50 protein-coding genes and 1 pseudogene are annotated in these 54,258 nt (G+C 68.5%); 22 read left to right on the top strand and 29 right to left on the bottom strand.

Annotated elements, in window-relative coordinates; all coding sequences use genetic code 11:
• The 5 genes and pseudogenes from MLGJGCBP_RS30385 to MLGJGCBP_RS30405 all read right to left on the bottom strand — a co-directional run.
• Positions 1-166, bottom strand: a pseudogene (locus MLGJGCBP_RS30385) (4-coumarate--CoA ligase family protein); the annotation flags it as partial.
• Between the two features lie 106 nt (positions 167-272).
• Positions 273-764 carry a YbjN domain-containing protein gene (locus MLGJGCBP_RS30390; RefSeq protein ID WP_160100281.1) on the bottom strand — a complete coding sequence of 164 codons (492 nt, stop codon included), beginning with the start codon at positions 762-764 and terminating at the stop codon, positions 273-275.
• Complete coding sequence (mshA, locus tag MLGJGCBP_RS30395) at positions 761-2,119, bottom strand: D-inositol-3-phosphate glycosyltransferase (RefSeq protein WP_201453238.1); 1,359 nt, start codon at positions 2,117-2,119, stop codon at positions 761-763. The genes MLGJGCBP_RS30390 and mshA overlap by 4 nt, the downstream gene beginning before the upstream one ends.
• Positions 2,120-2,131: 12 nt before the next feature.
• Positions 2,132-2,959, bottom strand: a complete 828-nt coding sequence (locus MLGJGCBP_RS30400; protein WP_160100283.1) for an alpha/beta fold hydrolase — start codon at positions 2,957-2,959, stop codon at positions 2,132-2,134.
• On the bottom strand, positions 2,905-4,110 hold the full coding sequence (locus tag MLGJGCBP_RS30405) for an MFS transporter (RefSeq protein ID WP_160100285.1): 1,206 nt from the start codon (positions 4,108-4,110) through the stop codon (positions 2,905-2,907). The genes MLGJGCBP_RS30400 and MLGJGCBP_RS30405 overlap by 55 nt, the downstream gene beginning before the upstream one ends.
• Positions 4,111-4,166: 56 nt before the next feature.
• Here MLGJGCBP_RS30405 and MLGJGCBP_RS30410 point away from each other — a divergent pair, with 56 nt between their 5' ends.
• A complete protein-coding gene (locus MLGJGCBP_RS30410) occupies positions 4,167-4,940 on the top strand; it encodes a PIG-L family deacetylase (protein WP_160100287.1) in 774 nt (257 codons plus the stop codon).
• A 132-nt stretch (positions 4,941-5,072) separates the two neighbouring features.
• Positions 5,073-6,104, top strand: coding sequence for a tocopherol cyclase family protein (locus MLGJGCBP_RS30415; protein ID WP_160100289.1), 1,032 nt, complete (start codon positions 5,073-5,075; stop codon positions 6,102-6,104).
• Here MLGJGCBP_RS30415 and MLGJGCBP_RS30420 read toward each other — a convergent pair.
• Positions 6,097-6,762, bottom strand: a complete 666-nt coding sequence (locus MLGJGCBP_RS30420) for a cysteine hydrolase family protein (protein ID WP_087559220.1) — start codon at positions 6,760-6,762, stop codon at positions 6,097-6,099. The two genes, MLGJGCBP_RS30415 and MLGJGCBP_RS30420, sit on opposite strands and share 8 nt — an antisense overlap.
• A 120-nt stretch (positions 6,763-6,882) precedes the next feature.
• On the opposite strand from MLGJGCBP_RS30420, the gene MLGJGCBP_RS30425 reads away from it, so the two are divergent.
• Positions 6,883-7,467, top strand: a complete 585-nt coding sequence (locus MLGJGCBP_RS30425; RefSeq protein WP_087559221.1) for a DUF742 domain-containing protein — start codon at positions 6,883-6,885, stop codon at positions 7,465-7,467.
• Positions 7,468-7,550: 83 nt separating this feature from the next.
• Here MLGJGCBP_RS30425 and MLGJGCBP_RS30430 read toward each other — a convergent pair whose 3' ends face one another.
• Complete coding sequence (locus tag MLGJGCBP_RS30430; protein WP_160100291.1) at positions 7,551-8,825, bottom strand: ROK family transcriptional regulator; 1,275 nt, start codon at positions 8,823-8,825, stop codon at positions 7,551-7,553.
• Between the two features lie 481 nt (positions 8,826-9,306).
• On the opposite strand from MLGJGCBP_RS30430, the gene MLGJGCBP_RS30435 reads away from it, so the two are divergent.
• The 4 genes from MLGJGCBP_RS30435 to MLGJGCBP_RS30450 all read left to right on the top strand — a co-directional run bounded on the left by MLGJGCBP_RS30435 (position 9,307) and on the right by MLGJGCBP_RS30450 (position 15,001).
• Positions 9,307-11,742 carry a penicillin acylase family protein gene (locus MLGJGCBP_RS30435; RefSeq protein ID WP_160100293.1) on the top strand — a complete coding sequence of 812 codons (2,436 nt, stop codon included), beginning with the start codon at positions 9,307-9,309 and terminating at the stop codon, positions 11,740-11,742.
• 85 nt (positions 11,743-11,827) lie between these two features.
• Positions 11,828-13,126 carry an MFS transporter gene (locus tag MLGJGCBP_RS30440; RefSeq protein ID WP_160100295.1) on the top strand — a complete coding sequence of 433 codons (1,299 nt, stop codon included), beginning with the start codon at positions 11,828-11,830 and terminating at the stop codon, positions 13,124-13,126.
• A gap of 171 nt (positions 13,127-13,297) precedes the next feature.
• Entirely contained in the window at positions 13,298-14,245 is a 948-nt protein-coding gene (locus MLGJGCBP_RS30445; protein ID WP_160100297.1) for a TauD/TfdA dioxygenase family protein, read from the top strand.
• 9 nt (positions 14,246-14,254) lie between these two features.
• Positions 14,255-15,001 (top strand): SDR family NAD(P)-dependent oxidoreductase, encoded by a 747-nt coding sequence (locus tag MLGJGCBP_RS30450; protein ID WP_160100299.1) that lies wholly within the window; start codon positions 14,255-14,257, stop codon positions 14,999-15,001.
• A 336-nt stretch (positions 15,002-15,337) separates the two neighbouring features.
• Here MLGJGCBP_RS30450 and MLGJGCBP_RS30455 read toward each other — a convergent pair whose 3' ends face one another.
• Together MLGJGCBP_RS30455 and MLGJGCBP_RS30460 are read right to left on the bottom strand one after the other, a co-directional pair.
• Positions 15,338-16,519 carry a L,D-transpeptidase gene (locus MLGJGCBP_RS30455; protein WP_160100301.1) on the bottom strand — a complete coding sequence of 394 codons (1,182 nt, stop codon included), beginning with the start codon at positions 16,517-16,519 and terminating at the stop codon, positions 15,338-15,340.
• Positions 16,520-16,551: 32 nt separating this feature from the next.
• A complete protein-coding gene (locus tag MLGJGCBP_RS30460; RefSeq protein ID WP_160100303.1) occupies positions 16,552-17,643 on the bottom strand; it encodes a UDP-N-acetylmuramate dehydrogenase in 1,092 nt (363 codons plus the stop codon).
• A 26-nt stretch (positions 17,644-17,669) separates the two neighbouring features.
• Here MLGJGCBP_RS30460 and MLGJGCBP_RS30465 point away from each other — a divergent pair, with 26 nt between their 5' ends.
• The 4 genes from MLGJGCBP_RS30465 (at position 17,670) to MLGJGCBP_RS30480 (ending at position 21,424) form a co-directional block, all read left to right on the top strand.
• Positions 17,670-18,167, top strand: coding sequence for a DUF2505 domain-containing protein (locus tag MLGJGCBP_RS30465; RefSeq protein ID WP_160100305.1), 498 nt, complete (start codon positions 17,670-17,672; stop codon positions 18,165-18,167).
• A gap of 51 nt (positions 18,168-18,218) precedes the next feature.
• Positions 18,219-18,719: a DUF2505 domain-containing protein gene (locus MLGJGCBP_RS30470; RefSeq protein WP_160100307.1), complete on the top strand. Its 501-nt coding sequence runs from the start codon at positions 18,219-18,221 to the stop codon at positions 18,717-18,719.
• A 21-nt stretch (positions 18,720-18,740) separates the two neighbouring features.
• Positions 18,741-19,538 (top strand): SAM-dependent methyltransferase, encoded by a 798-nt coding sequence (locus tag MLGJGCBP_RS30475; RefSeq protein WP_087559230.1) that lies wholly within the window; start codon positions 18,741-18,743, stop codon positions 19,536-19,538.
• Between the two features lie 338 nt (positions 19,539-19,876).
• On the top strand, positions 19,877-21,424 hold the full coding sequence (locus tag MLGJGCBP_RS30480) for a TROVE domain-containing protein (protein ID WP_160100309.1): 1,548 nt from the start codon (positions 19,877-19,879) through the stop codon (positions 21,422-21,424).
• A 16-nt stretch (positions 21,425-21,440) separates the two neighbouring features.
• On the opposite strand, the gene MLGJGCBP_RS30485 is transcribed toward MLGJGCBP_RS30480, so the two are convergent.
• Positions 21,441-22,058 carry a type IV toxin-antitoxin system AbiEi family antitoxin domain-containing protein gene (locus MLGJGCBP_RS30485; protein WP_160100311.1) on the bottom strand — a complete coding sequence of 206 codons (618 nt, stop codon included), beginning with the start codon at positions 22,056-22,058 and terminating at the stop codon, positions 21,441-21,443.
• Between the two features lie 114 nt (positions 22,059-22,172).
• Here MLGJGCBP_RS30485 and MLGJGCBP_RS30490 point away from each other — a divergent pair, with 114 nt between their 5' ends.
• A complete protein-coding gene (locus tag MLGJGCBP_RS30490; RefSeq protein WP_087559232.1) occupies positions 22,173-22,940 on the top strand; it encodes an LmeA family phospholipid-binding protein in 768 nt (255 codons plus the stop codon).
• A 9-nt stretch (positions 22,941-22,949) separates the two neighbouring features.
• On the opposite strand, the gene deoC is transcribed toward MLGJGCBP_RS30490, so the two are convergent.
• Positions 22,950-23,615, bottom strand: coding sequence for a deoxyribose-phosphate aldolase (gene deoC / locus MLGJGCBP_RS30495; RefSeq protein ID WP_160100313.1), 666 nt, complete (start codon positions 23,613-23,615; stop codon positions 22,950-22,952).
• Positions 23,616-23,672: 57 nt separating this feature from the next.
• Here deoC and MLGJGCBP_RS30500 point away from each other — a divergent pair, with 57 nt between their 5' ends.
• The 3 genes from MLGJGCBP_RS30500 to MLGJGCBP_RS30510 are packed head-to-tail and all read left to right on the top strand — an operon-like array spanning position 23,673 to position 26,261.
• Positions 23,673-24,506 carry a class I SAM-dependent methyltransferase gene (locus MLGJGCBP_RS30500; protein WP_160100315.1) on the top strand — a complete coding sequence of 278 codons (834 nt, stop codon included), beginning with the start codon at positions 23,673-23,675 and terminating at the stop codon, positions 24,504-24,506.
• Positions 24,507-24,519: 13 nt separating this feature from the next.
• Positions 24,520-25,404 carry a formyltetrahydrofolate deformylase gene (gene purU / locus MLGJGCBP_RS30505; protein ID WP_160100317.1) on the top strand — a complete coding sequence of 295 codons (885 nt, stop codon included), beginning with the start codon at positions 24,520-24,522 and terminating at the stop codon, positions 25,402-25,404.
• 56 nt (positions 25,405-25,460) lie between these two features.
• A complete protein-coding gene (locus MLGJGCBP_RS30510) occupies positions 25,461-26,261 on the top strand; it encodes a carbon-nitrogen hydrolase family protein (RefSeq protein WP_160100319.1) in 801 nt (266 codons plus the stop codon).
• Between the two features lie 68 nt (positions 26,262-26,329).
• Here MLGJGCBP_RS30510 and MLGJGCBP_RS30515 read toward each other — a convergent pair whose 3' ends face one another.
• From MLGJGCBP_RS30515 to MLGJGCBP_RS30530, 4 genes are all read right to left on the bottom strand, one after another.
• Positions 26,330-27,172 (bottom strand): enoyl-CoA hydratase-related protein, encoded by an 843-nt coding sequence (locus tag MLGJGCBP_RS30515; protein WP_160100321.1) that lies wholly within the window; start codon positions 27,170-27,172, stop codon positions 26,330-26,332.
• Between the two features lie 43 nt (positions 27,173-27,215).
• The gene (locus MLGJGCBP_RS30520; protein ID WP_160100323.1) at positions 27,216-28,733 is read right to left on the bottom strand and encodes a class I adenylate-forming enzyme family protein; all 1,518 of its coding nucleotides are present in this window, start codon (positions 28,731-28,733) and stop codon (positions 27,216-27,218) included.
• Positions 28,734-28,815: 82 nt separating this feature from the next.
• Positions 28,816-29,067: a hypothetical protein gene (locus MLGJGCBP_RS50715; RefSeq protein ID WP_201453239.1), complete on the bottom strand. Its 252-nt coding sequence runs from the start codon at positions 29,065-29,067 to the stop codon at positions 28,816-28,818.
• A gap of 30 nt (positions 29,068-29,097) precedes the next feature.
• Positions 29,098-30,057: a PDR/VanB family oxidoreductase gene (locus MLGJGCBP_RS30530; protein WP_160100325.1), complete on the bottom strand. Its 960-nt coding sequence runs from the start codon at positions 30,055-30,057 to the stop codon at positions 29,098-29,100.
• A 150-nt stretch (positions 30,058-30,207) separates the two neighbouring features.
• On the opposite strand from MLGJGCBP_RS30530, the gene MLGJGCBP_RS30535 reads away from it, so the two are divergent.
• Genes MLGJGCBP_RS30535 through MLGJGCBP_RS30545 form a run of 3 tightly spaced genes read left to right on the top strand, consistent with a single transcriptional unit; the run spans position 30,208 to position 32,607 of the window.
• Positions 30,208-30,987: an SDR family NAD(P)-dependent oxidoreductase gene (locus MLGJGCBP_RS30535; protein ID WP_087559240.1), complete on the top strand. Its 780-nt coding sequence runs from the start codon at positions 30,208-30,210 to the stop codon at positions 30,985-30,987.
• A gap of 22 nt (positions 30,988-31,009) precedes the next feature.
• Positions 31,010-31,912, top strand: a complete 903-nt coding sequence (locus MLGJGCBP_RS30540) for an alpha/beta fold hydrolase (protein ID WP_160100327.1) — start codon at positions 31,010-31,012, stop codon at positions 31,910-31,912.
• Between the two features lie 38 nt (positions 31,913-31,950).
• A complete protein-coding gene (locus tag MLGJGCBP_RS30545) occupies positions 31,951-32,607 on the top strand; it encodes a TetR family transcriptional regulator (protein WP_160100329.1) in 657 nt (218 codons plus the stop codon).
• Between the two features lie 81 nt (positions 32,608-32,688).
• Here the strand turns inward: MLGJGCBP_RS30545 and MLGJGCBP_RS30550 are convergent, their stop codons facing one another.
• The 3 genes from MLGJGCBP_RS30550 to MLGJGCBP_RS30560 all read right to left on the bottom strand — a co-directional run bounded on the left by MLGJGCBP_RS30550 (position 32,689) and on the right by MLGJGCBP_RS30560 (position 36,237).
• Positions 32,689-34,182, bottom strand: coding sequence for an aldehyde dehydrogenase (locus MLGJGCBP_RS30550; RefSeq protein ID WP_160100331.1), 1,494 nt, complete (start codon positions 34,180-34,182; stop codon positions 32,689-32,691).
• A 19-nt stretch (positions 34,183-34,201) separates the two neighbouring features.
• Entirely contained in the window at positions 34,202-35,026 is an 825-nt protein-coding gene (locus MLGJGCBP_RS30555) for a mycofactocin-coupled SDR family oxidoreductase (protein ID WP_160100333.1), read from the bottom strand.
• A gap of 221 nt (positions 35,027-35,247) precedes the next feature.
• Complete coding sequence (locus MLGJGCBP_RS30560) at positions 35,248-36,237, bottom strand: GNAT family N-acetyltransferase (protein WP_160100335.1); 990 nt, start codon at positions 36,235-36,237, stop codon at positions 35,248-35,250.
• 200 nt (positions 36,238-36,437) lie between these two features.
• Here MLGJGCBP_RS30560 and MLGJGCBP_RS30565 point away from each other — a divergent pair, with 200 nt between their 5' ends.
• The 3 genes from MLGJGCBP_RS30565 (at position 36,438) to MLGJGCBP_RS30575 (ending at position 39,865) form a co-directional block, all read left to right on the top strand.
• Positions 36,438-37,607: an aromatic ring-hydroxylating oxygenase subunit alpha gene (locus tag MLGJGCBP_RS30565; protein ID WP_160100337.1), complete on the top strand. Its 1,170-nt coding sequence runs from the start codon at positions 36,438-36,440 to the stop codon at positions 37,605-37,607.
• A 49-nt stretch (positions 37,608-37,656) separates the two neighbouring features.
• A complete protein-coding gene (locus MLGJGCBP_RS30570) occupies positions 37,657-38,808 on the top strand; it encodes an acyl-CoA dehydrogenase family protein (protein ID WP_160100339.1) in 1,152 nt (383 codons plus the stop codon).
• Between the two features lie 139 nt (positions 38,809-38,947).
• Positions 38,948-39,865 carry an esterase/lipase family protein gene (locus MLGJGCBP_RS30575; protein WP_160100341.1) on the top strand — a complete coding sequence of 306 codons (918 nt, stop codon included), beginning with the start codon at positions 38,948-38,950 and terminating at the stop codon, positions 39,863-39,865.
• Positions 39,866-39,878: 13 nt separating this feature from the next.
• Here MLGJGCBP_RS30575 and MLGJGCBP_RS30580 read toward each other — a convergent pair whose 3' ends face one another.
• From MLGJGCBP_RS30580 to MLGJGCBP_RS30620, 9 genes are all read right to left on the bottom strand, one after another.
• Complete coding sequence (locus MLGJGCBP_RS30580) at positions 39,879-41,252, bottom strand: MFS transporter (RefSeq protein WP_160100343.1); 1,374 nt, start codon at positions 41,250-41,252, stop codon at positions 39,879-39,881.
• A gap of 191 nt (positions 41,253-41,443) precedes the next feature.
• A complete protein-coding gene (locus tag MLGJGCBP_RS30585) occupies positions 41,444-43,870 on the bottom strand; it encodes a CaiB/BaiF CoA transferase family protein (protein WP_160100345.1) in 2,427 nt (808 codons plus the stop codon).
• 49 nt (positions 43,871-43,919) lie between these two features.
• Positions 43,920-45,371, bottom strand: a complete 1,452-nt coding sequence (locus MLGJGCBP_RS30590) for an aldehyde dehydrogenase (RefSeq protein WP_160100347.1) — start codon at positions 45,369-45,371, stop codon at positions 43,920-43,922.
• Positions 45,372-45,398: 27 nt separating this feature from the next.
• Positions 45,399-46,583 (bottom strand): thiolase C-terminal domain-containing protein, encoded by a 1,185-nt coding sequence (locus MLGJGCBP_RS30595; protein ID WP_160100349.1) that lies wholly within the window; start codon positions 46,581-46,583, stop codon positions 45,399-45,401.
• Positions 46,580-47,011: a Zn-ribbon domain-containing OB-fold protein gene (locus MLGJGCBP_RS30600; RefSeq protein WP_160100351.1), complete on the bottom strand. Its 432-nt coding sequence runs from the start codon at positions 47,009-47,011 to the stop codon at positions 46,580-46,582. The genes MLGJGCBP_RS30595 and MLGJGCBP_RS30600 overlap by 4 nt, the downstream gene beginning before the upstream one ends.
• Positions 47,008-47,325, bottom strand: a complete 318-nt coding sequence (locus MLGJGCBP_RS30605) for a hypothetical protein (RefSeq protein WP_087559252.1) — start codon at positions 47,323-47,325, stop codon at positions 47,008-47,010. Before MLGJGCBP_RS30605 ends, MLGJGCBP_RS30600 begins: the two co-directional genes overlap by 4 nt.
• 86 nt (positions 47,326-47,411) lie before the next feature.
• Entirely contained in the window at positions 47,412-48,899 is a 1,488-nt protein-coding gene (locus tag MLGJGCBP_RS30610) for an acetyl-CoA acetyltransferase (protein WP_160100353.1), read from the bottom strand.
• Positions 48,896-49,933, bottom strand: coding sequence for an LLM class F420-dependent oxidoreductase (locus MLGJGCBP_RS30615; RefSeq protein WP_160100355.1), 1,038 nt, complete (start codon positions 49,931-49,933; stop codon positions 48,896-48,898). Before MLGJGCBP_RS30615 ends, MLGJGCBP_RS30610 begins: the two co-directional genes overlap by 4 nt.
• Before the next feature lie 89 nt (positions 49,934-50,022).
• The gene (locus MLGJGCBP_RS30620; RefSeq protein WP_160100357.1) at positions 50,023-50,832 is read right to left on the bottom strand and encodes an enoyl-CoA hydratase/isomerase family protein; all 810 of its coding nucleotides are present in this window, start codon (positions 50,830-50,832) and stop codon (positions 50,023-50,025) included.
• 133 nt (positions 50,833-50,965) lie between these two features.
• Here MLGJGCBP_RS30620 and MLGJGCBP_RS30625 point away from each other — a divergent pair, with 133 nt between their 5' ends.
• Positions 50,966-51,766 carry a glucose 1-dehydrogenase gene (locus tag MLGJGCBP_RS30625; protein ID WP_160100359.1) on the top strand — a complete coding sequence of 267 codons (801 nt, stop codon included), beginning with the start codon at positions 50,966-50,968 and terminating at the stop codon, positions 51,764-51,766.
• 64 nt (positions 51,767-51,830) lie between these two features.
• Here MLGJGCBP_RS30625 and MLGJGCBP_RS30630 read toward each other — a convergent pair whose 3' ends face one another.
• Both MLGJGCBP_RS30630 and MLGJGCBP_RS30635 read right to left on the bottom strand, forming a co-directional pair.
• On the bottom strand, positions 51,831-52,580 hold the full coding sequence (locus tag MLGJGCBP_RS30630; protein WP_160100361.1) for an SDR family oxidoreductase: 750 nt from the start codon (positions 52,578-52,580) through the stop codon (positions 51,831-51,833).
• The gene (locus tag MLGJGCBP_RS30635; protein ID WP_160100363.1) at positions 52,581-54,104 is read right to left on the bottom strand and encodes a class I adenylate-forming enzyme family protein; all 1,524 of its coding nucleotides are present in this window, start codon (positions 54,102-54,104) and stop codon (positions 52,581-52,583) included. It lies immediately after the preceding gene.
• Positions 54,105-54,258: the final 154 nt, after the last annotated feature.

Below are 54,258 nucleotides of genomic sequence, written 5' to 3' on the forward strand. Positions count from 1 at the left end.
CCCCGCCGATCTGCGCCACCAGGGCCTGGTAGGTGGTGACCGCACCCGAGGCGCCGTCGATCAAGGCGGGCCGCTCCGCATCAGCCGGGTCGAGCTGACCGAACAGGAACTCGTAGACACTGAGGTTCGGGATCTCGACGTCCGGAAACGGGCTCTTGAAGCTCACGTGGGTCACTCCCTCGAAGTGTTGCAGCAGCAGTTGTGACACCAGTCACAGGTTCGCCGCAACTCTACCCGCGCGCAATTCCCGTCCGCGGGAGGTCAACCCACACTCAGGGCTGCGAGTCCTCGATGAGATGTTCGAACGGTTTCAGGTTCGCCAGCGACTCGCCGCGCGAGACACGCCATTCCCACTCCCGCTTGATGGAACCGGCGAATCCGAGTTCGAGAAGGGTGTTGAAGTCGCCGTCGGCCGCCTCGAGCACCTGCCCGAGAATGCGGTCAAGTTCGTCCGCAGTCACCGCGTGCTCGGCGATCTGACCGACCAGGTAGATGTCGCCGATCTTGTCGATGGTGTACGCCACCGAATACAGCCGGCGGTTGCGCCGCAGCAGGTACTTGTAGACGCCTTCGAAGTTCTCGTCGGGCTTGCGGCAGACGAATGCCTCGACGCGCAGGCCGTGCTTGCCGACGGTCAGGAGTGTGGTGGTCTTGAGCTTGCGTTCGCCGGGCAACTCGACGACGAAGTGCGTCGAGTCCTTCTTCGTGAAGTCCAATTCCCGTTCGGTCAGGGCTGACTCGATCACGTCGGTCAGATCGCTCATGCGCGCACTCCCCCGGCCCGGCGCAACTTCCACAGTCCGCGTCCGCGACGCGGGGAGAAGTCGCTCGGGCCGTGTCCGTAGTTGTAGTTGACGGTCGCCATCCGATAACTCTCGAGGAGTCCGTCGGCGGTGTGTTCCCAGGAGAAATTCTCGGCGTGCCGCGGAGCCTCGGCGGCCAGCGCGGCGAGGCGGGCAGGCTCGGAGACCAGCGATTGCAACGCCGTCGCCCAGTCCTCGGTGCGGTGCCCGTCCACGAGGAGTCCGGTCTCGCCGTTGCGGACCGCGACGCCGAGTCCGCCCACGTTCGCGGCGATCACCGGTGTTCCGCAGGCCTGCGCCTCGATGGCGACCAGACCGAACGATTCCGAATAGCTCGGCACCGCAACGAGATCCGAGGCCCGATACACGTCGGCGAGTCGATCGGGTGCCTGCGGCGGGAGGAACGTGACCCGCGCGGCGATGCCGAGCGAGGACGCGAGTTCGATCAGCGCGTCCGGCCGGGCCAGTCCGGATCCGGACGGACCCCCGACCACGAGCACCCGCAGCGTCGACTCGGGATCCCGGGCGATCAGTTCGGCGGCGGCCCGGAGCAGGACGTCGGGAGCCTTGAGCGGCTGGATGCGCCCGACGAACGTCACGACGGTCTCGCGGGGGTCGAGCCCCAGCTTCGCCCGGGCGGCGTCCCGGTCGCCCGGGCGGTACCGCGTCAGGTCGGCGCCCGGCGCCACCACGTCGATCCGGTTCGGGTCGGCGCCATAGTGGCGGACCAGCTGATCGGATTCGTCGGTGGTGTTGGCCACGAGCCGGTCGGATTCAGCGACCACCTGCTGTTCGCCGATCTGACGGGCGGCCGGTTCGGGGGTGTCCCCCTCGGCCAGCGACAGATTCTTGACCGCGGCGAGCGTGTGCGCGGTGTGCACGAGCGGCACACCCCACCGGTCGCGGGCGAGCCAGCCGACCTGCCCCGACAGCCAGTAGTGCGAGTGCACCAGGTTGTAGTAACCCGGTTCGTGCCGGGCCTCCTCGCGGAGCACCCCGGCCACGAACGCGCAGAGCTGCGTGGGCAGATCCTGCTTGTCGAGCCCCTCGAACGGGCCGGCCACGACGTTGCGGACGAGGACGCCCGGCGCCGCTTCCTGGACCGGGGCGTCGGCGGACGACGTGGCCCGGGTGAAGATCTCCACCTCCACGCCGCGGCGGGCCATCTGGATGGCGGACTGCAGCACGTAGACGTTCATGCCGCCCGCGTCTCCGGTACCGGGCTGCGCCAGGGGTGAGGTGTGGACCGAGAGGACGGCCACCCTGCGGGGGCGCGAGTTGTGCAAGGGCGTCACCACTCCATAGTGCTCCCCCACCGATCGGCTCCTTTAACCGAGGTTGTCGACGAACGCGCCGACCTCTTTCACGAACCGGTCGGGATCCTCGACGAACGGTCCGTGGTCGCAGCCTTCCCAGAACGATGCCCGCGCCTGCGGGATCAGGTCTGCGGCGTGCCTACCAGCCGAGACGTCGACGACGGAGTCCTCGGTGCCGTGCAGGACGAGCGCCGGGACGTCGAGCGACCGGAGCAGGTCGTCGTGGCTCGCGGAGCGGTTGAACAGGGCGGCCCGCACGTGCGGCGGGGTCGCGAGGCTGGCGCCGAACAGCGCCTGCGACTGCGCGCCCTTGCCTTCCGGCGGTCCGGTGAGCGCGTTGCCGAACGCGCCCAGCGCGCGGATCGCCTCGCGCGGCTCCTCGGACATCGCGCCGGGGATCGCGGCGCGCATCGCCGCACCGACCTTGCCGCCGGCCTCCCCACGACCGATGCTGGTGATGGCACCGACGAGGACCACGCCGTCGACGGCGGACGTGCCGTGGGACGCCAGGTAGTCGCAGATCACGAGGCCGCCGTAGGACCAGCCGAGGAGCACTGCACCGGAGGTGACGCCTTCGGCCGTGAGCACCGCGTCGACGTCGCCGGCCCAGATCGCGGAGTCGTCGTAGCCGGCGGCGGGGGCTCCCGAGTAGCCGTGTCCGCGCAGGTCGACGGCGATGACGCTGTAGCGGGCGGCGAGTTCGTCGAGCACGGTGGGGCCCCAGCATTTCGACGACTGCGCCCAACCGTGCAGGAGAACCAGGGCCCGCGCGTCGGGATCACCGGTCACCGAGTAGACGAGGGGCGTTCCGTCGACGCCGACTGCTTCACGAATAGCCATGGGGTCACCATAGAGGCCAGCAGCGCGGCGACCGCCGCCACCGCGTACCCGGCGGTGGTGCCGAATTCGTCGATCATCCGGCCCGCGAGTGCCGATCCCACGGCGACGCCGACGCCGAGTCCGGTGACGATCCAGGTGATGCCCTCGGTGAGCGCGGCCGCGGGCACGATCTGCTCGACCAGACCGGTGGTGACGATCATGATCGGCGCCACCGTCATCCCCGCCACCGTGTAGGCGACGGCGAGCGCGGGGATACTGCCTGCCAGCAGCAGCAGCGGCACCATCAGCACCACCACCGCGAGGACCGCGACCATCAGTTGTTTCCGAAGCGACGCCGACACCCGGACCGCGCCGAACACGAGGCCCGCCGCAGCAGATCCGGCCGCGAACAGGGCCAGCACCACGGTGGCGGAGGCGGGTGCGTCGTGGCTCCGGGTGAAGGCGATGGCACCGACGTCGATGACGCCGAAGATCGTGCCCATCGACACCATCACCGCCACCAGGATCCACAGCGCGGGCGTCCGGACGACAGACGGGCGGCCGTCGTCCGACGACGAGTACACGGGCGGCTCGGTGCCACGCTGCGCGACGAGCGCGAGGGTGCCGACCACCAGCAGCACGAGTCCCGCGAGCGGCCCCGCCTCGGGGAACACCGCGACGGAGAGCCCGACGGAGACCACCGGTCCGGCGATGAAGCACAGTTCGTCCACCACCGCCTCGAACGCGAACGCCGTCCGCAGCAGCGGCGTCCCGCGGTACAACTCGGTCCAGCGGGCGCGCACCATCGCGCCGATCGTGGGCATGCAGCCGGCCGGGACCGCCCACACGAACAGCACCCAGTCGGGGGTCCCGAACCGGACGCACAGCAGCATCGCGGCGAGGGACGTCGCGCTGATCCCCGACGCGACGGGCAGGACGCGGGACTGCCCGTAGCGGTCGACCGCCCGGGACACGACCGGCGTGATGAACGCGTAGGTCAACGCGAACACCGCGGCCGGGGCGCCGGCGAGCGCGTAGTCGCCGCGCAGTTCGGACAGCATGGTGACGATGCCGATGCCGACCATGGCGATCGGTACGCGCGCGACGAATCCTGCTGCCGAGAACGCTGCGGAGCCGGGGGCGGCGAAGATCTGACGATAGGTACCGAGCACGCGTCGAGCCTCACAGATCGTGGCCGCGACTTCCAGCACGTGCAAGTATTGCGCTCATGAGTGTCCTGGTGTGTTTCCACGCCCATCCCGACGACGAAGTGTTCACCACCGGCGGCGTGATGCGTCAGGCCGCCGACGCCGGTCACCGCGTCGTCGTGGTCACCGCGACGGACGGGGCGCTGGGCGAGGCGCCCGAGGGGCTCCTGATCGACGGCGAGTCGCTCGCCGAGCGTCGTCGCCGCGAACTCGAGGAGTCGACGTCGCTGCTCGGCGCCCAGCGTGTGGTGTTGCTGCACTACGCGGATTCCGGGATGGCGGGTACGCCGGAGAACGAGAACCCGGCGGCGTTCTGCAACGTCGACGTCGAGGAGGCCGCTGCCCGGCTGGCCGCGATCCTCGTCGAGGAATCCGCCGACGTGGTCACCATCTACGACCCCAACGGGGGTTACGGGCACCCCGACCACGTCCAGGTGCATCACGTGGGCCTCCGGGCCGCCGAACTGGCCGGGGTGCCGCACGTCTACGAGGCCGCCGTCAGCCGCGACCACATCCGGCGACTGATGGCCGCGAATCCGGAGTGGTCCGAGAACGCCCAGCCGCCGGACCTCGACACGTTCGGGCTTCCGGACTCCGAGATCACCACGGTCGTGGACGTCACCTCGGCGATGGGCGCCAAACGCGCCGCGATGCACGCGCACGCCACCCAGATCGGGGACTTCGGCCCGTTCCTGCAGATGCCCGAGGAGCAGTTGCAGGCGGCGTTCGGTCAGGAATGGTTCCGGCGTCGCGGGGCGCCCGAGGGGCTCGCGGAGTCGTCGCTACCGCTCTGACCGGAACTGCCTCCGTGGGCTCGGGTCCGCGCCTAGCATCCACGGGTATGGATCCCGCTGATCTCGCTGCGACCATGTCGTTCGCCCCTACCGCGACGGCACGTCTGCACCCCCAGCCGGGGAGCTGACCCCGTGTCTAGACTGCTGCGCGCGTACCGCTCCACGGGCGCGGATCTGCCGTTCGGCAACGTCCTCGCCGCGCACGACGTCGCGATGGAAGGCTATTTCTGGCGGTTCACCCAGCCTGCGACGGGACACGTCGTCATCGCGCTCGCCGGAATCAACCGGGCCGCGGACGGCCACTGGGCGACGCTCGGTCTGGCCGGTCACCCCACCCGGTTCCTGCGGACCACCGCGCATCCGGAGGGTTACGCCAACCCGGCCGGACTCGGCGCGTTCGCCGGCGACGCGTTCCGCGGGTCCGTCGACCGCGTCCGGGTGGATCTCGGACCGGACGCCCGGCTCGACGTCCGGATCGGCGCCCAGGTCCCGTGGCCGCGGCGCAGGCTCGGCGGGTCGAGCGTGTTCCAGACCGTGCCCGCGCTGAACCAATACTGGCATCCGTGGTTGCTCGGCGGACGGGCCGAGGGAACCGCGGTGCTCGGCGACACCGAGATCGACCTCGACGGCGCCCAGGTCTACGCCGAGAAGAACTGGGGCAAGGGCGGATTCCCCGACTCCTGGTGGTGGGGCCAGGCCCAGGGGTTCGCCGACCGGCAGGCGTGCGTCGCGTTCGCGGGCGGCGAGGTCACCGCGGGCGGGCTGCGCACCGAGGTCACGGCCGTCGTCGTCGCGCTGCCCGACGGCACGGTGTTCCGCCTCGGCAACCCGGTCACCTCCCCCGTCCGGGCGCACGTGACGGACGAGCGGTGGTCGCTGCACGGCCGCGGCCGCACGTGGAGCGTCGAGATCGAGGGCGGCTCCCCGCTGGGCTCGGCCCACGTACTGCCGGTTCCGCTCCCCGCCGAGCGTCGCAACATTCCCGGCGCCCTCGAGCACCTGGCGGGTTCGATGAGTGTCACGGTCCGCCGCCGCGGTGAACTCGTCTGGGCGGACGAATCACCGCTCGCCGCGTTGGAGCACGGCGGGATCGAGCGGGCGCGCGCGGAACTGCGCAGACGGGGTGCGCCGCCGGACGCGACGTCGGCGCCGCCCCTCAGCTGATCACCTCGAGTTCGGGTGGCTGCAACGCCTCGACGATCTCGTCGGTCTCCGCGTGCAGAACCCCGATCCGTCCGGCCTCCTCCAGGTGACGCGCGTCGACGCCGGAGATCGCATCGGCGGCGACGAGTACCTTGTAGTCCCGTTCGCCGGCGTCGACGATCGTGGCGCGCGGACAGTTGGGGTAGTTGCAGCCCGCGATCACCACGGTATCGACCCGCCACCGGCGCAGGTGCTCGTCGAGCCCGGTGCGGTAGAACGCACTCCACCGCGGCTTGAACAGGACGTGCTCGGTGGGCGAGACGGCCTGGAGGTCACCGGCGAGGAGCGATCCGGGGTCGAGGGCCGGCACACCCAACTCGGGCGCCACCTGCGATCCGGCGGTCCCCGGCCTGGCCAGGTCGAGCCCGGCGGCGATCACGCGGCGCCGGCACAGGTCCACGTCGTCGCCCTCGTACAACCGGACGACGTGCACGATCGGGGCCGAGGACTCCCGGTAGGCGTCCACGAGACGCGCGATCGCGGGCAGCACCGCCGACGTTCCCGGGATCGGGGCCGTCCCGCCGTCCACGAAGTCCACCTGCATGTCGACGACGAGCAGCGCGGACCGGCCGAGATCGGGAGCGAGGAACGGATCCGAGTTCTGCCGCCAGTGCGTCACTCAGCAAATCTAACGCTCACGCGGACCCTGTAGCGGGAATCACAGGGACCGGACCACGGGCATGTCACGCGGGTTTGGGACCATGGAACGGGTGGGGTAGTTCGAGAAGGGTCCCGACCGATGACTGTGAGCGATGAGAACTGGCCGATGATCGGCGCGACAGGGGCGCGCTTCGGATCGGCCGGCCGGCGCCGGAGCGGCAGGAAAGACGAGTCGCCGACGGCCGAGCCGAGCCCGTCGCAGTCGGTCGAGTGGGTGGAGCCCGGGCGCGCCGAGGCCGTTCCCGAGCAGGTAGAGGCCGTGTCCGAACCCGCCGGTCGAGCGCCCGAGATTGCGGAGTCTTCCGAGTGGGCGGAATCCGAGGAGACGGTCTCCATCGTCCGGCCGTTCATTCTCACGGGCGGCCGTACCGAATCCGGGGTCGATCTGCCGTTGGAGGCGGTCATCGTCGCCCGCGCCGACGGGGACGCCGTCGTGGACGCGATGCCGGCGCCGGACGAACCGCGCCGCGTGTTCGCGCTGTGCTCCGAACCGCGGTCAGTAGCCGAGATCGCGTCGCTCGCGTCGATCCCGCTCGGGGTCGCGCGGGTGCTCGTCGGCGACCTCGCGGCGGCCGGGGCGGTCACCGTGAACGAGACGGCCGGATCCACCGGCCCCGATCGGAAGCTGATGGAACGCGTCCTCGACGGGCTGCGCAAACTCTGAAAGACCCGGCTGCCGGGACAGATGCACACGAATTCGTCAGCCGCACAGGCAATTGCCTGCGCGGCCGACGAATTGCTGTGAACCTACGACGAAGTGCGGCGCATCGCTCCGACCGGGTCGGAGTAGATAGTGCTCAGCGACACCACCGTCGACGCGTACTCCTGCACCCGGTTGCCGAATCCGGAGATGCGAATGTCCCTGCGCTCCAGCGACGATGCCTGCGCGAATGCCTCCGCGACGTGCGGGATACCGGCCGGGTACTCCGTGAACGCCTGACCGCCGAGGATCACGCGGTCCGGGTTGAACAGGTCCCGCAGCATGGCGACCGTCTTCCCGAGTACCTGGGCGCGTTCCACCAGAATCTCGTGCGCGGGAGCGGAACCCGAGGACGCCGCCTTGTAGAGTGCACTCATCGTCGGACGCTGGTTCGACTCGGGGAGGATGCCGGCGTCGAGCGCGGCGGAGATGACCGCGCGATCGCTGATCGTCGCCTCGAGGCATCCGCGTGAACCGCACGAGCACTGCGCCGACGAACCGGTGGGCAGGTGCGCAATGGAACCGGGACCGCTCGAGGGAGTGTGGACGCGGCCGTCGATGGTGATCGCGATTCCGGCCGTCTCCCGGGCGTAGAAGTACAGGCCCGTTTCGCCTTGCGCGACACCGTCTTCGCTGTCCGGGCTCAGCAGCAGCTCGGACGCGGCCATCGCCTCGACGTGCGCCGCGACGGAGACGGGCAACCCGAGCCCGGTCGCGATGATGGCGCCGACCTGAGCGGATTTCCACCCCAGCCGGGGGTGGTCGACGACGCCGGTCTGCGCATCGACGCGCCCGCCGAGCGCGACACCCGCCCACAGCGGGCGGCGCCGGTGCCAGCGGGACGCGAAAGCCCTTGCGCTGCGGGCGATGCCGGTCAGCGCGTCGGCGGAAGCACCCTGCGGGGTGGGCACCTCGACCGCGCCGAGGACCTTACCGCGGAGGTCGCTGGCGATGATACTGGTGACGACCGCACCGATGTGGATGCCCACGGTCAGGTACGGCTCGTGGTTGACCTCGAACGGAACCCGCGGGCGGCCGATCGCGCCGGACGGCGTGAGATCGCCGCGCTCACGCAGCAACCCGAGGTCGAGGAGCGCCGACACCTGACGGTTGACGGTGGCGATACTCAGTCCGGTCGCCTTCGCGGCGACGTCCCGGGACAGCGGCCCGCGCGACCGGGCCACCCGCAGAACACCGGCGGCGGGGCCGTCGCTGATCCGCAGTTCGGGGGGAACGATGTGGAGACGGGGTCGGGACACGGGCCGCTGGAATCGAGGCGCGGATCCGGTCCGGGTGGGGCTGGAAAGGGTGGGGGTAGACACGTGGCAGTCCTTGCATGCGGAGGCGGTGCGCACCTTCGCCCGAACGCTGCATCGGCCCCGGGTGGAGATGGGGGCGACCGAGGACGATCGATCAGGAGAAGATTGCGCGAATTAGCTGCAGATGCTGAGACAGCGACAACACAGTTCCCGCGCCAAGGGCAGCCGCGAACCCAGCGCGGAAGTCACGTAGGTGACCCGCGGAGCGGTCGACTGGCCTGAGGACATGTCACGAAACTAGCAGCTTCGGTCGGTTTCACCAATCCGAAGGCGCGACTGCGTGTACCGGAGCGCCACCCCGCTTCCCCGGTTCCCGCTGCTGCGGGACGGCGGGACCGGCAGCAGCGGGAGACCGACGCCACTCTTGACGGACGACAGTGTTTCACGACACAATACGCCGGGATACCAACCGAACGTACGGTTATAGGAGCGAAATGTATCGATGCGATCGTCACAGGTCGGCAGACCGGGCCCGGAGCTGTCGATGAAGACCACGAGGGCGGCACTCGCCCTCGGAGTGGGACTCACGGTGCTGCTGACGGCCTGCACCGCCGCCGGAACGCAGGACTCCACCGCAGCCGGAATCACCGTCAAGCGGGACGGCTACGGAATCCCACACGTGTACGCCGACACCACGCGCGCGCTGTACTCCGGCTACGGCTACTCCGTCGCCGAGGATCGCCTGTTCCAGATGGAGATGGCCAAGCGGTCGTCGATCGGAACGGCGGCCGAGGTGCTCGGACCCGACTACGTCGAGATCGACAGGACCGCCCGCAACAGCATCGATCCACAGTCGATCAAGGATCAACTCGCCCGACTGCCGCAGGACGAACGCGACATCTTCGACGGCTACGCCGAGGGGTTCAACAAGCGGATCGACGAGGTCGGCGCAGACCCGGAACACCTGATGCCGAAGCAGTTCCTGGACGGCGATTTCCGGCCGGAGCACTGGACCGGGTACGACGTGGCGATGGTCTGGGTGCAGACGATGGCCAACAGGTTCTCCCAGTCGAGCAGTGAACTCGCGAATCTCCAGGTCCTGAAGAGCCTGCAGGCGAAGAACGGCGACGAGAAGGGCCGGCAACTCTTCGACCAGCTGATCTGGGCCGAGGAAGACCCCGCCGCCCCGACCACGGTCCCCCGCGACCAGTCGACTTCACCCGACGACGGACCGCACGCGATGTCCCAGGAAGCCGGGCTCTCCGATGTGACGCAGGCGCTCCCCGACGCGAATCTGACCCGCATGAAAAACGCGGGCGGGGGCGAATGGCCGCACATGAAACCCGAGGCCAGCAACCTGTGGATGGTCGGCGCCGACAAGACGTCCGACGGCACATCCGTCCTCATGAACGGACCGCAATTCGGCTGGTTCAACCCGTCCTATGTGTACGGCGTGGGTTTGCACGGAGCCGGTCTCGACGTCGCGGGCAACACGCCCTATGCCGTCCCGACCGTTCTGTTCGGCACCAACAAGACGATCTCGTGGGGTGCGACCGCCGGTCCGCTCGACGTCAACGACGTCTATCAGGAAGTCCTCGACCCCTCGAACGAGCACGCCTACCGATTCGACGGCGAGTACCGCCCGATGGAGGTCCGGAACGAGACGATCAAGGTCCGGGGCGGGGCGGACGTCGCGTATCCGGTCTACTCGACGGTGCACGGCCGGGTCACCAGCTTCGACACCCCGAACGCAAGCGCGTACTCGCTGAAGGAGAGCTGGGCGGGGTACGAGATCCAGTCGCTGGTCGCCTGGATCGACATCATGAAGGCCACGACCTGGGACGAGTTTCTCGAGCAGGCGAAGAAGGTCGCCATCACCATCAACTGGTACTACGCCGACAACAAGGGAAACATCGGCTACGTCTCCCCCGGCCGACTGCCCGTCCGCCCGGCCGGCCAGGACCTTCGGCTTCCCGCGATCGGCGACGGCAGCATGGAATGGGAAGGCATCCGGCCGTTCGAGGACAACCCGCAGTCGTACAACCCCGAGCAGGGCTACCTGGCCAATTGGAACAACCAGTCCGCGGCAGGCGCGCTCGCCGACGGCTACAACTGGTCCCCCGTCGACCGCGTGCGGGCCATCACCACCCGCCTCGAGGCCAAGGACAAGCTCACGCCCGGAGAGATCTGGGACATCAACCGGCAGACGTCGTTCGCGGACCTCAATGTCGACTATCTGCTGCCGTACCTGGAGCAGGCCACCGGGCAACTGCCGGGCAGCGACCCTCTCGCCGCAGGCGTGAACCTGCTCCGCGACTGGGACGGGCAGGCCACCGACGACAACGCGGACGGCGTGTACGACGGACCGGAACCGGTGATCATGCGCACGTGGCTGCCGATCCTGTTCGATGCGGTGATCCGGGACGACCTCCCGGAAGACGTGTACGCGTCGTACGCGGCGAAGGTGTACCCCGCCGCGGGCACCGCACGTCCCGCCGAGGCGACAAAACTCGTCTACAACGCCCTGCGCGGCGACGAGGCCGGCGTTCCGCAGACCACCGACTTCTTCAACGGAGCGGACCGCATGTCCGTCCTGCGTACGACGTTCGGCCAGGCGATGGACCGGCTGCGCGCCGAGCAGGGCCCCGACCCCGCCGGCTGGAAGTTGCCGGTCGGCGCGAACCGGTTCGACTACAAGAACTACCTCGGCGTTCCCCAGGCCGGTGCCGACGAGGTGCTGTCGCTGTCGCCGTACATGAACCGCGGAACCCAGAACGACCGCATCGTGCTCGGCGACGGCATCGCCGACCTCTGCACCGTCGGGCCGCCCGGCCAGAGCGGTTTCATCGCACCGGACGGGACGCGTTCACGGCACTACAGCGACCAGATGGACATGTACCGGAACTTTCAGTGCAAGACCGACCCGCTGACCGAACAGTCGGTAGATGCGAACACGACCGGCGAGGTGACGTCGAACTAGCGGGTTCGGCAGTTCGGTAGGCATTCCTCATCCCCCCTGCCGGGGCGGCACTTCCGCTGCCCCGGCACCCTCGAAGGACATCGACATGACCTCCACGCAGATCTCCGTGACACCGCAGGCGCCCGTCCGGCCGCTGAAGGTGGCCGGCGCCAGCCTCATCGGGACCGCCATCGAGTGGTACGACTACTTCATCTACGGCATGGCCGCCGCGATCGTGTTCGGCCCGCTGTTCTTCCCGTCCTTCTCCTCGATCGCGGGCACGCTGGCCGCGTTCGCGACGTTCTCCGTCGGCTTCGTCGCGCGGCCGATCGGCGGCGTCGTGATGGGCCACTTCGGTGACCGCATCGGACGCAAGTCCATGCTCGTCCTGTCGCTGATGCTGATGGGCGGCGCGACCGTCGGCATCGGACTACTGCCCACCTACGCCACCATCGGCGTCTGGGCGCCGATCCTGCTGGTCACCCTGCGTTTCGTCCAGGGAATCGGCGTCGGCGGGGAGTGGGGCGGCGCCGTGCTGATGGCGGTGGAACACGCACCCGCCAACAGGAAGGGCTTCTACGGGAGCTTCCCGCAGATGGGTGTGCCCGGCGGTCTGATCCTGGCGAATCTCATGTTCCTCGGGGTGTCGACGAGCCTCAGCGAGGAAGCGTTCCTGGCCTGGGGCTGGCGGATCCCGTTCCTGGCCAGCGCGGTGATGGTGCTGATGGGGCTCGTCATCCGATTCACCATCACCGAGAGCCCCGACTTCGAGAAGGTCAAGGACACGCACCGCGATCAGCGACTGCCGATCGTCACCGTCCTGCGGGAGAACCTGCGCGAGGTGATGCTGTCCGCGGGCGCGTTCATCGGCATCAACACCGTCGGATACATCTTCATGGCGTACCTGCTGTCCTATTCGACGAAGGTCCTGGGCATGAGCAAGACGCTCGTACTCGTCTTCACGCTGGTCGCCTCGTTCGTGTGGCTGATCGTCATCCCCGTCGCGTCGATGCTGTCGGACCGGTACGGCAGGCGGCGACTGCTCGTCACCGGCTCGGTCGGGCTGACGGTCTGGGCGGCGGCGCTGTTCCCGCTGATCGATCTCGGGAACCCCGCGGTGATGATGACCGCCCTTCTCGGCACGGCCGTGTTCATGGGCATCGTCTACGGGCCGATCGCCGCACTGTTCACCGAATTGTTCAGCGCCGAGGTCCGGTACAGCGGTGCGTCGCTCGGCTATCAGATCGGTTCGGTTCTCGGCGGTGGTCTCGCCCCCACGGTGGCCGCGGCGCTGTACGCGAGCTGGGGTTCGTCGGCACCGATCTCCCTGTACCTCACCGCCGTCGCGCTGCTCAGCCTGCTCTGCGTCGTCGCGATCACCCGGAAGGTCCGCGCCGCCGCGTAGCGCCGGCACTACGGATCCACCCGTCTCCGCCGCACCGCCCGCCGGTGCGGCGGAGTCGTCGTCGCGCACCCACCCGTTGCGATCAGGGTGACGCAAATCCTTCCGGCGACACACGCCCCGATGGTTCGGTTACAGGACTCCACACCGTCTCCGGTATCCGAAAGGCCCACCATGTCCATCGATTTCGCACCCGAGCACGTGACCGACGCCGAGGGTTCCCCGAACGCGGCGAGCGTCGTCAAGCTCGGTGCCCACATCGGCGCCCGGATCGACGGCGTCCGGCTCGGCGGCCAGCTCGATCCCGCCACCGTGTCGCTCATCCGTCAGGCCCTGCTCGAGCACAAGGTGATCTTCTTCCGCGGCCAGGAACATCTCACCGACGACTCGCAGTACGAGTTCGCGGAGCTTCTCGGCTCCCCCACCACGGCGCACCCGACCGTCACCTCGCGCGGCACCAAGGTGCTGCCCATCGACTCCGACTACGGCAAGGCCAACAGCTGGCACACCGACGTCACGTTCGTCGACCGCATCCCGAAGGCGTCGATCCTGCGCGCCGTGGAACTTCCCACGTACGGCGGAACCACCACCTGGGCGTCGGGTGTCGCCGCCTACAACGCGCTGCCCGAGCCGCTGAAGGTCCTCGCCGACAACCTGTGGGCGACGCACACCAACGTCTACGACTACGCGGCGACCAGCGCCGAGCGCGCGCAGAACGAGAAGACTCAGGAGCATCGCGCCGAGTTCCAGTCCACCTACTTCGAGACGGAACACCCGGTGGTGCGGGTCCATCCCGAGACCGGCGAGCGCACACTGCTGCTCGGTCACTTCGTCAAGAAGCTGGTCGGCCTGAGCGGCACGCAGTCGCAGGCGCTCTTCAAGGTTCTGCAGGATCACGCCATCTCGCTCGAGTTCACCACGCGGTGGAACTGGCAGTCGGGTGATGTCGCGATCTGGGACAACCGTGCCACTCAGCATTACGCCGTCGCCGACTACGACGACCAGTACCGGCGGCTCCACCGCATCACCCTGGCCGGCGACATCCCCGTCGATGTCAGGGGCGAGCGCAGCCGCAGCGTCGCAGGCGACGCGAGTGACTACTCCGTCATCGACGAGCCCTAACATGTCGGCATGACCTTCTCACCTGACACCCGCATCGCCGTCGTCACCGGAGCCAGCTCCGGAATCGGCGAAGCCACCGCCCGCACCCTGGCCGAGCAGGGATTTCATGTGGGGATCGGGGCTCGGCGACTGGATCGTCTGGAGAAGATCGCCGAGGACATCGGCGGTACCGCGCTCGAACTCGACGTCACGGACCAGGATTCCGTGGACGCGTTCGCCGCGGTGCTGCCGAGGGTCGACGTGCTCGTGAACAACGCGGGCGGCGCCAAGGGACTGGCCACCGTCGCCGAGGCCGACCTCGACGACTGGCGCTGGATGTGGGAGACCAATGTCCTGGGCACCCTTCGGATCACCAAGGCGCTGCTGCCCAAGTTGATCGAGTCGGGCGACGGCCTCGTCGTCACCGTCACGTCCCTGGCCGCGATCGAGGCGTACGACAACGGTGCCGGGTACACGACGGCCAAGCACGCGGAGGGTGTCCTGCACCGCACGCTGCGCGGGGAACTGCTCGGCAAGCCGGTCCGTCTCACCGAGGTCGCCCCGGGCGCAGTGGAAACCGAGTTCTCGCTGGTGCGATTCGAAGGCGACCAGGACCGGGCCGACAAGGTCTACGAGGGCATCACGCCGCTGGTGGCCGCCGACGTCGCGGACGTCATCGGGTTCGTCGCCTCCCGGCCGTCCCACGTGAACATCGACCAGATCGTCGTCAAGCCACGAGATCAGGCTTCGTCCGGGCGTTTTCACCGTACGACGTAAGCGACTTCGCGGCGATTCTCCTGTCCTGGTGTTCGAGGAACAGGACCACCGCCCACAGTCCCGCGACGATCAACGCCACACCCAGCAACATCCATCCCATCCCACAGCCCCCTGCCGATCAACGACTTTCGACCGAAACGGACTGTCGGGGTCGTCCGTCGACCCCTCGACAGCGGACGACTCCCCACAGTTGTGTCACCCGAGAACGCGGCGCCGTTGACGCGTCCTCATTCAGGTAGACGCACCGGATCCGCTTTCGGTTCCACCGAAGGTGGAGAAAGTTCGCCGACCCGTAGGTGAGCGGCAAAGTGTGCCCGAGCACGCTTTGCCGCTCACCTATGCGAGGGCCGAGAGGGACTGCCAATCGGGCCAGCTGACAGCCCAGTCGTAGATGTCGCCGTCGGCGGCCGACAGGTCGATGGACGTCCCGGTCACCTCGACGGGGTCGCCGTACAGCGCGGTGCCGAAGTACTCCTGGGCGTCCCCGAGGGACAGGTTGATGCAGCCGTTGGTCACGTTCGACGAGCCCTGGACGCCGATGGTCTCCGGGTTGGCGTGGATGAACTCGCCGTTGTTGGAGATGCGGACCGCCCACCGTTCGCGGACGTTCTCGTAGAACGGCGGGTTGGACATGAGGAAGTCCTCGTGCTTCTCGGTCACCATGTGGATGCCGCTGCGGGTGACGTTGCGCGCCTCGTTGCCCTCGCCGTAGCTGACGGGTATGTCCATGATGGTTTCACCGCCGCGCACCACCTGCATGCGGTGGCTGGGGGCGTTCGCGATCACGATCTGACTGCGCCCGACGGTGAAGTTCAGCGACAGGTCCTGCTCGCCGTAGGCTCCCCCGCCGAAGTCCACGCCGTACAGCTTCGCGTCCAGGGCGACGGTGGTGCCGGGCGCCCAGTAGTTCTGGGGACGCCAGTGCGCCCGCGACCCGTTGTCGTCGGGCAGCCACGCCCAGGAGCCGGGGGTGGGCGGGTTGGTCGTGACGGTCATCGCCTTCTCGACCGCCGCCTTGTCCTCGACGGACTCGTGGAACTGCACGATGATCGGGGCGGCGATCCCGACCTCCTGGCCGTCGCCGATGTTGAGGGTGGCGCCGATCGTCTCGTCGGGTTCGAGCGTGGTGAAGCTGCCGTCGACGGTGACGGACTTGCCGTCCGTGCCGAGCGCCGTGCCCTTCCACGTGTAGGTCGCGCCGTACCCCAGCGCCTCCCCGACGGTGAACGTGGTCCGGTCGGGTGAGAGCACACCCTGCACGGCACGCCCGTCGGCGTTGACGAGGGAGATGTCGGTGAACGTGCCCTGCGATGCGGTCGCGGAGATCGGTGCCACCGGGCTGACGTCCTCGGTGCCGGACGCCGGATTCTGGGTGACCTCGACCGCCGGTTCGGGGGGCGCGGTGGCGGTTCCCGACTCGGAGACCGTGCATCCGGTCAGCAAAAGGAGAAACGCGATCAGCGCCGTCGCGATCAGCGCGACGCGCGACCGACTTGTCCGGGAACCCAGTTCATGCACAGCTAACAGGTTACCTGCGCTACGGACCTGTCTCAGATCGCGCAGCCGACCGTCACGGGTTCGGGTTCGAGCCGGACACCGAACGCCGACTGGACGCCGTCCCGCACGTCGCGGGCCAGTGCCAGCAGGTCTTCGGTCTTCGCGGCGCCGCGGTTGGTCAACGCGAGGGTGTGCTTGGTCGACAGGCGCGCGACGGCGCTCTCGCCGGGATACCCCTTCGAGAAGCCGGACCGCTCGATCAGCCAACCGGCAGACAACTTCGTTCCGCCGTCGGCCGGGTACTGCGGAACGGTAACGTCGCCGAGGCGGGTCTCGATCGCGGCGAGGACGCCCGCCAGCTCTCCGTCGGAGACGACGGGGTTGGTGAAGAACGAGCCCGCGCTCCAGGTGTCGTGGTCGTCGGGGTCCAGCACCATGCCCTTGCCCCGGCGGAGATCCAGCACGGCGCCCCGGACCTGCGCCGACGGCAACCGGTCGCCCTCGGAACCGTCGAGCGCCGAGACGAGTTCGCGGTAGCGCAGCGGCTCGGACAGTCCGTCGGGATGCACGGTCAGTTCGACGGCCAGTACGAGTGCCGCGTCGGAGTGCTTGAGGACGCTCGTGCGGTACCCGAGGCCCAGCGCGCCGGGTTCGACCCAGCGCGCCTCACCGGTGCGCCGGTCGAGAAGGTGCACCCGCCGCAGCATCGACCCGATCTCGACGCCGTACGCACCGACGTTCTGCACCGGGGTGGCCCCGGTCGACCCGGGGATTCCCGACAGGCATTCGAGCCCGCCCAGTTCGGCGGCGACGGTCTGCGCGACCACCTGATCCCACTCGGCGCCAGCCTCCGCAGTGACGAATCCCTCCTCCAGACCGACAGTGGTGTTGCACACACGCACCACCACACCGTCGAATCCGTCGTCCCCGACGACGAGATTGGAGCCGCCCGCGAGGATCAGCGTCGGGATGTGCGCGGCGTCGAGAAGACGCACCACGTCGACGAGGACCTGCGTGGTCGGGCACTCCGCCACGATCCGCGCCGGCCCGCCGACCCGCAGCGTGGTCATCCCCGACAGTTCGAGGTTTTCCGACACGAACGCGCCCGAATCGACGAGTTGACTGACAATGCTCACATCCCACACAACCGCAAACGGTAGCGTGGCCGATCGTGAGCCGCCGCATCGAGCATTCGTCGTCCTATGCGTTTCCCGTCGCCCAGGTCCATGCGGGCCTGATCACCGAGCAGTACTGGCGCGACCGTCTGGACGAGGTCGGCGGACCGGGGGCCGCCCTGGACCAGGTCACGACCGGGCCGGGCACCATCTCGGTGGCCATGTCGCAGTCGATCCCCGCCGAGCACCTGCCCAGCATCGTCTCGAAGGTCCGTCCGGGCGACCTCGTGATCAAGCGCACGGAGACGTGGGGCACGCTCGACGGCGATCACGCCGAGGGCACGTTCACGGCCGAGGTGGTGGGTGCGCCTGCGACGATCTCCGGAACTCAGACGCTGAAAGCCGACGGTTCCCGGGCGAACGTGCAGGTCGAAGGCAAGGCCGAGGTCAGGATCCCGCTGATCGGCAGCAAGATCGAGAACGCGATCGCGGACGAGGTCCTCCGCCTGATCGCGAAGGAGCAGGAGTTCACCGAGCAGTGGCTCGGGGGCTGACCTGGGGCGGGTGTCCGTTGTGTCAGGTCCCAGCCGGTAACCTAGGCGATCATGGCTCGCCGCATCGACTACTCAGCCCGTTACAAGCACACCCCCAAAGAGGTGTACAACGCGTTCACCAACCGTGACTACTGGGATGCGCGCATCGAGGAGATGCGGAAGTACTCCGAGAATCACATCGAGCACTTCGACGTGAACGACGACGGGATCGACATCGTCCTGCACCACATCCTGCCGCGGTCGGAACTCCCCGAGGTCGCGCAGACCGTGATGAAGAAGGACATGGTCATCACGCGCAAGGAGTCGTACACGCCCTTCGGTGAGCCGACCACGGGCACGTACGAGGCGTCGATCCCGGCGGGTCCCGGCAGTCTCACGGGCACCATGAAGCTGTTCGCCACCGAGACGGGGTGCACGTTCCGCACCTCGTCCGAGGCGAAGGTGTACCTGCCGTTCATCGGCGGGAAGCTCGAGCAGCTGATGCTCGTGAATCTGATCGACCTCTTCCGCGCCGAGGCCGAGATCACCGAAACGTGGTTGTCGCAGCACTAGCACCCACTGCACGGATTTCCCATGACTTCAGCGACGCTGAGGCGGCCTCACGGTGTCATCACCCGGGGTACGACAGGCATCAACCGGCTGCGCCGCAGCGACCGCTGGCTCGTCCACGACGCGCTGGTGCGCCGGACGCTGCACGCGTCCGCTGACCCGCTCGTCGTCGACCTCGGGTACGGCGCCCGGCCGCACACCACGTTCGAGCTCGCCGACCGGTTGACCGCCGTGCGCGGCGACCGCCGGGTGGTCGGGCTCGAGATCGACCCCGAGCGTGTGGTCGAGAGCAGGAACGGAGTGAGTTTCGCCCGCGGCGGGTTCGAGCTCTCCGGACTGCGTCCCGTCCTGGTCCGTGCGTTCAACGTGCTGCGGCAGTACCCCGAGGATGCGGTCGGGCCGGCGTGGGCGCGGATGCAGTCCGGGCTCGCACCGGGCGGGTTGATCCTCGACGGCACGTGTGACGAGCTGGGCCGCCGCTGCGCGTGGGTGCTGCTCGACGCCACCCGCCCGCTGTCGCTGACGCTGGCGTGGGATCCGTTCGCCGTGGAGAAGCCGTCGGACATCGCCGAACGACTGCCCAAGGCGCTGATCCATCGCAACGTCCCGGGTGAGCCGGTCCACGCTCTCCTCGCCGCGGCGGATCGCGCGTGGGCCACCGCGGCGCCCCACGGCTCGTTCGGACCGCGGGTGCGGTGGCGGGCCGCCCTCGAACTGCTGCGCGCGCAGGGACTTCCCGTGCAGCCGCAGCGCCGCCGGATCCGCGACAACATTCTCACCGTTCCGTGGAATCTGGTCGCGCCCGGTTCCGGCACGAATTAATTCACGCGACATCCCCCGAAGCGCCCCGTAGAGTCGGTTCACGAAACATGTTGTGCCGGTGCGCAGGCGAGGGCTACTTCGACTGTTAATCGCGTGGTCGCCGGTTCGAATCCGGTCAGGGACGCAGGTCCCTGTAGCTCAGTGGTAGAGCGCGTCCGTGCCTCCGCCGACTCCGAACTCGGCACGACATGTGTGCGCGCCACCCGGTGCGCAGACGACGGATACTTCTCTGGCGAAGTGCGTGGGGCACGCGGTTCGACTCCGCACCCCGTCGTCGCCTCGACCTCGGGTGGCGCGCACCCACGAGCACCGACACCTCCCCGGAAGGAGGAACAACCATGAGCAAGTTCAACCCGACGATGCTGCACCGCAACAAGGTACGGAGCCCGATCACGTCGGAGACGCAACCGTCGGGCCGCACCTTCGAGGGCGGCAGCGGCTATGCCCGCGACGCGAAGAGCGAGCTGTTCCTCCTCGCGGTCACGAGCATGGTCGGTGAGCACACCTTCTACGAGTCGGCGTCGGACCGCGACGGACGGTTCGTCGCGCTGATCCACGAGGTCACGCTGTCGGATCCGGAGTGGACCGCCCGCCTGATCGGGTGGCTGCGCCGCGATGCGCATCTGCGTTCGGCGTCGGTGGTGGCCGCAGCCGAGTTCGTCCGGGCCCGGCTGGGTGCCGGACTGCACGGCGGCAACCGTGCCGTCATCTCCTCGGCGCTGGAGCGGGCCGACGAGCCGGGCGAGATCCTCGCGTACTGGATGTCCCGGCACGGTCGTTCGGTCCCGAAGCCGGTCAAGCGCGGTGTCGCCGACGCCGCCGCCCGGCTGTATTCGGAACGCTCTCTGCTGAAGTGGGATTCCGAGGCCCGGGACATCCGCTTCGGTGACGTTCTCGAGCTCACCCACGCGTCGCCGTCGGCGGCGTGGCAGGGCGAGCTGTTCCGGCACGCGATCGACCGGCGGCAGGGACGCGGGAACGCCGTGCCTGCCGGTCTGCGCATGCTCACGGAACGGGCGGCGCTGTCGGCACTCCCACCGGAGGACCGGCGTGCCGTCCTCCGGACCCCGGAGCGGCTGTCGGCGGCCGGCATGACGTGGGAGTCGCTCGCCGGCTGGCTGCAGGGACCGATGGATGCCGCGGCCTGGCAGGCGGTGATCCCGTCCATGGGATTCATGGGGCTTCTCCGTAACCTGCGGAACTTCGACGAGGCCGGGATCCCCGACCACCTCGCGGAGCAGGTGGCGGCCCGGATCGCCGATCCGGCGGAGGTCGCGCAGTCGCGGCAGCTGCCGATGCGATTCCTGGCGGCGTACCGGAACGCGCCGAGTCTGCGGTGGGGACATGCGCTCGAGCGTGCGCTCGGGGCGTCCCTGTCCGCGGTCCCGTCGCTGCCCGGCCGCACCCTGGTTCTCGTCGACCGGTCCGGATCGATGTTCTACAGCCGCGTCTCGGCGCGGTCGGAGCTGACGAGGGCGGACGCGGCCGCCGTGTTCGGCACCGTGCTGGCGGCACGCGCCGAGCGCGCGGACCTCGTCGAGTTCGGCACGGACAGCCGGATCGTTCCGTTCGAGCATCAGGCGGTGCTGCGCGTGGTCGACAGCTTCGGCGACCTCGGCGGCACCGACACGGCGGCGGCGGTGCGGAAGCACTACCGGGGCCATGATCGCGTCGTCATCGTCACCGACGAGCAGGCCGCGTGGGGTGATCCGACCCGGCACGTCCCGGCCGACGTCCTCGTCTACACGTGGAACGTGGCGGGTTACCGGCACGGTCACGGACCGGCGGGGTCCGCGAACCGTCACACGTTCGGCGGACTGTCGGACGCGGGGTTCTCGATGATCCCGCTGCTGGAGGGCGGCCGGGACGGCGAGTGGCCGTTCTGACTGCCGGCGCGGTCCGTCAGGTGCAGGTGGCCAGTGCGTGTTCGACGCGCTGCGCCACCTGCGCCGGCAGGGATCCGCATTCGCCGTGCAGAGTGCGCGCGTTCAGTCGCCCGATCGCGACGCCGTCGGCGACCACCTCGTCCAGCAGTTCCTGCGAGATTCCGCTGGCGGCGAGGTCGAGTGCCGTGCACAGCGGCGTGGTGATCCGCAGCGGGCCGACCTGCTCGCAGTCCTCCGGGCGGAGTGACCGCCGGTGCAGCGCCAACTGCTGAGTCGGCGAGGGCGGCGACAGCACCGTCGAGAGGTGGATGAACCGCGGGTACAGGTGTCCGAGACCGTGAAGTTCGGCGGCGCTCTGGTGGGAAACCGCGGCGGCGGCACCGAACCAGGTGCACCACTTCGCGAACTCCTCGAGATCGGAATGCGGACAATCCTTCAAGCGGAACAGGTCTCGCTCTATCTTGACCCACGAGCCGTCGGCGAGACGCTCGCCGATCTCGTCGGCAGCGAAACCGAGGCGCAGCACCTGCGCAGTGGTGAAGAAACCCGCCTGAGCCGTCGCGACGCGTGTCAGCTCTTCACCGACACCTTCGCGCTCCGGGTCACCGGGACGTGGAGCCAACCATCCGGACATTCCCCTACATTACTGGGCAATTGTGGCACGTATCACAATTTCTGCGGATCTCGACGACGCGCCGGCCGACGCATTCACAGAATTTGTTCAGAGTTGTCGGGAAGAATCCGTGTAATGGCAGCCCGAACGAACTCCGCACCCCGAAGTAACCGTGTGCTCGTCATCTCTCTGGTCGTCATCGCCGCGCTCGTGGCGGTACTCGTCGGCGGCGAACTCTTCGTCCGCCACAGAGTGAAGACCTGCATGGCCGACCAGTTCGAGAGCCAACTCGGCTCACAGGTCGACGTGGGACTGAGCTGGAAGCCGGTCCTACTGCAGTCGATCGACAAGAACGTCCCCTACATCACCATCGACAGCGACGACACCAAGTTCGGCCCCGCGCAGGGAATGCAGGTGCACGCCCAGGTCAACGACATCCGGATCGAGAACACCGCCGACAGCAGCGGCACCATCGGCAGTTCCGACGCGGACGTCACCTGGTCGACCGCCGGCATCCTCGCGACGCTGCAGCAGCAGGCGTTCGGCTCGCTGATCAGCGGTGTCACCGCCGATTCGAGCGCGGGAACCCTGAGGTTCTCCGTCGGCCCGGCCGGGCTCGCGGATCTGACCGTCAAACCGGAGATCGTGAACGGGACCGTGAAAGTGAACACGGTGGGCGCCGAGATCCTCGGTTTCGGGCTCCCCACCGACCTCGTCGACGGGGTGGTCCAGATTCTGACCTCGAGCCTGCAGACCTACCCGCTGGGCATGCAGCCGACGTCGCTGAAGGTCACCGACGACGCCATCGAGATCACCCTCGAAGGCGGCGCCTACACGATGCCTGCCGCCGCCACTCAGCAACAGCAGCAGGAACAGCAGAGCAGCTGCGGCCTTCTCGTCTGATCGGCCGGGTCAGTCGGGCAGCCCGTCCAGAACGGCACGGGTGCCCGACAGGCCCAGCCGCGTCGCACCGGCCGCGATCATGTCGAGCGCGGCCGCTGCGGTGCGGATCCCGCCGCTCGCCTTGACCCCGATCCGCCCGCCGACGGTCTGCGCCATCAACCGCACCGCTTCCACCGTCGCTCCCCCGGCCGGGTGGAACCCGGTCGACGTCTTCACGAAATTCGCGCCTGCCCGCTCCGCGGCCCGGCACGCTTCCACGATCGCCTCGTCGCTCAGCGCGGCGGTCTCGAGGATCACCTTGAGGACGGTGCGGTCGCCGACGGCCTCGCGGACGGTGAGGACGTCGGCCAGCACCGCATTGAAGTCGCCGGCCACGGCGGCACCGATGTCGATCACCATGTCGATCTCCTGGGCACCCTGATCCACTGCGAGCCTGGCCTCGGCCCCCTTGACCAGTGAGTGGTGCTTTCCCGACGGGAACCCCACCACCGCGGCGGTCACCAGTCCGGGCGCCTTGACCGGCAGCATCGACGGCGACACACAGACTGCGAGCACACCGAGCGACCGCGCCTCGTCGATCAGCGCCTTCACGTCGGCGGCGGTGGCTTCGGGTTTGAGGAGCGTGTGGTCGACGAGGTCGGCCACCTGGGAGCGGGTCAGTGCAACGTCGGACATACCTGTGAGCTTCGCACAATGCCTTCCCGGGCCCGCTGCACGGCCTAGCATCGCCGTATGAGTGATCCGGGATCGGTCTTCGACGAGGCACGGCTCGAGTTCGACCGGCTGACGACGGCCGTATGGGGACCGGCCGGGCAGTCCCTCACCTTCCAGCTCGGGTTGCGTCCCGGGGACGCTGTCCTCGACGTGTGCTGCGGCGCAGGGTCTTCGGCGCTTCCCGCGGCCACCGCGGTGGGTCCGTCGGGTCTCGTCCACGGTGTCGACCTGTCCGACGAACTCCTCGAGGTGGGGCGGCTGAAGGCGTCGGACCGCGGGCTGCAGAACATCGAATTCGTCCGCGCGGACGCCACCACGTGGGAACCGCCGAGCACCGTCCCGGCGGCGGGCTACGACGCGCTCGCCTGTTCGTACGGCGTGTTCTTCCTGCCGCACATGGACGCCGCGTTCACCCGGCTCACGGGCCTCGTCCGGCCGGGCGGGAAGGTCGGGATCACGGTGTGGCGGCGGGGCGCGTTACGGGATTTCGCGGAGGCGCTCCACGACGCCGTCGCCCGGCACCGGGAACCGGAAGCGAACTCCGGCGGGTCGCCGTTCGACGCGCTCGAACACATCGACACCCCGGACGGGCTGCACCAGTGGCTGGGCGAGCTGGGCGCGCACTCGACCGAGGTCCGGGAGCTGTCCAACATCATTCCCGCGACGCCCGAGTTCGCCTGGGATCTCGTCATGGGCGGGAACCTGCGCCGCGCGCTGTCCCCGTTCGACGACCGGACGGTCGAGCAGATCCGTCTCGATTTCCTGGAGGTGCTCACCGAACGCGCGATCCACGACGTCGACGCCGGCACCCTCGTCGGCACCGCCGTGGTGAACGGCCGCAGCACGACCTGAAAGACTGTTGCCCATGAGCGCTGCTTCGACCGAGGACCACCGGTACGTTCTGTCTCTCGGCTGCCCCGACCGCACCGGCATCGTGGCCCGGATCTCGACGTTCCTCGCCGAGGTCGGCGGCTGGATCGTCGAGGCGGCGTACCACGCCGACGCCGACACCGGCTGGTTCTTCACCCGTCAGGCGGTGCGGGCGTCGTCGGTCGACATGTCGATCGGGGAACTCCGAGAGCGGTTCGCCGCCGTCGCCGCCGAACTCGGCCCCGAGACCGAGTGGACCGTGTCCGACACGGGCGAGCGCAAGCGGGTGGTGCTGCTGGTGAGCAAGGAGGCGCACTGCCTCCACGACCTGCTGGGCCGAGCGACCGGCGGCGAGTTGCCCGCGGACATCTGCGCGGTGATCGGCAACCACCGCGACCTCGAGACCGTCACGCGCCAGCACGGCATCGACTTCCATCACGTGCCGTTCGCGAAGGATCCCGCCGAGCGCGGGCCCGCGTTCGAGCAAGTGCGTGAACTCGTCGACGCCCACGACCCCCATGCCGTGGTGCTGGCGCGGTTCATGCAGGTGCTGCCGTCGGAACTGTGCGAGCACTGGGCCGGCCGGGCGATCAACATCCACCACAGCTTCCTGCCGTCGTTCGTCGGCGCCCGCCCGTACCACCAGGCATTCGCCCGCGGTGTGAAGCTGATCGGCGCGACCTGCCACTACGTGACGGCCGAACTCGACGCGGGCCCCATCATCGAGCAGGACGTGATCCGCGTCGACCACGCCGACGAGGTCGCCGACATGGTCCGGCAGGGTCGCGACATCGAGAAGCTCGTGCTGTCCCGCGGGCTGCGCTGGCACCTCGAGGACCGCGTGCTCGTGCACGGCCGTAAGACGGTGGTGTTCAGCTAGTTTCGTCGCCGAGGCGGGCAAGCCGTCCGGACCCGTCACCGCGGAAAGGTACCGACATGATCGACGTCGCCATCGCACAGTTCGCATCGGGATCGGACAAGCACGACAACCTCGGGCAGATCGCGAAGTTCGCCGGGGAGGCGGCCGCGGGCGGCGCCCGGGTACTGGCGACCACCGAATACGCGATGTTCGCGCTCCCGGTGATCGACGAGCGGTTCGTGGACTCCGCCGAATCCCTCGACGGTGAATTCGTCACGGGTCTGCGCGAGATCGCCGTCCGGCACGGGCTGACCCTCGTCACCGGGATCAACGAGGTGATCCCGGGCGAGCGCAGGATCTTCAACACCCTCGTCGCGGTCGCCCCCGACGGCGGCATCGCCGCCACGTACCGCAAGTTGCACCTGTTCGACGCATTCGGCTACCGGGAGTCGGAGTTCGTGCAGGCGGGGACGATCGGCGATCCCGAGACGTTCACGGTCGACGGCATCACGTTCGGCATGCAGACGTGTTACGACCTGCGGTTCCCGGAGGTGACCCGGCGCATCGTCGATGCGGGTGCCGACGTCCTGGTCCTGCCCGCCGCATGGATGCCGGGCCCGCTCAAGGAGGACCACTGGACCACGCTGGTCCGCGCCCGGGCGATCGAGAACACCCTCTACGTCGCCGCGGCCGATCAGTGCGCCCCGGTGGGTTCGGGTGCGTCCATGATCGTGGATCCGATGGGCGTGGTGATCGCGTCCCTCGGCGAACGGACCGGGACCGCGATCGGGACCGTCTCCGCCGAGCGCATCGCCGAGGTCCGCGCGAAGAACCCGGCGCTGTCGCTGCGCCGATTCGGCGTGATCGCCAAGCCATAGATTACGGCGAATTGGTCAGGTTCACACGCTGTTGCGGGTGAACCTGACCAATTCCCGTGTAACTGGGTTCAGCGGAAGACGTCGGGCAGGCCGTCGGACACCGACTGGGGGAAGTCGGGCTGCCGCTTGTCGAGGAACGCCGCGACCCCTTCGCGGACGTCCGCCGACGTTCCGCGGACGTGGATGGCGATCGACTCGGCCCGGTGCGCGACCTCCGGGCTGTCGGCGCCGAGCATCCTCCACATCAACTGCCGGGTCAGCGCGACGGAGACCGGCGAGGTGCCCGCCGCCAGTTCGCGCGCCACCTCGATCGCTCGCGGCAGCACATCGTCGGCGGGGACGACCTCGCGGACGAGGCCGCGTTCGAGCGCCTCCGCCGCCGACACCATCTTCCCGCCCACGGTCCACTCGACGGCGGTCGAGATCCCGACGATCCGGGGCAGGAACCAGGTGGAACAGGCCTCGGGCACCAGCCCGCGACGGGTGAACACGAAACCGAACTTGGCTGTGTCGGAGGCGATCCGGACGTCGGCGGGCAGTGTCATCGTCACACCGACCCCCGCTGCGGGACCGTTGATGGCGGCGATCACCGGCTTCGTCGACCGGTAGATCCGCAGGGACGCCTGACCGCCCGAATCGGGTGGCGCCTCGCCGCTGTCCGGGTCGTCCTCGGTGACGAACGTGTCGCCGCCCTTCGCGAGATCGGCCCCGGCACAGAAGGCGCGGCCGGTTCCGGTGAGGACGATCGCGCGGATGGTGTCGTCCGCATCGCACTCATCGAAGACCTCGATGATGCGGTCCCGCACCTCGAGGGTGAAGGCGTTGAGGCGATCCGGGCGATTCAGTCGCACGATCGCGATCTCACCGTCCCGCTCGAGCTGGACGACGCTCTCGGTGGCGATACTCGTCATGAACTGTTCTCTTTTCGTCGTGTGTGGTCCGTGCCGCGGTGTGTCAGCGCACCTTCGAGAACCGTTCGGATACGTCGCGGTACTCGGATCTGATCGCGGTCTTCGACAGCTTTCCGCTGGGCAGACGCGGCAGGGGTTCGTTGCGGATCACGACGTACCGGGGCACCTTGTAGTCCGCGACGAGCCGGTCGCAGTGCTCGACGATGGCGACCTCGTCGACGTCGCCGGTCACCGTCACGATCGCGGCGGGGGTCTCACCGAAGCGTGGGTCCTTCGCGGCGATCACCGCCACTTCCTCGACTCCCTCGATCTCACCGATCACGCGTTCGAGTTCCACCGGAGAGATGTTGATTCCTCCGGTGATGATGAGGTCCTTGAGGCGGTCGACGAACTGCAGGCGCCCTTCGGCGTCGCGGGTTCCCAGATCGCCGCTGTGCAGCCAGCCGTCGCGCAGCGCGGCCGCGGTGGATTCCTCGTCGTTCCAGTAGCCGGGCGTGACGCCGGGCCCGCTGAGGAGGATTTCGCCTTCCTCGCCGGGGTCGGCCTCGGTCCCGTCCGGGCGGACAACTTTCATCTCGGTGAAGATGGAGCCGTTTCCGCATGTCCCGGGGTGGTCGAACGCCTCGCTCACCAGCGTGGCGGTGGCGACTCCCCCGGCCTCGGTCATTCCGTAGATCTGCCGGAGCGCGACCCCCTTGTCCGCCCACCGCTGCAGCAGGGCGGGCGCGACGGCGGCGCCGCCGACGATCGCCGTGCGCAGGGAACCGAGATCCGCGTTGTCGAATTCCGGGGCACGGGAGATGGCCTCGAAGATCAACGGGACACCGAACAGGGCCTGGACCTTGTGTTCGCTCAGCAGTGCCGCGGCGCGTCCCGGCTTCAATTCGCGTTCGATGATGATGGTGCCGCCGAGCACGGTGGTCATGAGCAGACCCCACACGAGGCCGGGGGTGAAGACGAGCGGCAGTACCAGTAGCGTCGTCGCCCCGGGCCGCAGCCCCTCTTCGGTCAGCGACGCCTCGAAGACGATGTTGAGCAGGGTGCGATTGGTGCAGATCACGCCCTTGGAGAGTCCGGTCGACCCGCTGGTGAACAACAGCGCCGTCGGATCTTCGGGTCCGACGTCGATCCGGAAGTCGTCCACACCGCCACTGCGCAGCGCCGCGAATTCGCCGAAGGGCAGCGAATCGAACGTCGCGCCCAGGGCGCGGGTCTTCTCGACCGCGTCGCCGAATTCGGCGGGCGCCAGCACCAGCCGGGCTCCCGCGTCGTCGACGACCTTGCGGAGTTCCGCGGGCTTGAGCCGGGGGTTCAGCGGTACGAGGACCGCGCCCGCCTTGAGGACTCCGAGCGCGACGGCCGGCCACTCGAGCGAGTTCGGGCCGAGGACGCCGACTCGGTCACCCGGCTCGATCCCGGCCTCGACGACCCGGCGAGCCACGCGGCTCGACCAGTCCTGCAGTTCCCGGTACGTGAGCGCGTCGTCGTCGACGACGATCGCCCGCTGGTCGCCCTTCGTCGCCGCCCACCAGTGCAATGCCGACCCGATTGTCGCAGCCATCTCCACTCAACCTTCCGCCGTCGCCGCCGGGCGACATCGATGTCACGGCAGACGCCTCGCGCCGCCGCTCCAAACCTATAATCTATAGATTAACTGATACGGCACCGAATCGGACACCCCGATCGGCGCGTTTTCTCGAAATGCGTTCCGCTCGAGCTATTGCCAACCCGGCGGATCCCGCCGCCGCTCCGCCCACCCAGAACGCGATCACGAACGCCCGCTCGGACGCCAGATCTGCGGTGACGGCGCACAGCACCGAACCGAGGAGCACCAGGACGAGCGTCCCCAGCAGCCGATCGCGTGTCGCGACCCGCCGAGCCGGGACCGCGACCATGGCCGACTCCGCGCCCGTCGTCACCATCCGTCAGAGGTCCAGGATCAGCTTGGGTGTGCAACTCCGGGACACGCAGATCATCATGGCGTCGTTCTCCGCCTGCTCGTCCTCGCTGAGAACGGAGTCCCGGTGATCGGGAGTGCCGCCGAGCACCGCGACCTCGCACGTTCCGCAGGTACCTTCCCGGCAGGAGAAGTCCGCGTCGACGCCCTCCCGGAGAACGGCGTCGAGAAGCGTCTCGTCCGCAGCGACCTGCACCGTCCGCCCCGACCGGCCGAGTTCGACCTCGAACGCGCCGTCGTCGCCTTCGGGCAGCACCTTCGGCGCGAAGCGCTCGACGTGCAGGGTGACGTGCGGACGTTCCCGGCAGGCCGATTCGATGGCCTGCAACAGCGGTTCCGGCCCGCAGCAGTACACGACGGTTCCGGGCTCGGCCTCGTCGAGGGCCGTGGCGAGATCGAGGTGTCCGTGCTCGTCCTGCGGGCGGAGGAGCACCCGATCCGGGTGTGCCGCCGCGAGTTCATCGGCGAACGCCATGCTTGCGCGGGTCCGCCCGCCGTAGAGCAGGCGCCACGGCGTGCCCTTCGAGTCCACTTCCCGCGCCATGGGGAGGAGGGGCGTGATGCCGATCCCGCCCGCCACGAACAGATAAGAGTCGGCGTCGACGAGTGCGAAGTGGTTCCGGGGACCGCCGACGGTGACGAGGTCGCCGGATTCGAGCTTGTCGTGGACGCGGATCGAACCGCCTCGGCCGTCGGCCTCACGGAGCACGGCAACGGTCAGCGACGTCGTGTCGCCGGGATCCCCGCACAGCGAGTACTGGCGGGTGGTCGTGTCGTCGAGGACCAGATCGATGTGCGAACCCGGCGTCCAGGCCGGGGCCGCGGCTCCGGATTCGTCGACCAGCGTGAGTCGCACGACGCCGTCGGCAAGCGTTTCCTTGCCGGCCACCTGCATCTGCAGCCGTTCCTGGTTCGCGGTGCTGATCATGTACCCGTCTCGTTCCACTCGACTCCACTTGCTCGTAAATCTTATGCCATTAGATTAAAGTCACGCAAGACGCACGCTGGAGATGTTGCCCCGCGGCGACACCTGCGATAAACCTATGTTCATTAGAATTTTGGATGGGAGACCTCGCTCATGAACCCGCAGGCAACCGAATCGGTGCTCGACCTGTTCCGCCTGACCGACTCCGTGGCCGTCGTCACCGGCGCGGGCAGCGGCCTCGGCGCCGGTTTCGCGTGCGCGCTCGCCGAGGCAGGCGCGGATGTCGTGATCGCCGCACGACGGCGCGACCGACTCGACGCGGTCGCCCGCTCGGTCACCGAACGCGGTCGCGACTGCCTGGTGGTCCCCACCGACGTGACCGATCCGCAACAGTGCGACGCGCTCGCACAGGCGGCGATCGACCGGTTCGGCAAGCTCGACATCCTGGTGAACAACGCCGGGGTCACCCACGCCGCACCCGCCACCCGCGAGCGGCCCGAGGACTACCGGGCGGTGCTCGACGTGAACCTCTTCGGGGCCTACTGGGCCGCACAGGCCTGTGCCCGCGTGATGGGTCCCGGTTCCAGCATCGTCAACATCACCAGCATGCTCGGCCTGGTGAAGTCCGTGCTTCCGCAGGCCGCGTACTCGTCGAGCAAGGCGGGGCTCATCGGCTTGACCAGGGATCTGTCGAACCAGTGGTCGGGGCGAAAGGGCATCCGGGTCAATGCGATCGCACCGGGATTCGTCGACACCGACATGATCGGCGAGATGTCGGCGGAGACACTCGCGGCCTTCCTCCACGACTGTTCACTCGGACGGACCGCCACCCAGCGCGAACTCGACGCGGCGGTGGTCTTCCTCGCCAGCCGGGCCTCGGGCTACATCACCGGTTCGACGCTCGCCGTCGACGGCGGAACCTCCGGTCACTGACCGACGAAAGGCGACAACGACCATGCCGATCACCACGATTCGCACCGAACTGCGCGGCGACGGAGTCACACTCGTCGCGGACCGGTGGGAGCCGGCGTCCGCGAGGAAGGGGATCGTCCTGCTGCTGCACGGCGGTGGGCAGACCCGCCATTCGTGGCAGCGCACCGGAATTCGCCTCGCCGACAACGGCTGGTGCGCACTCGCGATCGACGCTCGCGGTCACGGCGAGAGCGAGTGGGCCGAGGACGGCGACTACGGCAGCAATGCCCACGCGCGCGACCTCGCGGCCGTCGCCGCCGGACTCGACGAGCCACCGGTGCTGGTGGGCGCGTCCATGGGCGGAATGGCGTCGTTGCTCGCGCAGGGCGACCACGGCATCGGCCGTGCACTGGTCCTGGTGGACATCACCCCCCGCGCCGAACCCGGCGGCCTCGCCAAGATCACGTCGTTCATGGAGAGCGGCCTCGCCGGTTTCGACACCCTCGACGACGCACTCGACGCCGTCGTCGCCTACAACCCGCACCGCCGTCGTCCCCCGCGCGTCGAGGGACTCCGCAAGAACCTTCGCCTCCGCGACGGGCGCTGGTACTGGCACTGGGATCCGCGGATGATCACGTACCGCGAGAACACCGACGACCACGCCGCGGTCCGGGAAGCGCGGGCCCGTGCCGCGGCGCGGGCGGTGCGCGTCCCGACCCTCCTCATCCGGGGCGCCCAGTCCGACGTCGTCAGCGCTGACGGTGCCCGTGACCTGCTGGAACTGATCCCGTCGGCCCGCCACATCGATGTCGGAGGTGCCGGCCACATGGTCAGCGGCGACGACAACGACCTGCTCAGCGGCGGCCTGCTCGACTTCCTCGACAGCGACGTCGCCTACACCCATGAGGTGACCACGACCGACTACGATTCACCTCACCATGACTGACAACCACCCGAGCGAACACCCTGACCGGAAAGCCTGACATGCCCCGACCATCGAAGCCCCTGATCAGCCGCGCGGCTGCGGTGCAGGCGTCCATCGAGATCATCGATTCCCAAGGACTCGAGGCTTTCAGTCTGCCGCGACTGGCCAAGCACCTCGGAGTGCAGGCGCCGTCGCTGTACCACCACTTCGCGGACAAGAGCGAGATCCTGTCCGCGGTGGCACGGCACATCGCCGGCGCGTCCGTCGTCCGTCCCCGCCGCAAGCCCGGCCCCGACTGGCCCGAGTTCTTCGTGGCGTTGAGCATGAATTTCCGCCAGGCCATCCTGCGGCACCGGAACGCGGCGCCGATCCTCCTGCAGTATCTGCCGCGGGACCTCCTGATCGGCACGTACGAGGACACGGCTCGGTTCCTGCTGGACTCCGGTGTGCCGACGCATCTCCACGTCCAGATCCTGGACGGGATGGAGACGTTGTCGATCGGCGCGGTCCTGACGGAGGCGATGCGCAAGCCGAGCACTCGCGCGACGATCTTCCCGAACGTAGATCCGGAGTCTCAGCCGCTCCTCGCCGAAGCGCTTGCCGCCAACGAACTCTCGTCGAAGCGGTTGTTCGAGGAAATGATCCGCAGCTTCCTGTACGGAGTGATGCGAAACGACGCGGCCGCCGGGAACGCAGCGGAGGAACGCTCCGCCTGACACGCCGGCGCCCGAAGAGCCGAAGGGCCCCTGGAACTAAATGTTCCAGGGGCCCTTCGTCATCTCGATGCCGGCGACCTGTTACCCGGTGGCGGGCAGGTGCACCGTCTTGGTCTCGAAGAACTCCTCGAGGCCCTCGACGCCGCCTTCGCGTCCGACACCGGACTGCTTGTAGCCGCCGAAAGGCACGGTGAAGTCGATGATGGTGGCGTTCACGCTGACCGTTCCGGTCCGGATGCGCTGCGCCACCTCGAAACCGTGCTCGAGGTCGGCGGTGTACACCGCGCCGGACAGTCCGTAGATCGAGTCGTTGGCGATGGCGATCGCCTCGTCCTCGTCCTCGTAGGTGATGACGGAGACGACGGGACCGAAGATCTCCTCCTGCGCGACGCGCATGTCGTTGCGCACGCCGTCGATCAGGGTCGGTTCGACGAAGAAGCCGTGCTCGACGCCGGTGGGACGGCCACCGCCGAGCACGATGGTCGCGCCCTCCTCCTTGGCCGAGGCGATGTAACTCTCGACCCGGTCACGCTGCCGCTCCATGGCGAGCGGGCCGAGGAAGGTCGTCTGCTCCCACGGGTTTCCCATGGTGAGGAAGCCCAGCGCACCCTTGAGCGCCTCGACCACCTCGTCGTGGCGCTTGCGTGACACGAGCACCCGCGTCAGCGCGATGCACGCCTGGCCGCTCTGCATGCAGCCACCCATCGGGAGCGACTGCATGACGTGCCCCAGGTCGGCGTCGTCGAGGATGATCGCCGCCGACTTGCCACCGAGTTCGAGCGACACCCGGGCGATGCGCTCACCGGCGAGCGACATGATGCGCCGCCCGGCGAGAGTGCTTCCGGTGAACGTGATGTGGTCGACGTCGGGGTTGGTGACGAGGGTTTCGGACACCTCCCGGTCGGCGCAGAGAACGCTCACGACGCCGTCCGGAATCTTGCCTTCGGCCGTCAGTTCCCCGATGACGTCGGCGAACACGGACGGCGACAGCGGGGCTTCCGGTGCCGTCTTGAGGATCACCGAGCACCCTGCGGCGAGAGCGGGGGCCACCTTGAAGGCGATCGTCCCGATGGGCCCGTTCCAGGGGATGATGGCGGCGACGACCCCGGTCGGCTCCTTCAGGATTCGCGAGACCCCGCCGTCGGCCCGGGTCCGGTCGTCGCGGGTGGAGTAGTCGCGGGCCACGGCCGCCACGGCGCGGAACAACCCGGCGGTCATCTGCTGCGTCGGGCCGCTGACCGCGACGGGGATGCCGACCTCGATCACGCCGAGCGGGGTCAACTCCTCCACGCGGCTCTCGAGTCGCAAGGCGATCTCGTCGAGGACGTCGGCGCGTTCGGCCATCGTGCGCGACGCCCACTCACCGGAATCGAACGACGTGCGGGCCGCCTGCACGGCGCGCGCGACGTCTTCGGTTGTGGCGCTGCGGATTCGCGCCGCCTTCTTCTCGGTGAACGGGTCGACGAGGTCGATCCACTCGTCTCCCGTCGACTCCACCCACCGGCCGCCCACGAACACCTGCTCGCGATCGGCGATCTTCGGAGGCGCTGCGGCCGCCGACTCTGTTGTCGTCATGGTCGAAAATTCCCTTCGCTCAGCGGTTGTTGTAGCCGGCATCGACCGGCAGGGTCACGCCCGTGACGTACCGCGCCTCGTCGGAGGCGAGGAACACGATGGCGTTGCTGATGTCGACGGCCTCGATCAGCTCGACCGGCATCGGATTCTTGTACGATTCGTCGTTCGCGACCTCGGGGTGCGAGTTCACGAACTCGCCGTATTCGGCGTTGGCCACCATCGGGGTGTTCACCCCGGTGGGATGCACGGTGTTGACCCGAATGCTGTGCTTGGCAAGCTGCTTCGAGTACAGGCGCATGAGACCGACGACGCCGTGCTTGGCCGCGGAGTAGCCGGCCTGGCCGGGGAACGTGTTGAGTCCGATGCTGGTGAGGCCCGCGGCGGAACTGGTGATGACGATCGACCCGCCCTCGCCCCGCTCGATCAGCCCGGGCACCGTCACCTCGAGTACGTGCCACACGCCGGTGAGCATCACGTCGATGGCGTCGTGCCACGCCTGCGGCTGATCACCGGGTCCGATGACGGGCATGATGCCGGCGTTGGGCAGGACGATGTCGACGTGCCCGAACTGTTCGATCCCGGCGTCGTACGCGCGCTGGACGTCGGCGCGGTTCCGGACGTCGCCCACCGACGTGACGATGGAACCGCCGGCCTCCTTGACCAGGCGTTCGGTCTCGGCGAGGTCATCCGTGGTCGCCATCGGATAGAACACGGTGTCGATCTGCTCGCAGATGTCCATCGCGATGATGGAGGCGCCCTCCTCCGCCAGTCGCACCGCGTGCGAACGTCCCTGTCCGCGAGCCGCACCGGTGACGAACGCGACCTTCCCCTCGAGTCGTGCCATGACGTGTCCTCTCGTTCAACCGAGTCTGAGATGTCGGTGATGTGCGCCGGAATGTCGCGCGGCGTGCGCGCGAGGTGAGCACTGGATGTGAGTCTTGGGTTCGAGGGCCGTCGGCTGGACGCCCTCGAAACGGACACTTCTTGTGAGCCGTGTCACAGGACAGTAGCGCGGCTTTCGCTGCTCGTCAACAGTGGAACAAATATCGTTCTACGTCTCATGCCTCAGAGGTAGCCGGGAGCCTCGTGCCACTCACCGACCTGGTAGCACGTGTGCGCATCCTCCTGCTCGAACGACAGCAACCGGCAGAGCCGGACCGCACCGTCGTCGTCGGGATCGATTCTCATCAAGGCGATCTGGGCCCCCGCGTCGCGCAGCACCTCGAGCGCCCGCACGAGCAGAGCCGCACCCAGGCCGCCGCCCCGCGCCTCCTTCTCGAGCACCAGCGCACGGATCCACGACGCCCGCAGTTCGAGGTGCGTGTGCAGCGACGCGTCCAGCCAGACGAACCCCTGGGGCCGGCCGGCGTCGCCGGACGCGATAACGACGGACCCGGTTCCGTGGGCACGGCTCTCCGACAGTTTCTCGAGCTGAGCGGCCCGAATTCCCGAACGGCCCAGCACGTCGTCGAGAGCCTTCACCGACTCCACGGCGTCCAGCCCGCGCGGCGTCTCCAGAACGGACCCTACCGGGAGCTGTACCGGATCGAGCGGAACCGCGAACGGCCCGGTCAGGCTGCGGAACAGGGTCCACAGCCGGCTCACCGACGAGATCCCGAACCGTCGAGTCAGGCGCTCGGCGGCGGGATGCGTGCCGAAGGCCCAGACGCGCAGCGCGCGCGCACCGGTACCCATCCAGCCCTCCGGCCGGTCCACGTCGAGGCCCAGTTCCTCGACGAGCAGGGTCGCGATTCCCCGCGATCGATAGTCGGGGTGCACGACGAATTGGACGGTCCCGAGACCGTCGTCGTCCACGGCGATGTTGAGGTACGCCACCACGACGAGCGGAACGTCGTCGACAGCGCTCAGACCGCGGCGCGCCTTGACGGCAAGATGCGATACCCGCACCCCCGGCCGCGAACGTGCCGTGACATCACGCGGTTCGATGCGCGAGAACCCCGCTTCGTCGTCGTATTCCGCGGCCGCGCCCACCAGGGCGAGAACTTCGTCGCGGTCGTCGTCTGCGAGTTCCTCGCACCACTGACAGGAAATCATCCGTATCACTCCTCATCGGACGGTGTCACCTAAACCTAATGCTCATTGATAACACCCGCAACGGCCCGACCTGCGAGGGTTTACACATAAATCTATGTGAGTTAGATTTAATGCGTCGATCCACACCGCATTCGGAGCCGGTGAGGGGTAGCGGCGACAACGCCGGCCCATCGACTCCGCACGACACTGGAGGAAACGCAATGACCGAGGTCGGAGCCCCCCGCGAGGAACGCATTCGCCGCGCCCTGGATCACCTGCGCAACGACACGACGGACGAATTCGAGCACATCACCTGGTTCCAGCCGGAGGAGTTCACCGATCCGGCCGTGGCCAAGCGGGAACGCGACCTCATCTTCGGACGTGTCCCCTCGATCGTCGCGCACGGCTCCGAGATCCCCCGCGCCGGCGACTTCTTCACCCTTCAGATGCCGCGGAACAACATCATCGTGGTCCGTCAGCGCGACGGCGGCGTCAAGACGTTCGTCAACCTCTGCCGGCACCGCGGCGCCCTCCTCGAAAAGGAGGAGAAGGGCCGGTGCCGGCTCTTCTCCTGCCCGTACCACCGGTGGTCGTACGACACGGACGGCAGCCTCCGGACGATTACCCGCGACAACACGTTCGGCGAGACCGACACCACGAACATGGGGCTCGTGGAATTGCCGACCGAGGAACGTCACGGTTTCATCTGGGTCGTCGACGACGCGAACGCCGAGATCGACGTGGCGGGCTGGCTCGGCGAAGAGATGGATACGATCGTCGCCGGCTACGACCTCGGTTCCAAGATCGCCTTCCAGTCCGAGGGATTCGACGAGCCCGTGAACTGGAAGATCATGCAGGACGCCTTCCTCGACGGATACCACATCCAATACGCCCACCCGAACACCGCGGCCAAGCACATCCACACCAACGTGATGGCGTTCGAGGACTTCGGCAGGCACTGCCGTTTCATCGCGCCGCGCAAGTCGATCGACCGGTGGATCGAAGAGGATCCCGGCGACCGGAGCCTGGCCAAGGACATCACCGAAACCCATTTCCTACTCCCCAACAGCACCTTGCTGCGGCAGCCGGATCACTTCCAGCTCCTCACCTTCCGGCCGCACCCCACCGATCCGCAGCGCTGCCGCATGGAGATGCGCTTGATCGTGCCGCCGGTCGCGGAGACCGAGATGACCGAGGAGCGGTGGAACCGCCTGTGGACCAAGAACTGGGAGATTCTCCTCGCCGTTCTCCACGCGGAGGACTTCCCCCTCCTGCGGGACTCGCAGCACGGCATGACCAGCGCCAACGCCGGCCGGATGGTATTGGGCCAGAACGAGGTCGCCAACCAGGTGTTCCGGCGTGAGACGCAGAAACTACTGGCAACGAACTGACAACATGATGTGCGGGGCGCCCATGGGCGTCCCGCATCAGGAGGAAGAGATGCAGAGCGATCTGTTCGACCGGGACCACGAGTTGTTCCGCGAATCCGTGCGGGGATTCGTCGACAAGCACGTGGTGCCCCAACTCGAGAAATGGGATGCGGATCGCCTGATCGATCGCGAGACCTGGCTGGCAGCCGGTCGCCAGGGTCTGCTCGGACTGTCGGTCCCCGAGGAGTACGGCGGGCCCGGCGAACTGGACTACCGCTTCCGCTTCGTGATCCAGCAGGAGATTGCCCGGGTCGGCGCGTCGGCCCTGCAGTCCGGGTTCTCCACGAACGACGACATCGTCCTGAACTACCTGCTCCGTCACGCCGACGACGAGCAGCGCCGGCGCTGGCTGCCCGGGTTCGTCACCGGCGAGACCATCGGCGCGATCGCGATGAGCGAGCCTGCCGCGGGCAGCGACCTGCGCGCCATCCAGACCACGGCGGTCCTGGACGGCGACAGCTGGGTGATCAACGGGTCCAAGACGTTCATCACCAGCGGAATCCTCGCCGACCTCGTGATCGTGTTCGCGAAGACCGATCCCTCGGCCGGCTCGCGCGGCTTCAGCCTCTTCGTCGTCGAGGACGGGACGCCGGGATTCGCCCGGGGCCGCAAACTCGACAAGCTCGGTCTGCACGCCCAGGACACCGCCGAATTGTTCTTCGAGGACGTCCGCGTCCCCAAGGAGAATCTGCTCGGTGAGATCGGTTCGGGGTTCGCGTATCTGATGCAGAGCCTCCCCCTCGAACGACTCGGCATCGGTATCGCCGCGCAGGTGTCCGCCGAGGCGGTCCTCGGCTGGACCCTCGACTACGTCAAGGAGCGGACGGCCTTCGGCAAGCGGGTCGGGGAATTTCAGGGCCTCGGGTTCACCCTCGCCGAACTGCAGACGGCCGTCGAGGTGTCCCGCGCGTACATCGACCGGTGCGTGCGTGAGCACAATGCGGGCACCCTCACCGCCGTGGATGCGGCGAAGGCGAAGCTCTGGGCCACGGAACTGCAGGGCCGCGTCATCGATGCCGGAGTGCAGTTCCACGGCGGCTACGGTTACATGATGGAGTATCCCGTCGCCAAGGCGTACATCGACGCCCGGATCCAGCGGATCTACGGCGGCACCAACGAGATCATGAAGGAAATCATCCATCGAGACCTGATGAAGGCCTGAACGATTCCGGTAAGAAGGGGTGCGGCGAAGAAATATTCGCCGCACCCCTTTTTCTTGTGCCGCTCCCACCCACGCACGCCGAGCTGCACCTACACTAGTTAGGTAAAAAGATCGCTCTGCGGTGGAGGAGTCGGACGCGATGGGTACACGCGCACGCACGGTGGCAGTTCTCGGAGTCCTGGCAGTCCTGGGCACTCCGGCGGTGGCCGACGCTGCCCCCGACGAGGCCTCCGTCGGGCCGCCACAAACGGGGTGGCCTGCCGCGTGGGCCTATTCCATCGAGCACCCCGACGCGATCCCGCAGGGCATGAACGATTTCTCGTGCAGGCCGGACGCCGCGCATCCGCGGCCCGTCGTCCTCGTCAACGGAACATTCGAGAACAGCTACGCCAACTGGGCGATGTACTCACCCCAGCTGAAAGCCGACGGTTACTGCGTCTTCGGCCTCGACTACGGCGGCCCGGACACCGGCCCGTTCCATCAGACCGGTGACATGCGGGTGTCCGCCCGGGAGGTCGGCGATTTCGTCGAGACGGTCCTCGCCGCCACCGGCGCCGACCGGGTCGATCTCGTCGGGCACTCCCAGGGCGGACTCGTGCCGCTGTACTACATCAACCACCTCGGTGGGGAGTCGAAGATCGGCACGATGATCGGGGTCGCTCCCGCCACGAACGGCATCAGCGCCTATGGAATGCTGAATTTTCTCGCCGCGCATTCCCAGGCGAAAGACGCCGTCGGAGATGTGATTCCGGCGGTCGACGACGGGACGGCGGGTTCCGCGTTCGTCACGGAGACCGGGGAGGGCGGCATGACCCGCCCGGGAGTCGAGTATGCGACCGTCAGTTCGCGGCACGACCTCGTCGTGCAGTTGAGCGAGTCGCAACTGCCGCCCGGGCCGAACGTGTCCAACGTCGTGGTTCAGGACTTCTGCCCCGAGGATCTGACCAATCACGGAACCATGGTGTACGACGACATCACGCTCCGGATCGTGCGCAACCTCCTCGATCCGGCGACGGCCGTCGCTCCCGCCTGCCATCCCGTGGCGCCGCTGCCCTGAACCACGACCTCCGCTAGACGGCGGCCTCGGACGACGACGCGGCCCGCTCCGCACCGTCCCGCGCGCGCTGTGTTCGCGACACCGAGACCCATGCGGCGGCGATGCCCGCCACCGAGATCGCCACCAGCAGGATGCTCAGTGCCGCGGTGCTGCCGCCGTCGTTGAACGCGAGTTGCACGGCGAGGACCGGCACGAGCGCGGCGCCGAGAGCGTTCCCGAGTTCACGGCCGAGCCCCAGACCGCTGAAGGCGTGCCGGGTCTCGAACAGTTCGGTGACGTACGCCCCCATCGGGCCGAAGATCGCAGCGACACCGACCCCGTTCCCGAGGACCAGGACCAACCAGAACGCGGCGGTCCCGCCACCGTGCCCGACGAGCCAGAACGCCGGGAAGGCGAGCAGCGCGGAGAACACGAAGCCGGAGATGATGACCGGCCGTCGGCCGACCCGGTCCGACAGCATCCCGAACAGGGGAATGAATGCCGCACAACTTAATTGCGCGAGAACCAGGCCGATCAGGATGTCCGTCTGCCCCATGCCCAGCTGGTTGCGGCCGTAGGTCAGCATGAAGACGAGATAGAAATAGCCGAGACCGGCCTGCCCGAACACCATCACGAGTACGGACAGGATCGCGCGTGGTTGCCGGCGGATGACGTCGAGAACCGGGGACGTGGTCTTGTCGTTCGATTCCTCGATGTGGCGGAACGCCGGAGTCTCGGGCAACCGGGCCCGCAGCGACAGGCCGTACAGGAGAATCAGTCCGCTGAGCAGGAACGGCAGGCGCCACCCCCAGGACATGAAGGCTTCCTCGGGAAGCGCGGCCGAGACGATCAGCAGGGCGCTGGTGCCGAGAACGCCGCCGATGGACGCTCCCGCCCCGGGCAGCGATCCGAGAAGTCCCCGTCGGCGCTGCGGCGCGAACTCCACCGCGACCAGGGTGGCGCCGCCGTATTCGGCGCTGGCGCCGATTCCCTGGAGGATCCGGAGGAGGACGAGGAGGGCCGGGGCCAGCCAGCCGATCTGCGAGTAGCCGGGCAGCAGACCCACGAGCATCGTCGCGGCCCCCATCATCACGAGGGTGAAGACGAGGATCTTCTTCCGTCCGATGCGGTCGCCGAGGCTGCCGAGGACGACACCGCCGATCGGCCGCACGAGGAAGCCGACTGCGAACGTCCCGACCGCTTGCAGCGTGGCCAGGAAGGGGCTCGCACCGGAGAAGAAGACGCTCCCGAATACCACCGACGCGGCGGAGGCGTAGAGGCTGAAATCGTAGTATTCGAGCAGAGTTCCGACGAAGGCGGCGCGGCTGGCGCGTTTCGAGTCGCCGGCGGACCTGGAACCGGACGCCGTCGTGGCGCCGTCTGCGGCGGTTGATGAGCTGGTTGTCATGCACACACTCCGTGTCGTGCGGTCTCGAAGAGTTCGAGAATGATTGTGACGGGTGCCACGTTAACCAACAGCCATTAGTTTTGTCCACGCTTTACCTTCGGATCTTCCGACCTCGCCGGAACACCCTTGACATGGACGCGATTCGACAGCGGCCCAGGGTAACCCGGGCCGCTGTCGAATCAACTCGTGCGTTACCTCGCGGCGGAGGCGGCCACCCCGATCGGCGACGAATCCGTGGCGGGCGGTTGCAGGATCCCCTCGGCCACGAGGCGATCCACTTCCGCGGTCGTCATGTTCAGCAGGTCCGCGCAGATCTCCCGGCTGTGCTGCCCGGCAATCGGGGCCTGGCGCAGCGGCGGATCGGCTATGGCCGAGAAGCGCGCGACGCGGGCTGCCGTGGGCAACGCCTTCGGGAGCAACGCGTGATGGGTTTCCGTGTAGGCGTCGCGGGCCGCCAGGTGCGGATCGGTGAGCAGTTCGGGAAGTCGCAGCATCATCCCGGCGGGCACACCCGCCGCCTGCAACTGCGCGACCGCCGCTGCGGGAGAACGCGTCTGCAGCCACTCACCCAGCACGGCATCGACGTCCACCCGGTTGCGGATCCGCTCGGCCCGGGTGCGGAACGCTGGGACGTCCGCCAGTTCGGGCGTGCCGATCGCGGAACACAGTCGCACCCAGTCGTCGTCGTCCCGGACCGACACGACGCACCACTCGTCATCACCCGCACAGGCGAACACCCCGGCAGGTGCGGCGAACGGGTCGGAGTTGCCGGGCGCGGAGACCGTGCCCGGTCGAAGCGACTCGGTGACGAGTTGAGCACCGAGCTGGACGAGCGCGGTGTCGGCCTGCGCCACCTCCAGCGCCGCGCCCCTACCCGTGCGGGTCCGCTGGATCAGGGCGGCGAGCACCGCGATCGCCGTGACGTGCGCCGCGATGTGATCGGGATAGACGGTCGAGCCGTCACAGAGCAGGTCCTCGTTCCCGGGGTACCGCCACAGGGCGGACACACCGCACGCGGCACGCACCAGCGGGCCGTAGCCGAGTCGGTTGTTCCACGGCCCGGTGCTGCCGAACGCGCTGCTCTCGGACACGATGATGCCAGGGTTGAGGGCGGCGAGTTCGTCGTACGACAGGCCCATCGACGCGAGGGTGCCGGGCTTGAAATTGGCCAGGACCACGTCGGCCTCGGCGACGAGGCGGCGGAACAACTCCCCGCCATCCGGGCTGCGCAGGTCCAGACCGAGGCTGCGCTTGTTGCGGTGCCCCCAGGCGACGGACGCGGCCAGCGCCGCACCCCGCTTCGACTGGCGGAGACCGTCGGGGAACTTGGCATTCTCGACCTTGATGACATCGGCACCGTAATCGGCGAACTGGCGGCTGAGTTCGGCGCCGAAGACGATCACGCCCAGGTCGAGGACGCGAAGTCCGTCGAGGGGGCGGGTGCCCGACTGCCGCGTCCCGGACACCTCGGCGGCCGGCGCCTGCCGCATCGCCTGGGGCTGGACGTCGTGCTCCCCGACCTCGGGCGCCGGCGTCCTGATTCCGACGCGTGCGCCGTCGATCGACACGTATCCCGTCGGAACCCGGGCGTGCACCCCGGTGGCGATCTCCATGTCCGCGAGGGCACCGGCCACGTCGAAGTGCTCGGTGGTCAGTACTTCCCCGAGCGAGAGCACACCGCCGACCGGCACTCCCCTGGCCGCACCCTCGGCGACAAGTTGGTCGCGGGTGCGGGTCGCGAACAGCGCCTCGATGAGGGGGTGCAGGGTGTCGGCGGCGGCGAACCGGGCCGGAATCGTGTCGTACTTCGGGTCGGCGAATTCTTCCGGCTCGCCGAGCCATTCGAACATTCCCCGCCACTGCCGTTTGGCCAGCAGGCAGATCCGCACGTAGCCGTCGGCGCAGGGGAACACCGGATAGAAGTTCGACGCGTCCGGCCGGTTCCGGGGGAAGTCGTCGGAGCGCCCCGCGGCCGCGGAACCCTGCGTCCCGAAACCGGGATCGAAGCCGTGCACGAGCGCTTCGAAGGCGGACAGGTCCACGACCTGCCCGTGTCCGGTGCGGATGCGGTCGTAATAGGCGAGCAGCGCCGACCAGGCGGCATGCATCCCCACCGTCTCCTCCACCAGACCGGCGGGAGGAAGCAGGGGTTCGGCTCCGGGAGCGCCCGAGCGCGACAGCACACCGCTCAGTGCGTACAGCACCTGCTCCGTGGCCGCCCAGTCCCGGTAGGGCCCGGTCTGCCCGAACGGTGTGACCGACACGCACACCAGTGACGGTGCGAGAGCCGAGAGTTCGGCCGCGCCCACCCCGCGCTCACTCAGCAGGCCGGGCGCATGCGATTCCACCACGATGTCCGATTCCGCGGCGAGTTCCCGGAGCCGGTCCCGGCCTGCGGGATCGTCGAGGTCCACGACGATCCCCCGCTTGTTCGCGTTGCGCAGCGCAAACGGGATGCTGACCCCGTCCACCACGGGCTCGGCGCGGCGTGAACGCGCGCCTCCCGGGCCTTCCACCTTCGTCACCTGCGCGCCGAGGTCGGCGAGGTACCGGCCACACGACTCACCGAGGCCGTCGGTGAGGTCCAGTACGCGGACACCGGTCAGCGGTAGCGTCATCGCCTGCTCCGTTCGATCAGTTCTGATGGTGAATGAAAAGCGCTTCGGCTCAGCGTGTTCCGAAGTAGACGGACTTCGTCGCGAAATACGGGTTCAGGCCTTCCGGACCGAGTTCGCGTCCGAGACCGGAGGACTTGACGCCCCCGAACGGCGCGTCGAGGTCGAGGGCGTAATGGTTGACGCCGACGGTCCCGCTGTGGATCCGCGAGGCCAGCGCGAAGCCGTGCTCCTCGTCGGCGGTCCAGACCGTGCCGCCCAGGCCGTATTCGGAGTCGTTGGCGATCGCCACGGCCTCGTCCTCGTCCGTGTAGGGGGTGATCGTCAGAACGGGTCCGAAGATCTCCTCCTGGGCGATGCGGGCGGAGTTGTCCACGTCGACGAACACCGTCGGCTCGACGAACCAGCCGAGCGGCTGCGAATCCGGTACGCCCCCGCCGGTCGTGATGCGGTAGCCCGCGCTGCGCCCGTCCTCGATGTAGCCGAGCACGCGCTCACGCTGGGCGGCGCTGACCAGCGGCCCGATCGCGGTGGACTTGTCGAGGGGATCCCCGACGACGAGACCCCGGACCGTCTCGGTGACCGCCTCGACGACCTCGTCGTATCGGGCACGGGGCGCGAGGATCCGGGTACTCGCATGGCACGTCTGGCCGTTGTTCACCAGCGACACCTCGGCGAGGTTCGCGGCGAAGACGGACAGGTCGGCGTCGGCCGCCACGATCGCAGCCGATTTGCCGCCGAGTTCGAGCGTGACGGGGCGCAGCAGCCTGCCGCACACCTCGCCGATCGCTCGTCCCGCCGCGGTCGAACCGGTGAACGCGACCTTGTCGACCCCCGGGTGCTGCACGAGGTACGCGCTCGCCTCGCGGCCGGCGGGCACGATGTTCAGGACGCCGGGAGGCAGACCCGCCTCCTCGGCGGCGTCCGCGAACGCGAATGCGTCGAGCGCGGTTTCGGGGGCGGCCTTGAGCACCACGGTGCACCCGGCCGCGAGCGCGGGCGCGATCTTCATCGCGGCGAGGGGCTGCGGGTAGTTCCAGGGCGTGATCGCGGCGACGACACCCACCGGCTCACGCCGGATCACCGTGCGGCCGCCGAACGCGCTGGGACGGACGTCCTCGGACGCCGCGTCGCGGACGAGCGCGGCGTAGTAGCGGATCATGGCGGCGGGCCCGAAACCGTTGACCCCGGCGGAGAGTGAGATCGGCATCCCGTTCTCGCGCGTCACCAACGTCGCGGTGTCGCGACCACGCTTCTTCAGCGCGGACGCGAACACGTCGAGAAGGTCTGCACGAGCGCGGTTGTCGAGCTTCCCCCACGGTCCGCGGAGTGCGTCACGTGCGGCGGCGACGGCGGCGTCGATGTCGGCCGCCGAAGCGAGCGCCGAACGCCCGAGCACCTTCTCCGTGGCAGCCTCTACGACGTCGGCCGCGGCACCCTCCTGTGGGGCGACCCACCGGCCACCGATGAACAGAGCGTCGCGGTCCACGGTCATGTTGTCCATGTCGATCCTTCTCACAGAGTCGGGGTGCTACAGCACGTCTTCGTGGGCGAACAGCGTCGAACTGACGAGCGGTGCCATCGGGCCGCCGATGAACAGCGACGTCTTGGCGTGCGCCACGGGATTGGTCGACGTGCCCCGGATCTGCCGCACCGCTTCGACGGCGAGCCCCATTCCGTTGACGAACGAGTCGGCGATGTTGCCGCCACTGGTGTTCACGGGGAGCTTGCCCACGCCCGCGGTGAGGTTGTCCACGGTGAGGACCTCGCCTGCGGCGGGGCCGGACGGCGCCAGGCCGTGGTCGATGAGCGCGGCGACGGCGGGCCCGCTGAAGTTCTCGTACACCTGGACGACATCCACGTCGTCGGGGCCGAGACCGGCGGCGGCCCAGAGGCGGTCCGCGACCCCGGGCCGTCCGGCAGCGCCCGCGAAACCCGCTGTGGCGTACTGGTCGTCGTTGTCGATGATCGAGGAGTAGCCGCCCGGTGCGCCCTGCGCTCCCGCGAGAACGTATGCGGGATCGGGTCGCAGCGACTTCGCGCGGTCGGCGGAGACCAGCACCAGCGCGACGGCGCCGTCGCTCTCCCGCGAGCAGTCGTACAGGTGGAACGGTTCGGTGATCAGGCGGGAGGATTCGTACGTCGCCTCGTCGAGCGGCTTGCCGTAGCCCTGCGCGGTCGGATTGTTCTGGGCGTGCCGGTACGCGGCGAGCACCAGGGCGCGCATGGTCTCGCGCGGCACCCCGTCGTGCTCGAGCAGGCGCTGCGTCCGCAGCGCGCACACCTGCGCAGGCGATCCGACGCCGTGCGCGAGGAAGTGCGGGCCGTAGTGGTACTTCGCGTATCCGAGCCGCCCGGTATCCGCCTGTGCCATCGAGCGGTAGACGACGACGCACTCGGCCTGCCCGGCAGCGATCGCGACGGCGGCATTGTTGATCGCGGCAGCGACCGTCCCGCCGCCACCGCCCCACATCATGTTCGACCACCGGACGTCGTCGACGCCCAGTGCGCCGCCGATGACCGCACCGTCGTGCCCGCCGCCCGCATACGACACGAATCCGTCGAGTTCGCGCGGCGAGACGCCGGCGTCCGAGCATGCGGCGAGGATCGCCTCGAGCGTCATCCTCAGTTCACCCGCCGGGGCCTCGCCGCGGCGGTAGTGCAGTTCGGACACGCCGACGACGGCGGCCGCACCGCGCATGGTGAGTGCACTCATGCCTGCGCTCCTTCTGTGGATCGACGCCAGCGCAGCAGCGGCCAGGTCGCGCCTTCGTCGTGTTCGATGTGACCGACAACCGGGTCGCCGATGCGGATGGCGTCGGTGTCGTCGCCGGTCAGGATTCCGAGCACCCGGCGATGCCCGGCCTCGGGAAGTTCCACGAGGACCGTCACGTACGGGACGCGGTCGGCCAGTTCGGTGATGAACGGGTACCAGCTGCGCGACCAGCTGTACACGGTCCCGGTGGGCGTCACGGACTCCCAGTTCGGGTCGAGGGTGTGGCAGGATCCGCAGACCCATTGCGGTCCCCAGATCCAGGTCTTGCAGTTGCCGCAGCGCTGGAGCCGCAGCTCACCTCGGGTGAGCCCGTCCCAGTACGGCTGGTCGAGGCCGTCGGCGGACGGTCCCCACGGTTCTCCCGTCATGCCGGACTCCCTCCTTCGGCGGGGAAGTTCTCGAGCGCCGCGGCCAGCCAGCGGCCGTCGTGACGCTCCCAGATCGAACGCAGGCCGATCGTGCCGCCAGGGGTGGTGTACACCGTCTCGCCGATTCGGCGGTCGCCGTCGGCCCGGACGTCCTTGATCTCGAACCCGTCGACGTCGCCGCGGGGAACGGTGACACCGTCGAACACGGCGGGCAGGTTCGCCTGAACCATGTCGGCGAGTGCGGACTTCATGTCTCCGGACACCACGTATCCGACGTGCCGCTCGTACAGTTCGCGGAAGTCTTCGACAGACATTCGAAACTCCTTTTCTCCGTGAGAACCTCACGCCTCACGGCGGATGTCCTCGATTCCTATACCTTATGTCGTTAGGTAAACCGGAGTCAATCGTCCGCGAACCGGAACGTGCCGTCGGCGGCGACGACCGCTGTCTCCCGTGCGACGTCCACGCCGACCAGACGGGCCAGCGCGCCAGCTTCCGTCGTGGTGGCCAGCGTGCGTTCGCCGGTGCCGGTCCGCACCGCCACGAAGCCGCGCTCCGGGGCACCGTCGCGTCCGTGCACCACCGTCCAGGACTCGATCGAGCCGGACCCCTCATAGCCCGTGAGCGCTCGCGTGGTCGGTTGCGCATCGACGTCGGCCTGAACGTCCTGACGCCGGAAACCGCTGCGCGGCGGCTCCGTCCGGTAGACGCCGAACGCGTGCTTGGTGAGGTAGCCGCCGTTCGCCGTGATCAGCCCGTACGTTCCCGGCGCCTCGCGCAGCCGGGTCGCCAGGGTGGCGATCGCGTGGGTGCTGTAGTTGTTCCACGGACCGCCCGCGAACGTGAGGCCGCCGGTGAGCGTCAGCGGACGGCCGGGATCGTCGAGGGGCAGACCCAACTCGGCCGCGGCGACCTGGACGGCCGACGGGAAGCACGAATACACGTCCACGTGCGCCAGGTCGTCCCGCCCGATTCCCGAGAGTTCCAGGGCGCGCGCCCCCGCCAGCCGGATGGCGGGTGACCGATCGAGCGCCTCCCGTTCGGCGATGTCGTACGTGTCGTGCGCCTCGGTGCCTGCGTGCGGAAAGACCCAGTTGTCGCGGGGGATCCCGAGGCGGGTGGCGACGCCGACGGAGCAGAGCAGCAGCGCCGCACCCTGCTCCACCATGTTGTTCGAGTTCATCAGCTTGGTGTACGGCCTGCTGATCCACCGATTGTCCTCGGACGGCGTGACGATCTCGTCGGCCGTGTACTCGCGGCCGGTCCACGCGTGCGGGTTCGTCGCCGCCACCTTGCTGAATCCCGACCAGAGTGCGCCGATCGCGCCGCGGTGCTCGTCCTCCGATCGCCCCGACGAGATCCGCAGCGCCTGCTCGAACAGGGGGTACACGTATGCGGGCCGGTCAAGTCCGATCCTGGACTGACCGTCGAAGACCATCGGCACCTCGGGGACGAGGACCTCTGCGGGTGCAACCGAGTCGTCCTGCACGGTCCACTCCGGGCGAACACCCTGGGACCGCAGCTTCATCCGGGTCCGCCAGGACTCGGCACCGCCCACCAGGACGACGTCGGCCCGGCCCGCCGCGATGTCCTCGGCCGCCTGGTTGACGAGGACCTGCGGGCCGCTGCCCCCGCTGCCGGTGTACCCGGTGTGCCGAACGGCGGCACCGATGCGTTCACCGACCAGCGCCCCCGGGTCGCGGTACCGCCACGACAGCATCCCGATCAACCGGACCGAGTCGACGAGTTCGAGCAGACGCGGCGATCCCGCCTCGGACGCGGCGGCGCGGGCCGCTGCGACGATCAGGTCGACGGGTTCCACTCCCCCGGTCCGCTCGTTGACCTGTCCGCCGCCGACGAGGATCGGGGTGCGCGGATCGAGCGTCACGACATCACCGCCTCGAGGATGCGTTCCCGGTTCTCCGGCCTCGGCCAGCCGCCGAGGATCAGCGTCGTCAAGCACGTGGGTTTCCAGCGGTTCACGATGTCCTCACAGATCTTGTCGGCAGGCCCGATCAGCGCGACGTCCTCGACCATCTCGGTCGGAACGGCCTGCGCGGCGAGATCAGGCCGACCCCGCAGGTACAACTCCTGGATCTCGGCGCAGACCTCGGTCCAGCCCATGCGGGCGAAGACGTCGTTGTGGAAATTGGCGCCCTTCGCGCCCATGCCGCCGGCGTACAGCGCGACGACAGGCTTGATCTTGGCCGCCGCCTTTTCCACGTCGTCGTTCTCGACCAGCCAGCACACGTTGGCGATCTCGAAATCCGACGGCGACCGGCGGGCCCCGTCCCGGCCGAACCCCTCGGCCAGCGCGGCGCGGTAGAACTCGTCGCTCTTGGGCGAGAACCACAGCGGCGTCCAGCCGTCCGCGATCTCCGCGGCGAGCGCGACGTTCTTCGGCCCCTCCGCCCCGAGATAGACCGGAATGTCCTCGCGCAGTGGGTGAACGATCGACTTCAGCGGCTTTCCGAGACCGCTGCCACCGTCCAGCGGGAGCTGATAGTGCCTGCCTTCGTAGGTCACCGGCTTCTCCCGGGCCCACACCGCACGCATGATCTCGACGTACTCACGGGTCCGCTCGAGCGGCCGGGGATACGGTTGCCCGTACCAGCCTTCGACCACCTGCGGTCCCGACGCGCCGATGCCGACGATCACCCGGCCCCCGCTGAGGTGGTCGACCGTCTGCGCCGCCATCGCCAGGGCGGTCGGCGTCCGGGCCGACATCTGGCAGACCGCGGTGCCGAGTTTGATCGTGGACGTGCGCGATCCCCACCAGGCGAGGGGGGTCAGCGCGTCCGAGCCGTAGGTTTCCGCCGTCCAGAAGCTGTCCACGCCGAGCGCCTCGGCTTCGGCGAGCATCCGGTCGACGTTGCGCGGCGGTCCGGATCCCCAATATCCGGCGGCGATACCGACTTTCACTGATCTTCCTCGCTTACTGCCCCGGAGGGCGGGTGGTGCTGCTGCAGTGCTGTGTCACGTCCCGACCGTGGCGTGGGTCCGACCCCGGGTCAGTGATTCAGATACTCGGGCGGGCGCTTCTCGAGGAAGGACTTCACCGCCTCGCGGTGGTCCTTGGTCATGGCCGCCAGGATCTGGGTGCGGTTCTCGAGGTCGATCGCCGCCCGGAGACTCGGCGCCTCCAGGTTCGACCACATCACCTCTTTGGTCATCCACACCCCGAACGGGGTGTTCTGCGCGATCTCCTCGGCGATGTCGAGCGCCGCGCCGAGCAGGGCGTCGCCGGATTCGACGGACGAGGCGATTCCGATTCGTTCCGCCTCCCGGGCGTCGATCGTCCGGCCGGTGAGCAGGATCTGCGCGGCGCGCGAGAACCCGATCATGCGGGGCAGCAGCCAACTGACTCCGATGTCGCAGTTGGAGAGGCCGCGCTTGATGAACGACGCGTGCAGTGCGGCCGAGTCGGCGATGATGCGGATGTCGGCCATCAGCGCCAGCGCCATCCCGCCGCCTGCTGCGGCGCCGTTGATCGCGGCGATGATCGGCGGGCGCGCGCCACGGAAAGCTTCGACCAGGTCGGCGATGTGCTTCTGCACCCGCAACCCGGCCTGAGGGCGGCCCTCGCCGTCCGCGGCGCCGTTCGGGGTGCCGTACCCGCGCAGGTCCAGGCCGGCGCAGAACGCCTTGCCCGCACCGGTGAGGACGATCGCCCGGATCGTCGAGTCGTCCCGCACCCGGGCCAGAACCCGGTGCAGTTCGCCGATCATCTCCGCGTTCATCGCGTTGAGGGCCTCGGGTCGGTTCAGTCGCACGAGCAGGATGCCCGGTCGCGGCTGCTCGGTCAGTATCAGTTCGGACATTCGGGGCCTTCCCCTCGTGTGGTTCCGACGACCTCCGCTTCGTATCGGTTCCGTCGACATATCAAGCTAATACCTTTAGGTTAATACCTCAAGATCCACAGTTCGGACGGACGGCGCGAAAGGACAGAACACAATGGCGGAACTGCACGGCAAGGTCGCGGTGGTGACCGGTGGAGCGAGCGGGATCGGGGCGGCGACCTGCGCACTTCTCGCGGAGCGGGGTGCGCGGGTGGTGGTCACGGACATCGACGACGACCGCGGCGAGGCGGTCGCGGCCGCTCTCGGCGAGCACGGTGCCTACCTGCACACCGACGTCACCCGCGAGGAGGATGTCGCGGCCGCGGTCCGCGCCGCGACCGAGCGTTTCGGACGCCTCGACGCGATGGTCAACAACGCCGGCCGGGTCGGGGCCTGGACATACGTCGCCGACACCACCGTCGACGAGTGGGACTCCTCGTTCGCCGTCTTGGCGCGCAGCGCCTTCCTCGGCACCAAACACGCTGCCCGGGTCATGCGCGAGCAGGGGTTCGGCACCGTGGTCAACGTGTCGTCCGTGGCGGGCGTGCGCACCGGCTTCGGCCCGCACCCGTACGGCGCCGCGAAGGCCGCTGTGCTGCAGATGACCCGCAGCGCCGCACGCGAACTCGCGGAATTCCACGTCCGGGTCAACGCGGTCACCCCCGGCGGCGTCGCCACCCGTATCGTCGGCCACGGCGCCGGCCTGGACGGAGACGCGCTGGACGCCAGCGTCGACAGCGTGCGGCAGGGTCTGGTGACATTCCAGCCGATCCCCCGCGCCGGCGAGGGCCACGACATCGCCGGTGCCATCGCCTATCTGGTCTCCGACGACGCAACGTTCGTGACCGGGCAGAACCTCGTCGTCGACGGGGGCCTGACCCTGGGGAAGGCGTGGCCCGCGAACTACAGGCGCTGACGCGCCCGTGCGCCTTTCTGGTAGCTAGGACAACCAGAAAGGCGCACGAGCGCCGGAGGCGCCTTCAGACGCCGACCGGACCACCGAGCCAGACGCCCACCTCTTCACCCGACACGTGCCGGGCGTCGTCACTGACGAGGAACGACACGGTCGCGGCCACCGATTCCGCCGGAATCCGCGGCCAATGGGCGGCCAGGGCGTCGACGGCGGCGTCGCCCCCGGAACTGATGATGTCGGTCTCGACGAAACCGGGGACGACGGTGTTGACGGTGATGCCTCGCCGCGCGACCTCGAGCGCCAACGTCCGGGTCATCCCGGTCAGGCCGGCTTTCGCCGCCGAGTAGGCGCTCATCCCGGGCGACGGCCGCCGTCCGCCGGACGGGCTTCCGAAGAAGACGACCCGCCCCCAGCCGTTCTCGTACATCGCAGGCAACGCGGCGTGCGTGCAGTAGAACGCCCCGCTGAGGTTGACCGCGATCACGCGATCCCAGTCCTCGGGTTCCTGCTTGCGGACCGAGCCTGCGAGGTTCATGCCCGCGTTGTTGACCAGCACCGATGGTGCCCCGAGCGTGTCGGCGGTCCGCGAGATCAACTCCTCGGCGGAGGCCGCGTTCCCGATGTCCGCCTTGATCGCCACCGCGCGGCCACCGCCCGCGACGATCTTCGCGACCACGTCGGCCGCATGCGTCTCGCTGCGCGAATAGTTCACCGCCACGGCGAAACCGTCCGACGCGAGGCGCTGCGCGATCGCCGCGCCGATGCCCCGGCCGCCCCCGGTGACGACGGCGACCTTCTGTTCACCCGCGTTCGTCATTCAGCGCACCTTCCGGTGGGTGTCCGGCACGTCCGCGTAGGTGTCGCGCAGTTCCCGTTTGGCGATCTTGCCGCTGGCCATCCGCGGCAACGGCTCGTCCAGCAGGACGACGTAGCGCGGGACCTTGAAGTCGGCGAGACGCTGATTGCAGAACTCGACGACATCCGCCTCGGCCAGACCCGGCGCCGCCTTCACGAGGGCGGCCGGCGTCTCACCGAACTTCGCGTCGGGCACGCTGATCACCGCGACTTCCTCGACCTCCGGGATCTGATTGATCACCGATTCGATTTCGGCGGGCGAGATGTTGAGCCCACCGGAGATGATCATGTCCTTGAGCCGGTCCACATACGTCAGGTAGCCGTTCTCGTCGAGCTTTCCGAGATCTCCCGTGTGCAACCAGCCGTCGATCAGCGCGGCTTTCGTCGCGTCCTCGTTGCGCCAGTAGCCCGGCATCATTCCCGGACCGCGGAGGAGGATCTGCCCGGTTTCACCGGGCGCACAGTCGTTTCCTGATGCATCGACGACTCGGATCTTGGTGAAGATGCCTCCCCACCCGCACTTGTCCGGATGCTCGGCCGCCTCGTCGCGGGGCATCACGGTGGCGGAACCGCCGATCTCGGTCTGCCCGTAGATCTGCCGCAACTGCACACCCCGGTCCTGCCAGATCCCCAGCAGGTGTGCAGGCACCCGGGCACCGCCCACGTGTGCGGTGGTGAGGTGGTGGAGGTCGGCGTCGGCAAACCCTGGGGCCTTCGCGATCTGCTCGAACAGGATGGGTGGGCCGGTGAGCGTCGTCGCCTTGTCCTCGACCAGAACACGCAGGGCCGCCTGCGGGTCGAACCCGGGTTGCAGGAAGAGCGTGCCGCCGTGGATGACGGTGCGGGAGATGCCCCAGATGATGCCTGCCGCGGTGAACAACGGCAGCACGAGCAGAGGCCGCAGCCCGTTGGGCAGGATGGGTTCCATCAGCGACCACTCGTGCATCTCGCCCGCGATGGTGGCGTGGGTGAACACCACGCCCTTGGGCCTGCCCGTGGTGCCGCTGGTGAAGACGATCGCGGTCGGAGTCGAGACGTCGACCACGGGCGTCGGGAACTGCGCATGCTTCCCGCCGCGCAGCGGCTGCACGTCGTGCTCGAGGACGGCGATGGAGAAGGTGTCGTGCGCCTTCAGGACCTCTTCGAGCCTCGGAAGGTACGCCTGATCGCAGTAGACGATCTTCGGCTCACAATCCTCGACCAGCGCCGTCAGTTCGCCGGCGAGCATCCGCTGATTGAACGGGGCGGCGATGGCGCCTACCTTCATCGCCCCCAGCGCCGCCGCGCACCATTCGAGGGTGTTGGTCCCCACGAAGCTGACCCGGTCGCCCGGCACGACGCCGCGCGCCGCGAGGTCGTGGGCGACGCCGTCGGCCCACCGCGATAATTCCGCATACGTGACGACGTCGCCGTCGAAATCGATGGCAGGTTGGTCGGGGACGATCCGCGCCCAGAAATTCAGCGCGTCGATCACGGTTCCGCTCATTCATTGCCTCCTGTGTGCCCGGCCGCGACCGGCGGGATCGAAACCGAAGTTCTCCGTGACTGTGCCGCCCGTCACAGCTGCTAAATCTAAAGGTTGTTGTTAAATCCGGCAAGGTCTGCGCTTCGCGCCCGTGAGTACTTATTAACGTCCGGCG

Origin of the sequence: Rhodococcus sp. T7 (assembly GCF_009872365.1) — a bacterium.
Taxonomy (GTDB): domain Bacteria; phylum Actinomycetota; class Actinomycetes; order Mycobacteriales; family Mycobacteriaceae; genus Rhodococcus_F.

Coding starts and splice junctions, on each gene's coding strand:
- MLGJGCBP_RS30390 (WP_160100281.1), bottom strand. CDS start 764: ATGAGCGATCTGACCGACGTGATCGAGTCAGCCCTGACCGAACGGGAA.
- MLGJGCBP_RS30400 (WP_160100283.1), bottom strand. CDS start 2,959: ATGGCTATTCGTGAAGCAGTCGGCGTCGACGGAACGCCCCTCGTCTAC.
- MLGJGCBP_RS30410 (WP_160100287.1), top strand. CDS start 4,167: ATGAGTGTCCTGGTGTGTTTCCACGCCCATCCCGACGACGAAGTGTTC.
- MLGJGCBP_RS30425 (WP_087559221.1), top strand. CDS start 6,883: ATGACTGTGAGCGATGAGAACTGGCCGATGATCGGCGCGACAGGGGCG.
- MLGJGCBP_RS30435 (WP_160100293.1), top strand. CDS start 9,307: ATGAAGACCACGAGGGCGGCACTCGCCCTCGGAGTGGGACTCACGGTG.
- MLGJGCBP_RS30440 (WP_160100295.1), top strand. CDS start 11,828: ATGACCTCCACGCAGATCTCCGTGACACCGCAGGCGCCCGTCCGGCCG.
- MLGJGCBP_RS30445 (WP_160100297.1), top strand. CDS start 13,298: ATGTCCATCGATTTCGCACCCGAGCACGTGACCGACGCCGAGGGTTCC.
- MLGJGCBP_RS30450 (WP_160100299.1), top strand. CDS start 14,255: ATGACCTTCTCACCTGACACCCGCATCGCCGTCGTCACCGGAGCCAGC.
- MLGJGCBP_RS30470 (WP_160100307.1), top strand. CDS start 18,219: ATGGCTCGCCGCATCGACTACTCAGCCCGTTACAAGCACACCCCCAAA.
- MLGJGCBP_RS30475 (WP_087559230.1), top strand. CDS start 18,741: ATGACTTCAGCGACGCTGAGGCGGCCTCACGGTGTCATCACCCGGGGT.
- MLGJGCBP_RS30480 (WP_160100309.1), top strand. CDS start 19,877: ATGAGCAAGTTCAACCCGACGATGCTGCACCGCAACAAGGTACGGAGC.
- MLGJGCBP_RS30485 (WP_160100311.1), bottom strand. CDS start 22,058: ATGTCCGGATGGTTGGCTCCACGTCCCGGTGACCCGGAGCGCGAAGGT.
- MLGJGCBP_RS30490 (WP_087559232.1), top strand. CDS start 22,173: ATGGCAGCCCGAACGAACTCCGCACCCCGAAGTAACCGTGTGCTCGTC.
- deoC (WP_160100313.1), bottom strand. CDS start 23,615: ATGTCCGACGTTGCACTGACCCGCTCCCAGGTGGCCGACCTCGTCGAC.
- MLGJGCBP_RS30500 (WP_160100315.1), top strand. CDS start 23,673: ATGAGTGATCCGGGATCGGTCTTCGACGAGGCACGGCTCGAGTTCGAC.
- purU (WP_160100317.1), top strand. CDS start 24,520: ATGAGCGCTGCTTCGACCGAGGACCACCGGTACGTTCTGTCTCTCGGC.
- MLGJGCBP_RS30510 (WP_160100319.1), top strand. CDS start 25,461: ATGATCGACGTCGCCATCGCACAGTTCGCATCGGGATCGGACAAGCAC.
- MLGJGCBP_RS30515 (WP_160100321.1), bottom strand. CDS start 27,172: ATGACGAGTATCGCCACCGAGAGCGTCGTCCAGCTCGAGCGGGACGGT.
- MLGJGCBP_RS30520 (WP_160100323.1), bottom strand. CDS start 28,733: ATGGCTGCGACAATCGGGTCGGCATTGCACTGGTGGGCGGCGACGAAG.
- MLGJGCBP_RS50715 (WP_201453239.1), bottom strand. CDS start 29,067: ATGGTCGCGGTCCCGGCTCGGCGGGTCGCGACACGCGATCGGCTGCTG.
- MLGJGCBP_RS30530 (WP_160100325.1), bottom strand. CDS start 30,057: ATGATCAGCACCGCGAACCAGGAACGGCTGCAGATGCAGGTGGCCGGC.
- MLGJGCBP_RS30535 (WP_087559240.1), top strand. CDS start 30,208: ATGAACCCGCAGGCAACCGAATCGGTGCTCGACCTGTTCCGCCTGACC.
- MLGJGCBP_RS30540 (WP_160100327.1), top strand. CDS start 31,010: ATGCCGATCACCACGATTCGCACCGAACTGCGCGGCGACGGAGTCACA.
- MLGJGCBP_RS30545 (WP_160100329.1), top strand. CDS start 31,951: ATGCCCCGACCATCGAAGCCCCTGATCAGCCGCGCGGCTGCGGTGCAG.
- MLGJGCBP_RS30550 (WP_160100331.1), bottom strand. CDS start 34,182: ATGACGACAACAGAGTCGGCGGCCGCAGCGCCTCCGAAGATCGCCGAT.
- MLGJGCBP_RS30555 (WP_160100333.1), bottom strand. CDS start 35,026: ATGGCACGACTCGAGGGGAAGGTCGCGTTCGTCACCGGTGCGGCTCGC.
- MLGJGCBP_RS30560 (WP_160100335.1), bottom strand. CDS start 36,237: ATGATTTCCTGTCAGTGGTGCGAGGAACTCGCAGACGACGACCGCGAC.
- MLGJGCBP_RS30565 (WP_160100337.1), top strand. CDS start 36,438: ATGACCGAGGTCGGAGCCCCCCGCGAGGAACGCATTCGCCGCGCCCTG.
- MLGJGCBP_RS30570 (WP_160100339.1), top strand. CDS start 37,657: ATGCAGAGCGATCTGTTCGACCGGGACCACGAGTTGTTCCGCGAATCC.
- MLGJGCBP_RS30575 (WP_160100341.1), top strand. CDS start 38,948: ATGGGTACACGCGCACGCACGGTGGCAGTTCTCGGAGTCCTGGCAGTC.
- MLGJGCBP_RS30580 (WP_160100343.1), bottom strand. CDS start 41,252: ATGACAACCAGCTCATCAACCGCCGCAGACGGCGCCACGACGGCGTCC.
- MLGJGCBP_RS30585 (WP_160100345.1), bottom strand. CDS start 43,870: ATGACGCTACCGCTGACCGGTGTCCGCGTACTGGACCTCACCGACGGC.
- MLGJGCBP_RS30590 (WP_160100347.1), bottom strand. CDS start 45,371: ATGGACAACATGACCGTGGACCGCGACGCTCTGTTCATCGGTGGCCGG.
- MLGJGCBP_RS30595 (WP_160100349.1), bottom strand. CDS start 46,583: ATGAGTGCACTCACCATGCGCGGTGCGGCCGCCGTCGTCGGCGTGTCC.
- MLGJGCBP_RS30600 (WP_160100351.1), bottom strand. CDS start 47,011: ATGACGGGAGAACCGTGGGGACCGTCCGCCGACGGCCTCGACCAGCCG.
- MLGJGCBP_RS30605 (WP_087559252.1), bottom strand. CDS start 47,325: ATGTCTGTCGAAGACTTCCGCGAACTGTACGAGCGGCACGTCGGATAC.
- MLGJGCBP_RS30620 (WP_160100357.1), bottom strand. CDS start 50,832: ATGTCCGAACTGATACTGACCGAGCAGCCGCGACCGGGCATCCTGCTC.
- MLGJGCBP_RS30625 (WP_160100359.1), top strand. CDS start 50,966: ATGGCGGAACTGCACGGCAAGGTCGCGGTGGTGACCGGTGGAGCGAGC.
- MLGJGCBP_RS30630 (WP_160100361.1), bottom strand. CDS start 52,580: ATGACGAACGCGGGTGAACAGAAGGTCGCCGTCGTCACCGGGGGCGGC.
- MLGJGCBP_RS30635 (WP_160100363.1), bottom strand. CDS start 54,104: ATGAGCGGAACCGTGATCGACGCGCTGAATTTCTGGGCGCGGATCGTC.